The following is a 55,639-nucleotide window of genomic DNA, read 5'->3' on the forward strand; positions in this document are numbered from 1 at the left end:
TGAAAAGGTTGCTCAGTTGATCTCCAAATATGATCTGCTCGCCGTCCCGGTCGTGGACAACGGCAAGCTCCTCGGCATCGTCACCATCGACGACATTATCGATACGATGATCTCGGAAACGACCGAGGACGTGCATCGTTTCGGCGGCATGGAGGCTCTCGACGAGCCCTATATGAAGATGGGTTTTCTGGCGATGATCCAGAAGCGCGCCGGGTGGCTGTGTGCGCTGTTTATCAGCGAGATGTTGACCGCCAACGCGATGCAGAGCTACGAGGGCGAGCTGGAAAAGGCGATCGTGCTGACCCTGTTCATTCCATTGATCATGAGCTCCGGCGGCAATTCCGGCTCGCAGGCGACCTCGCTCGTCATCCGAGCCCTGGCGCTGCGCGAGATCGGCCTTGGCGACTGGTGGCGGGTGGCCCTGCGGGAGCTGCCCACCGGCCTGGTGCTTGGCTCGATCCTTGGCGTAGTCGGCGTCTGCCGCATCGCGCTCTGGCAATATTTCGGCTTCTACGACTACGGCCCGCACTGGCCGCTGATCGCAATGACGATCGGCGCCACGCTGGTTGGCATCGTCACCTTCGGCTCGCTGTCTGGATCGATGTTGCCGTTCGCCCTGAAGCGCATCGGCTTCGACCCGGCCAGCGCATCAGCCCCGTTCGTCGCCACGCTGGTCGACGTCACCGGGCTGGTGATCTATTTTTCTGTGGCGCTGGTGATCCTGCGCGGAACGTTGCTGTAAGAAAACTCACGCACTTCCATCGCGGCAATCTTGTTGCCGCGATGGGTCGTCGTCGCGTCAGACGCGCTCACCATCTCTCACCCGGTAAGTCGGTTTGTACATGGTGACGAGTTCTTCCGCCGCGGTCGGATGCACCGCCATGGTGCGATCGAAATCATCTTTGGTCAGCCCGGCCTTCAGCGGTATGCCGAGAAGCTGCGCCATTTCGCCGGCGTCCGGCCCGAGGATATGGGCGCCGAGGACTCTTTTCGACGCGCCGTCGACGACCAGCTTCATCAGCATCTTTTCGTCGCGGCCGGAAAGCGTGTGCCGCATCGGCCGGAAGGTGGCGCGGTAGATTTCAAGATCCGAAAAGCGCTTTGCCGCCTCATCCTCCGACAGGCCGACCGTGCCGATCTCGGGCTGTGAAAAGACTGCGGTAGCGATCGTGTCATGGTCGGGCGCCATCGGATTGTCCTTGAAGGCGGTCTCGACGAAGCACATCGCCTCGTGGATCGCCACCGGCGTCAATTGCACGCGGTGGGTGACGTCACCGATCGCCCAGATGTTGTCGATGTTCGTGCGGGAGTATTCGTCGACCTGGATTGCCCCGGTTTTGGTCATCTCGATGCCGACCCCCTCCAGGCCCATGTTCTCGGTGTTGGGAATGCGGCCGATGGCGAGCATGACCTGATCGACCGTCAACACGGTGCCGCCGGTGACAAGCGCGTCGAGCCGGCCGTCAGGGCGCTTCCTGACCCACTCGGACACGGCGTGGCAGAGGATTTTTATCCCCTTCTTTTCCATCGTCTCGTGCAGCATGCGTCTGAGGTCCATGTCGAAACGGCTGAGGATCTCCTTGCCGCGATAGACCAGAGTCGTGTCGACGCCCAGCCCATGAAAGATATTGGCGAATTCGACGGCGATATAGCCGCCGCCCTCGATCATGATTGCCTTCGGCAGCTCCTTGAGGTCGAAGGCTTCGTTGGAAAAGATGCAGTGCTCATGGCCGGGCAATGCCGGATGCGGCGCCGGGCGCCCGCCGGTAGCGATCAGGATCTGGTCGGCGGTAACGGTGCGATCCTCACCGAGAAGATGCACCACATGCGGATCGACCAGGGTGGCGCGCGAATGAAAGACCTCACCGCCGGCGCCCTGCACGTTCTTCTTGTAGACGGCCTCCAGCCGGCTGATTTCGCGGTCCTTGTTGGCGACCAGCTTCTGCCAGTCGAAATGCGCCTCAGGCACCGTCCAGCCAAAACCGGCAGCGTCGGCGAAATGCTCGGGGAATTGCGAGGCGTAGACATAAAGCTTCTTCGGCACGCAGCCGCGGATCACGCAGGTGCCGCCGTAGCGAAATTCCTCGGCAATGCCGACACGCTTGCCGAGTAGAGCCGCGACGCGCGCCGCCCTCACCCCGCCGGAGCCGCCGCCGATGACGAAAAGATCGTAGTAGCAACCGGCCATGGCTGAACTCCTTGCCCCTCAAACATCGAGACAGGTAGGCTGCCGACTATCAAAAGAAAAGCCCGGACTTGCCGGGCTTTCTGGTCCAGTGGCGGTCAGGCCACTCGGAAGTCCGCGATCAATTCGGCGTGGCGTCCGCGGGAGCAGCGCCGTCTGCCGGGGCGGCACCCTCGGCAGGTGCAGCCTGCGCCTTGGCATTCGCCGCTGCACCCAGGGTCTCGCCGACCTGCTGGGCGAGATCGCGAGCCAAGCCGTTCTGCCAGATCTCGGCAGCCTTCACCAGTTCGCGCGTCACGATCGGGCCGTTGTCGAGCAGCTTCTTGCCGGACTCGGAATTGTAGAAGGCGGCGATTTCATTGAGTTCCTTTTCCGAGAACACCTTTGCATAGGCAAGCGCTGCTTCCTTTTCCAGGTCGGCGCGGCGCGATGCCAAGGCCATCGCCTTCTCGTTGATCGTCTTGGCGATCAGTTCCTGCATGTCCGGGTTCTTCTGGATCAGCTGCTGCTCGAGCGCCGCGGCCGCTTGCGGCAGGATGTTGTCGAACGTATCCGTCGCATGGATCGCCGCGACCGCGGCACGCGCCGCCTTCAGATGCGCATCAGTGACGTCCTGCGAAAACGCCGGCGACGAAAACGCGAAAACGGCCGAGGCCGCCAGAATGGCAAAAAAGCGGCCAACCCGGTTATGCAACATCATGATCGGTAAAACTCCTTGGTTTTCGGGCGGCATGGACGGTTTGGATGCCGTCGCCGCCGGCTATGATGGCCGTTGTCGCCAGCCCGATGAAAAGACCGTGCTCGACCACGCCGGGAATGGAGTGGAGAGCATTCGAAAGCGCTCTTGTATCCGGAATGCGGCCAAAAGATGCATCGAGGATAAAATGGCCGCCGTCTGTAACAAATGGCTGGGTCCCCGTCATCCTCAATGTAACAGGGCCGGAAAGGCCCAGGTTTGCAGCCGCCACGCCAACCGCAATTTCGGTGGCGCGCAGGCCAAACCGGTTGACTTCGATGGGCAGCGGAAAGCGGCCGATCATCTCGACCATCTTGGAGCTGTCGGCGATGACGATCATGCGGGCGGAGGCCGCCGCGACAATCTTCTCGCGCAGCAGCGCGCCACCGCCGCCCTTGACCAATGTCAGCGCCGGATCGATCTCGTCGGCGCCGTCGATGGTGAGGTCGAGCTCCGGCGTTTCGTCGAGGGTCGACAGCGGCACACCAAGCTCCGTGCAAAGGACGGCGGTGCGCTCCGAGGTCGGCACGCCGATGACAGTCAGGCCGGTGGCGACCTTGTCGGCGAGCAGCCGCACGAACTCATCCGCTGTCGTGCCGGTGCCGATGCCGAGCCGCATGCCATCCGTCACATGGGCCAGCGCTGTCCGCGCGGCCTCAACCTTCAATTGCCTCGCATCCATGCCGGGCCCCAAGATTTGTTTCGGCGCTCGTAGCATTTTTGCCGAGCAGGTCAAAGGACCTTGCCCGCGGTGGATAAGCCGGCTTGCCTGAACGGGCCGCAGCGGTTATCGCCTGCCGGCAATCGAATCGTCACAGGACAGGCCATGACCCGACCGACCATCGTGTTCGACCTCGACGGGACGCTGATCGACACGGCGCCGGACCTGCTCGACAGTCTCAACCACAGCCTTGCCGCCAGCCAGCTCGCGGCCGTCGACGAAGCCGGCTTTAAGCGTTTCGTCGGCCATGGCGGCCGCGTGATGATCGAGCGCGCCCATGCAGCGCAGCACAGGTCGCTGGCCGTGGAGGAGCACGATCGGCTGCTAAAGCTGTTTCTGGACCATTACACCGTTAACATTCCCGGCAAGTCGCGCCCCTACCCGGGTGTTCCCGAGGCGATCGCACGGTTCGAGGCAGCCGGTTACCTGCTGGCCATCTGCACCAATAAATATGAGGCCAATTCGGTGGCGCTGATCGAGGCGCTCGGTATGACCAGGCATTTCGCGGCGATCTGCGGTCAGGATAGTTTTCCGTTCCGCAAGCCCGACCCGCGCCATCTCACGCAGACTATCGCGCGCGCCGGTGGCGACCCGCACCGTGCACTGATGGTCGGTGATTCGCAGACCGACATCGACACGGCGAAAGCCGCCGGGATTCCGGTAGTGGCAGTCGATTTCGGCTACACCGATCGTCATGTGCGGGAGTTCGAACCATCGGCGGTGATCTCGCATTTCGATTCGCTGACGCTCGATCTGGTACAAGGGCTGATGGCTGCGGCAGAAGGCTGAAGCCGCTCATAGTCCAGACGGCCAGATGACGGCCGACAAGTGGTTGACTTCGCAGGCCGGCCTCCCTTATATCGCGGCGCGCTTGGCCTTCGGGCAACGAGCGGGCGATTAGCTCAGCGGGAGAGCACACCCTTCACACGGGTGGGGTCGCAGGTTCAATCCCTGCATCGCCCACCATCTTTTCGGCACTTAGCCATCACCGACGGGGAAGGCTGCCGTGATCGAGAACCAGCGCATGATCGCATTGGTTTTCCGTGCGCTTTTCCGCAAGCTATAAGACTGACAGGCACACTTACGCTCGGCACAATTGCCGGTCTGGACGATCCGCAAGCCCGAGTCCGGGAACAAACCCGTATGTAGATGAGTTTCTGCTCATCGAAATGTGAGGGAAAGCCATGTCCAGACTTGTTTTGGCGGCCGCCGTGCTGCTTGTCGGCGGATCGGCCTTTGCCGCGGACAAAAATCCGGTGCCGCCGCAGAATGCCAAGAAGCTGTCGGAAATCATCGCCAAGGTCGAGCAGCGCGACGACTTCCGCTACATCAAGGAAATCGATTGGGACAGCGGCGCCTACACCGTCATTTATTACACGAACGACAAGGCGAAAGTTGAAATCACCTATGATCCGGTGACAGCCGCGCCGAAATGAAGCTGGGCGCCAACGGTCCAGATTCTAAAAAATGGCGCTCCTCGAAGGCCCCCGGCCTTCGGCACACCCTTGCGTAGATATGACTTTGATGGCTGACTTGGTGCTATCATTGCTCGCGGGGGTGGGCATGGCGACGGTAAAGCACGTATTGAAACGCTTTCTGATGATGCTCGCGGGTTATTTCATAGCGGTATTGGTCGGGCTGATCGCGGTGGCGGCGATCTATGGCGGGCTGAGTTCGCTGCCAAATGCGCCGAATTATTTCGATGTCATGGGTGTCACCCCCGTTGCGGTGCTGCTGTTGCCGCCGCTCGGCATGTTCATCTATTTTCTGACGATTGTGATGACCGGCCTGCAGACACTGATCTTCGCACTGATTGCCGAGTTTTTCTCGCTGCGCAGTTTTTGGCTGCACATGATCTTCGGCGCGGCGGCCGCGGTTGGCGGCTTCGCCTTGATCTGGCCCAGTGTACCGGACGACACGAACCCGGAGCGCTGGGCCGATATCGGCATCATTGCCGCGGCAGGCGTTGTCGCGGGCTTGGTCTACTGGCTCATCGCCGGACGCGATGCGGGTTTCCGGCGTCCACTGTTTCAGCGCTAGAACCGCATTCGTCAGCTTGCCGGCGAACGCACCGCTTCCGTGCTGTCGAGCGCCTGCTGCAGCCTTGTATCGCGGCCGTAGACGTCGTTGAAGTATTCGACCTTGCCGGACAGGTCCGGCCATGCGGTGAAATAGGCGACATAGACCGGGATCTTGCGTGTCACGTCCTCGGTCGAATGTCCGTGTTTCAGTCTGTCCTCGATGTAGTCGACCGAGGTGCCGAGCACGGCAGCCGCCATGCCGCGCGGATCCTGCAAGCGAACGCAGCCATGGCTGAGCGCGCGCATGTCGCGCTGGAAAAATGACTTCTGCGGTGTGTCGTGCATGTAGATGGCGTGCTTGTTGGGAAACAGTATCTTCAGCTCGCCCAGCGCATTGGCCTCGCTCGGCAACTGGCGCACGCCGTAGGGTATCTTTGCGCCATAGGCACCCCAATTGACCGAGGATGAGGGAATGCGCTTGCCGCGGGCATTGACCACCTCATAGCCGGCGCGGTCGAGATAGCCAGGATCCCGCCGCAGCCGCGGCAACATCTCGTTGACCAGGATCGACTGCGGCACGCCCCAATAGGGATGAAAGTCGACCTGCTCGATCTGATCATAGAAGAAAGCAGTCTGGTTGGTGGGCCTGCCGACCACGGCGCGGGTCTTCAGCCTCTCCTCGCCGTCGTCGATATAGCTCGCGGTGAAAGCCGGCTGGTTGATGAAGACGCGCGGGCTGCCGAGGTCGGAAGGCAGCCAGCGCAATTCCTCGAGCGCGACCCGAACCTTCTGAATTTTGTCGGCCTTGGACGTTCCGGCCAACGATGCGACGGTACGCGGGCCGATGACTCCGTCGCCTTTCATGCCGGCCCGTTTCTGCACCGCCTTGATCACCGGCACCAGTTCCGGATCGTAGACCTCGCTGGTGGCGAGCCTCGCCAGCACCTCGCCATAGGCACCGCCCATCTCGTCATCGAGATTGCGCGCGATCCTTGTCAAAAGCTTCGGCAGCTCGGGGCTGGTCTGCCCCGGTTTCAACAGCAGATTGGGATCGACGACGATCTCGTCCTCGGCGCTGGCCTGTAGCGATTCCAGTTCGACGCGCAGCGCCTGATACTCGGAATTCTGTGGATGCCGTGATTCGAGATAAGTGCGCACTTGCTGGGTATGGGCCAGCGTCTTCAGTACCCCTTCCATGTCGAGCGGCTTCGGCGGAAAATCGTAGTAGCCGGTGATGCGGTTGGGATCGACGCGGCCGCTTTGTGCGTCACGTGCGTAGCGCAGGACACGGGCCGACATCGCCATCTCGAAGCGAACCAGCTCTTTCAGGCGCTCATCGGCATTGCCCGCCGATGCGCTTGCTGCCGGAACTTCGACGGTGTAGTCGGCGGGCGTCAGGCCGTAGCTCGCGGCCTCGCCCAGCACCCGCACAGCATCCTCGGCACGGCTGTTGGGACTGGTTCCCGTCACCCAGATGAAATCCGGATTGGCTGAGTAGTACGCGATCAGCGCCTTGGCGATGTCCTTCTCGGCGTAGAGATCATAGCCGTCGAGCCCGGCAATGGCTTCGCGGAATGCAGCCCCGGTGGCCGTCGGCTCGAATGCAGCATCCTGAGGCGTTGCCGGTTCAGGCGCTGCCGACAGTGCCGAAAAATCGACGCGCACCAGCGGATCGCTCTTGTAGGTGTAATAGGACGGGCTGCTGATTTGCGCACCACCACCCCCACCGGAAGCGGCTGGCGCCTTGGGCTTGTATTTTGACGGTGGCGGCGGAAAGTTACCTTTCGGCGGTGCGTGTTTGACGCCGCCGCCGAAAAGCATGTCGAAGAACCCTTGCGCTTCAACCTGCGGCGTTCCGAAGGCCAGCATTGCTGCGGCAACCGCGAACGGCAGCACGGTTGCTTTGTTTACAAGGAGTTTCATGGATCACCCGCTCCGGTTGAACCGGATCCCGTTCCGCACCGCTTTCACGGTCTCGCCCACCCCATGGCGGATGTAAGGCGTGACTACACTGATTCATACTGATTTCGTTAAGCTTCCATAAATTTCGGAACGTCTGTTGCAGAACGGTTTCACAACGTCGTGACGGGTCAAGCGAATCCGTCGCCGTCCTCGGCCAGAACGGCAACCGTCCAGTGACCAAGTCTCACGCGTTTGCGCCGCCGTCGATGGTCAATGCCGCGCCTGTCACGAAGCGTCCTTCGGGACCGGCAAGCCAGGCGACCATGCCGGCGATCTCGTCGGCCGTTCCGAAGCGAGGCATCGCCATCTTCTGGCGCTGATGCTCGGCGTGCGGGCCGGCTGCCGGGTTCATGTCGGTATCGGTCGACCCCGGATGGACGACATTGGCGGTGATGCCGCGCGGACCGAGATCGCGGGCAAAGGCCTTTGGTCAGGCCAACCAAGGCAGCCTTGCTGGCCGAATAAGCGCTCGGCGCGTCGCGCTCGGCCCTTCTGGCGACGGTGGCCGGGGCAATGGCGGCTTGGATAGCGATGGCCGGCACCGGGGTGGCGGCGTGACGATCGAACCCAGCAGACAAGAACAGACATTCAGATCACTGCAGAGACGGCTCCAGCCTGCCGGCAACGAAGCCAACGGCACGCTCCACCACACCCCTGTCGGCGAGAATGCGGCGGTGGCCGAGCCCGTCGGCCCAGTACAGCCGCACATGGTCTCCGGCGCGCGCGTAGAGCCTTGCATGATCGGCGGACACTTCGCGGTCGTCCGGCGCGTGGATCACCAGCGTCGGCAGCAGCGTGCTTGCCAGCTGGCGATCACCGGTAAACTCGTGCAACGGCCGGCCGGCGATACGCTCGACCCGGTCGGCCATGGCGACCTGCGAGCGCGAGCCGACATTCAGCATGCGACTGAAATCAGCAAAGATTGCCGGCAGTGAGCTCGGCGCAGCGATAAGCACCAGTCGCCCGGCCGCCAATCGCGGGATGTTCCTGATTGAACCGGCAACTGCATTGGCGGCAACGGCACCACCAAAGGAATGGCCGACGATCGCGGCAAACGGCCCGAACCACTCGCCGGCAACCCGTGCCGCATCGACCGCACTGACCAGGGTAAGCCGGCGGCCCTGCGACTGGCCGTGGCCCGGCAGGTCGAGCGAGACGACCTTATAGCCAGCATCGCGATAGGCCTCGATCAGCGTGCGCATGTATTCGGTGCGCGAACGCCAACCATGGATGACGAGCACGGTGCCGGCAGTGGCCCTGCCCGGCTCGGGCCGGAATTCATGCACCATGACGCAGCCGGTTCTGGTCTTTAGCCGGTGATGTCGTGCCTGGGTCATGAAATCGGCGGCGCGATCGATTGCGCGGCGCTCGCCTTCACTCAAGCTCTTCTCATGCGGCGTGCGGCAGAACAGCTCGAATGCAGCGCGCCCGGTGAGTCGCGGTGCCACATGCTCAGCCACTCCGAACGTGCCGCGGATGACCTTCAGTCCAAATGATGCCATAGTGGCGATCCATTCATTGGTTCAAGCATGAACATAATAGTTCAAACATGAACATTAAGCAAGACCTGCCCTGGGACAACCCGCGCTTTCGCAACTGGGTGGCAGTGGCGCGCGCATGCCACGTGCTGGAACGCACCCTGGCGGTGAAGCTGGCGCCGCTCGACCTGAAGCCGGCGCAGCTCGACGTGCTGATGAACCTCTACCGTCATCCCGGCATGTCGCAGCACGACCTCGCTCGCCGGCTGCTGGTCGGTCGCTCCAACATCACCATGCTTTTGCCGCAGCTGGAGACTCGTGGCCTGCTGCGCCGCGAGGGCGACGAGAAGGACAAGCGCGTGCTGCGGCTGACGTTGACCGCGACCGGCGAGGCACTGCTGATGCAGGCGCTGAAGGTCCATATAGCGCTGATCGAGAAGGCGATGAGCCAGTCGACGCCGGAGCAATGCGACATGATCGGCGAACAGATGCGTAGGGTTGCCGAGGTTTTGAAGACCGCCTGACAGCCCAGCGCTCCACCAACAAGTGCTTCACCACATCGATTTTTTCGCGCGCTCCGGCCATTCCTTGTCGTAGACCTCGCCGTCGATGTTCTTGCGGCTGGTGATTTCCAGGATTTGGCCGGGAGTCGGCAGCGATCTCGGGTCGACATGCCTTGCCGGATTCCACAACTCCGACCGGTGGATGGCGCGGGCGCACTGGAAATAGACCGCATCGACCTCGATGACCGTCACCGAGCGCGCCGGCTTGCCTTCGACTGCGAACGAGTCGCAGAGCGCGGCATCGGTGGTGATGTGGGCGCGGCCATTGACGCGCAGCGTCGTGCCGGAACCCGGCACCAGGAACAGGAGCGCGACGCGCGGATCGCGAAGGATGTTCCTTAGCGAATCGGCACGGTTGTTGCCGCGCCGGTCTGGCATCATCACCGTTTTCGGATCGTGGATGCGGACGAAGCCGGCGAGATCGCCGCGCGGCGAGCAGTCCAGCCCTTCAGGCCCGCAGGTTGCGAGCACGGCGAACGGCGAAGCCTCGATGATAGCTGCGTATTCGGGAATCAGCTGATCGAGTTCTTTGACCACCGACGCCTCGCCAGGCGGGCCATAGAGCGTTTCGAGCTGTTCGACGCTGGTGATCATGGACATGTTTTCGTCTCCAAAGCTTTGCCGGCTGCTCCAGATGCATGACGTTTTCACGACATCGTGCCCGCTTGCCGGTCATCAGGAAACGGGTGTCGAGGCAACGCGAAGAAGGGCAAACCGCTTTCACCTACACAATCGCACCGACGGATACGGAGACCGAAAATGGATAAACCGCTCGACCGGCGACGCACCGCCATGGAACTTATTGAAAACATGTTCAATGTTGAAATGCGTTTCCTGCAATCAGGATCGGAAAGCCTCGATGTGCTTGCCAGCGCATTCCATGCCGAGATTGTGGTGCATGAGCCGCAGTCCCTGCCCTATGCCGGTGACTGGAATGGCCTCGACGGCGTTGGCGCTCTTTTCCGCAAGATGCGGGAAATCTGGAGCGACGTGGCGGTGGAGGATCTTCAAACCGCCCAGAACGATAACGTGGTGTTCATGAGCTGCATGCTTTCGCTGACGTCGCGAGCCACTGGTGCAACAATCATACAGCCGTTTGCCGAAGTCTTGCGCTTCAAGGATGACCGACTGATCGAAGGCACGCCGTTTTACTATGACACCGGCGAGATCCTGGCGATCCTGCGCTGAGCATACCGCGAAACCATTCAGCGGTCGCGGCTCAGCCCCTTCTCTTCCAGCTCGGCGAGATAGGCGGCCCAGCGTGCGTCCTTCTCATGACCCAACGTATGCAGGTAGTTCCAGGTGAAGATACCGGTGTCGTGGAAATCGTCGAAGGTGATGCGCACGGCATAGTTGCCGACCGGCTCGATCTTCAGGATCGCCACATTGCGCTTGCCGGGAACGGTGACGCGCTGTTCGGGCGAATGGCCCTGCACCTCGGCCGATGGCGAGGCGACCCGCAGAAGCTCGGCCGGCAACTCGAACGGCTGATGTCCCGGAAAGGTCACGGAAAGCAGCTTGCGATCTTTCGAGACCCTGAGTTCCTTCGGCGCTGTCATGGTGGTGGATCCTGCGGAGAACCGCCCTTCCCTACGCCGCTTCGTGTCGAGGGAAAAGGCCGCATCGAAAGTTCCGACATGATCTGTCGGCGTCGGAATGTTACCGGAGATCGCGAGCTGATATCTTGAATGGCAAGTTGGCTCGTATCACATAGCTATATATAACGAAGCCGTTCACGGCCACGGGAAGCGTACAGCATGGATATGATCGATCCTTTCGGTCGCACGATCACCTACCTGCGCGTGTCGGTTACGGACCGCTGCGATTTTCGCTGCACTTATTGCATGGCCGAGGACATGACGTTCCTGCCCAAGAAGGACCTGCTGTCGCTGGAAGAGCTCGACCGGCTCTGCACGGTCTTCATCGAAAAGGGCGTGCGCAAGCTTCGCCTCACCGGCGGTGAGCCGCTGGTACGCAAGAACATCATGCATCTTGTGCGCCAGCTTTCGCGGCATCTCGAGAGCGGTGCGCTGGAAGAGCTGACGCTGACCACCAATGGATCGCAGCTTTCCCGCTTTGCCGCCGAGCTCGCCGACTGCGGCGTCAAACGCATTAACGTCTCGCTCGATACTCTCGATGCCGACAAATTTCGACAGATCACCCGCTGGGGCAATCTGGACAAGGTCATGGATGGCATCGACGCCGCGCAGGCGGCCGGGCTGAAGGTAAAGCTCAACGCTGTGGCGTTGAAGGACTTCAATGACGCCGAATTGCCGGACATGCTACGCTGGGCGCATGGCCGCGGCATGGATCTGACGGTCATCGAAACCATGCCGATGGGCGAGATCGATGCCGACCGCACCGATCAGTATTTGCCGCTGTCGCTGCTGCGTGCAGCACTCGAGCGCCAATTCACGCTGAGCGATATTCCCTACAAGACCGGTGGCCCGGCCCGCTACGTCCATGTCGCCGAGACCGGCGGGCGGCTGGGCTTCATCACGCCGATGACGCATAATTTCTGCGAAAGCTGCAACCGGGTCCGGCTGACCTGCACCGGCACCCTTTACATGTGCCTCGGCCAGGAAGATGCCGCAGACCTGCGCGCGCCACTGCGTGCGTCGGAAGGCAACGAGCTGGTCGCCGATGCCATCGACGAAGCAATCGACCGCAAGCCCAAAGGCCATGACTTCATCATCGATCGCCGCACCAACCGTCCGTCGGTGTCGCGGCATATGAGCGTCACCGGCGGCTGATTTTTAGCCGATTTCGTGCAAGAACAATCGCCTTGGTATCAGCGCGAGGCAAGGCGTGCAGCGGTTTCTTTTAGTCCTGACGTTTTTCGGAGTGATGGCGGGGACCATGGCAGTTGCCGCGCCATTTACTTATACGAACGAGCGCTTCGGTACCGTCTGCACCTTTCCGGATGAAATCTTCACTCTTCGCCAGGCTGAGCCGGATAATGGCGATGGACAACGGTGGCTCACTGCCGATGGCGCCAGCCTGATCTGTTCAGGCATTCTCAATGTCGATGATGACACCCCGAAAGCCTTCCTCTCCGCCGAGAGGGCCAGCAAGGAACCTGGCTATAAGATCACCTACAGCAAGACCGGCAAGGACTGGGCGGTGCTGTCGGGCATCAAAGGCGGGAACATCTTCTACGAACGCCGCCTGTTCGGAAAAGATGGTGTCATCCGCACGGTCTGGATCGACTATCCGCCAGCCCTGAAATCGAAATACGACCCGCTCGTCGGTGCCATCGCCGGCAGCCTCAGGGGGCCGTGAGCATCCGGCCCGTCTCGACGTATTCGCAGCCTATTGTTTTTGCTGATGAATTAAGGCTGACGCGTGTAGTCGTACTGCACGGCGAGCCATTTCCTGCCGCTGCCATTGGCCTGGAGGAAATGCTGCTCGGCCACCTCGTGGTTGTCGCCATCCCTGGAAATGATGAAATCGGAGGCCGTGTATCGCCCTTCGACCTCGGGCCTGAAGCCGACGAAACCAAGCGGCTCGAACAGCAGTGAAATCTTGCCGTCCTCTTCGCCACCAAAACTCCAGGCGGGCATGATCCCTGCCGGGAAACGGGTGTCCATGGAGACATACTTCCAGCGGCCCTCCACCCGGTCATAGCTCAAATAGGCTATCCGCTGGAAGTCCGGGATTTTCGACCCGGGCGCCGGGCGCATCACCTCCTGCATGAAGGGGCCGATCATCGTACGTTCGGCCACCAGCCCGGTCATCACGATCGGCTGCGCACCGGGGGTTGGCCAGATCGTGTTGACGACGTTCCACTTCCCGATGCGGCGAGCGAGCTCATTCGCTTCGTGACCCGGCGTGGACATCCGTTCGACTGCCGATGCCGAAGCGCCGTTCTCGGCCAACGCAGGCGCTATCGCCATGAAGATGACCGCCAGTGCAGAAGAGAACCGGAAAGCCGACGAAACGTGCCGCCTGCTGCCTGTGCCAAGCCTGGCCGCATTGCCTCGTGCATTCGTCATGGACCACCTCCCCAGACAAGATCAGAAGCCTACAATGACCAATTTGGCGACTCTTGCCGAGCAAATTGATCTCGTCGAGAATTTTCCTCGAGCGGCAGTGTGATCGATTTGCCATCCGAACCGAACCTTTAAAAGGGCACCTTTCGGGGTCACACCAGAAAAGGTCTTGTCCGCAAACGGTCACCGGATTTACCGCAAGCCCATTCGGGCCTAGCCTCTGCTCTGGAGCGGTGCTTCGCCCAGTGGGGGAATACGATATGCGCAAACTCATTCTTTCTCTTGCATTGCTCAGCCTCGCGGCCCTGCCCGCGGCGGCCCAGTCGATCGGCGGCACCTATGCCGTGGCCGGCACCAATTTCGATGGGTCGTCCTATGGTGGCGACGCGACGATCACGCTGACTAGCGAGACGACCTGCACGATCCATTGGGAGACAGGCGGCTCGTCCTCGGACGGCATCTGCATGCGCAACGACGATGCCTTCTCCGCCGGTTATGTCATGGGCAAGGCGGTCGGTCTTGTCGTCTACAAGGTGCAGGACGACGGCTCGCTGCGTGGCCTGTGGACGATTGCCGGCAAGGAAGGCAACGGCACCGAGGTACTGACGCCCAAATAAGCCCTGCCGCTCTTGCGCGACAGATGTTACGGGCCATAGAAAGGCTGTGGCCCAGCCCTTTGACGTTGCTGTTTTGCGGGTGCCTGCTAGACGCTTGCTGCAGGACTCACCCGGTAATCTGCCTTGCCTCTTTCGCCAAACCTGCGCGGCGCGTTGTTCATGATGGTGGCCATGGCTGGTTTCACTCTCAACGACGCTATCACCAAATTCTCGTCGGAATCGATGAACATGGCGCAGGTCATGCTGATCCGCGGCGCCTTCGCTTCGCTTTTCGTTGGCCTGCTTGCGTGGCAACGCGGCGCGCTTGCCCGGCCAGGTTCGATGCTGCAGCCGACCGTTGCGCTGCGCGTTGCCAGCGAGGCCGGCGCCACGGTGTCCTTCCTGGTTGCTCTGGCGCATCTTCCGATCGCCAATGTCTCCGCCGTGCTGCAGGCGCTGCCGCTGGCGGTGACGATGGGCGCAGCGCTTGTGTTCAACGAGGGCGTCGGCTGGCGGCGCTGGCTGGCTATTGCCATCGGTTTTGCCGGCGTGCTGATCATCGTGCGGCCGGGCTTCGAAGGGTTCAGCGTCTTTTCTCTGCTGGCGCTGGCCAGCGTGGCATGCTGTTCGGTGCGCGATCTCGCCACCAAGCGGATACCGCAGGCAATTCCGACATTGCTGGTATCGAGCGCCACCGCCCTTGCCATGACGTTTCTGGGCGCGGCATTGCTTTCACCGATGGGCGGCTGGACACCGATGACAGGACAAAGCACGGCGTTCCTGGCGCTGGCGGCGGTGCTCGTGCTCATCGGCTACCACTTCATCATCACGGCGATGCGGGTGGGCGATATCTCCTTCATCGCGCCGTTCCGCTACACCGCCCTGCTCTGGTCGATCCTGCTTGGCTTCACGATCTTCGGCGATGTCCCGGATCTGCCGATGATCGGCGGTGCCACGATCATCATCGGCTCAGGCCTCTATGCACTCTACCGCGAACGGATCGTCGGCCGGCGAAAAACAGCCGCCGAAAGCACTGGACCGGACATGGCGCCGGACGGCATATAGAGTGACTGTCGACGACTGTCTGATTTGAAAACTGGATTTTGGGTCTGGGCAGCAAACGATGGGCCGACATATCGCAGGGATCATTCTGGCCGGCGGCCGGTCGAGCCGGATGGGCGGCGGCGACAAGACGCTGCTTGCGCTTGGCGACGGTACCCTGCTCGACCGTGTCGTTTCGCGCCTTGGCCCGCAGGTCGGTCCGCTTGCGCTAAACGCCAATGGCGATCCGACACGGTTTGCCGCGACGGGGCTTCCGGTGCTTGCCGACACCGTCAAAGGTTATGCCGGGCCGCTTGCCGGGATACTGACCGGCCTCGAATGGGCTTCCGACACGACCTGCCAGGGGCTGGTCACGGCTGCCGGCGATACGCCTTTCCTGCCCAGGGATATGGTCGAGCGGCTGCTCGCGGCAGCCGACGAACGCCCCGGCTCGATTGCGGTCGCCTGTTCCGGCGGCAAACGGCATCCGACCTTTGCACTCTGGCCGCTAGGGTTAGATCAGGTCTTGCGACAATTTCTCGTCGAGGAAGACAACCGGCGCGTTGCGGCGTTCATCGACCGGCACGGTTTTGTCGAGGTGGAATTTCCTATCCTGAAATCCGGCGGGGCCGAGATCGATCCGTTCTTCAACATCAACACTCCCGACGACCTTGCCCAGGCCGTGCATCTGTTGCAGAGCATCGAGCCATGAAAAGACGTATTTTCGGCATCACCGGCTGGAAGAACTCCGGCAAGACGACATTGACCGAAAAGCTGGTGGCCGAACTCGTCCGGCGCGGCTGGAAAGTGTCGACGGTAAAACACGCCCATCATGATTTCGACATCGACAAACCCGGAGCGGACAGCTTTCGCCACCGGCAGGCGGGAGCGATGGAGGTCGCGGTCGTGTCGGGCAGGCGCTGGGCGCTGATGCACGAATTGCGCGGCGAGGACGAGCCGACGCTAGACGCGATCCTGTCACGGCTGGCACCGTGCGACATCGTGTTGGTCGAGGGTTACAAGCGCGAAGCGCACAAGAAACTCGAGACGAGACGGCTCGAGGCCAAGGACCGGACACCGCTCTCGGCAGGCGATCCACACATTGTCGCCATCGCCTCCGACTTCCCCATTGTCGGCGAAGACCTGCCGGCCTTCGATCTCGACGACACGAATTCGATAGCTGACTTCATCGAGCGCGCCACAAGCCTGTCGCGCTGAAAATGCGGCAGAAGACAGTTTCCGCCCACTTGCTTTCCAATTTAGGCGTCTGACCCGGCGTCATCGCTTTCTGAACATGACCTTCCCTCAAGCGACGGTTTTGCAGTTGCTTTTTCTTGGGAAAGAATGGGAGTATCGCATCAGCGGGCGGTCAAAAGCACCGCCCACAGAGCCGTTCGGGAACGACGGCCGGGACCAACAGAGAGGACCATTATGCGTATTGCACTGCGTATCGCGCTTGCCGCTTCGGCTGCGCTGCTGACGCTTGGCGTTGCCCAGGCCCAGGAAAAGACCTTGAGGATCGGCACCGAGGGAGCCTATCCCCCATTCAACAATCTGACAGCCGACGGCCAGCTCGTAGGCTTCGATATCGACATTGCCAAGGCGCTCTGCGACGAGATGAAGGTGAAGTGCACCTTTGTCGCGCAGGACTGGGACGGCATCATTCCCGCCCTTCAGGCAGGCAAGTTCGACGCCATCGTCGCGTCGATGTCGATCACGCCGGAACGCGCCGAGAAGGTCGACTTCACCCACAAATATTACAATACGCCGCCGGCGATTGCCGCCCCCAAGGACACTGACATCAAGGGTGTAACCAAGGAAGATTTGGCCGGCAAGACGATCGGCGTGCAGGCGTCCACCACGCATTTCAACTATTCGACCAAGACTTATACCGACAGCACCGTCAAGCCGTACCCGACCGCACAGGAATACCAGCTCGATCTGGCCAATGGCCGGCTCGATGCCGCCAATGACGACATCGTCGTGCTGCAGCAATGGCTGGATTCGCCGGACGGCGCCTGCTGCAAGCTGGTCGGCACAATCAAGCCGGTCATCGAAATCCACGGTCCGGGCGCCGGCATTGCCGTGCGCAAGGGCGAGACCGACCTGGTCAACCAGTTCAATGCGGCAATCGACGCCATCCGAGCAAACGGAAAGTACAAGGAAATCAACGACAAATACTTCAAATATGACGTTTATGGCGGCGAGTCCTGATCGACCGACATACGAGGACTTGAACGGCGGGAGATTCCCGCCGTTCTTATAAGGATGCCGCGCACGAGGGGTGACGCGGCACGGGTCTCAAAGAGCCTCAAGGAGAACAGGCAGGCGGATGCAGAGCGCACTGACGCTTCTCAGTTGGGGACCCGAAGGCTGGCTCGACGACATCGCCGCGGGTGTGTTTGTCACAGTATGTCTTGCGCTGGCCACTCTGCCCTTCGGGCTGACGCTCGGCTTTTTCGTGGCGCTGGCCAAACAGTCGGAAGAGCCGTCGCTGAGACTGGCCGGGAACATCTACACCACGATTTTTCGCGGAATACCTGAGCTGCTCACGCTGTTTCTGATCTTCTTCGGCATCCCATTGATCCTGCAGTACATTGTCCGCCTAGTGAGCCCTGGAACGTCCGCCGACGTCAACAGTTTCGTCGCCGGCATGATCGCGCTCTGCTTCATTTTCTCCTCTTATTCCAGCGAGGTGTTTTTATCCGCCTTCCGCGCCATTCCAAAAGGGCAATATGAGGGAGGCTATTCGGTTGGCCTGTCCAGCGGCCAGACGATGCGGCTGATCGTGCTGCCGCAGTTGATCCGCATCGCATTACCCGGACTTGCCAATCTCTGGCTTATCCTGCTCAAGGACACCGCGCTCGTCTCGGCCGTTGGCCTCAACGAGATCCTCAGGCAGAGCGGGGTTGCCGCGCGCGTCACCAAGCATGCCTTCCTGTTTTACGGTTTTGCCGGCCTGATCTATCTCCTGCTGGCGATCGTCTCCTCCTTCGGCATCAATGCGATCGAACGAGCGGTCGGCGGCAGCGAGGTCAAGAGATGAGCCTGGCCACCGACACGCTGAAGGTCGACCGGCCGCCGCCGCCCGCACGCGGCTGGTCGCGTCAACGCATCCTCGGCCATGTCCTGGTCGGCCTGTGGATCGCTCTCGGCATTGGCATGGTCGTCTACCTGGTCGCTGCGTGGAACCCGGAGTTCTTCCAGAAATATGCACCCGGCTACATATCCGGCCTCGGCATCACCCTGTTGCTGGTTGCCATCTCGATTGTGCTTGGCGCGATCCTGTCGGTGCCGATCGCCTATGCACGCATGTCGAAGAACCCGATCCTTTCGGGGTTCGCCTATGCCTATGTCTATTTCTTTCGCGGCACGCCGCTGTTGGCGCAGACCTTCCTGGTCTACTATGGGGTCGGCTCCTTCCGGCCGGAGCTCGAGATGGTCGGACTGTGGGGCTTCTTCCGCGAAGCGTTCAACTGCGCGATCTTCGCCTTTTCGCTGAATACGGCCGCGTACCAGGCCGAGATTTTGCGTGGCGCAATCGAGAGCGTGCCGAGGGGCCAGTGGGAAGGTGCCGCCTCGCTCGGCCTGCACAAACTGCAGACGATGTGGAAGATCATCCTGCCGCAGGCGCTGATCGTCGCGTTGCGCCCGTATGGCAACGAGATCATCCTGATGATCAAGGGCTCGGCAATCGTCGCCATCATCACGGTCTACGATTTGATGGGCATCACCCGGCTCACCTATGCGCGCACCTTCGACTTTCAGTCGTACATCTGGGCGGCGATCATCTATCTGATCATCGTGGAAACATTGCGCCACGGCGTCGAGTGGATCGAACGGCGCATCACCATCCATCTGCACCGCTGACTCCCATCGCCTTGCCTGATCCGGTAAGAAGACCGCAAAGCAGGCTACTAAGGGATTCGAAAACATGGCTTCGGTGGCATTTCTTGGTCTTGGCGTCATGGGCTATTCGATGGCCGGACATCTCAAGAACAAGGGCGGTCACGACGTCACCGTCTACAACCGCACCAGGGCCAAGGCCGAGCAGTGGGTTGCCCAGCATGGTGGCAGCTTCGCCGCGACACCAGCCGAGGCGGCCGCGGGCAAGGACTTCGTCTTTTCCTGCGTCGGCAATGACGACGATCTGCGCTCGGTGACGACCGGTGCCGAAGGCGCCTTCAATTCCGTGAAGAAAGGCGCCATCTTCATCGACAACACCACGGCATCGGCGGAGGTCGCGCGCGAACTGGCGCAGCAGTCGCAAGCGCTCGGGTTTGCGTTCCTCGACGCCCCGGTCTCCGGCGGCCAGGCAGGCGCCGAGAACGGCATGCTGACCGTGATGGTCGGCGGCGAGCCCGACGCCTTCGACAGGGCCAAGCCAGTCATAGATGCTTATGCCCGCATGGTCGGATTGATGGGACCGGCCGGGGCTGGCCAGCTCACCAAGATGATCAACCAGATCTGCATCGCCGGCCTCGTTCAGGGCCTGGCCGAGGGCATCCATTTCGGCAAGAAGGCAGGGCTCGACATCGAAAAGGTCATCGAGGTGATTTCCAAGGGTGCGGCCGGTTCCTGGCAGATGGAGAACCGGCACAAGACGATGAATGCCGGCAAATATGATTTCGGCTTCGCCGTCGACTGGATGCGCAAGGATCTTGGCATCTGCCTCGCCGAGGCCGACCGCAACGGCGCCAAACTGCCGGTGACGGCACTTGTCGACCAGTTCTACAAGGACGTGCAGGCGATGGGCGGCAAGCGCTGGGACACGTCCTCGCTGCTGGCGCGGCTGGAGAAATAGGACTTCACCGTGGCCGAGCTTTCGCCTCAATCCAGCGCCGATGAAATCGTTGCTCATCTGCGCTCGATCGCCTCGGAGGAAAATCGGCTTGGCATGCTGCGCTACGGCATCAAGATCGAACGTGCGCTCGGTATCTCGCATGGCGTGCAGCGGCAGATTGCCAAGAAAATCAAGCGCAACCATGAGCGTGCCTTTGAGCTTTGGCAGACAGGCATCATGGAGGCGCAGTTCATCGCTTCCGTGACAGCCGATCCGGAGCGGTTCTCCGCCGCGGATGCAAGACGATGGGCGGCGACTTTCGACTCGTGGGATATCGTCGACGGGGTCTCCGATCTCTTTGTCGATACGGATTGCTGGAAGGAATTGATCGCCGAATTCGCGGTCGACGAACGGGAATTCGTTCGACGCACGGCTTTTGCGATGATGGCCTGGTCGGTAGTCCACCGGAAGAAGGAACCCAAGACGACCTTCCTCGAATTCCTGTCGATCATCGAAGCGCATGCGACCGACGGCCGCAATTTTGTGAAGAAGGCCGTGAACTGGGCGCTTCGTTCGATCGGCAAGCGATCGATGAATTTGCACGGCCCTGCCCTTGCCGTGGCGCTAAAACTGGCGGCCTCGACAGACAGGACCGCACGCTGGATCGGCAAGGACGCCGTGAAGGAACTTTCCGATGCCAAGACGCTCGAGCGGCTCGCCGCCAGAAAAGCTTGACCTGAGCGAAGTGCGCTTCACGGAGGTGACGCAATCGACGCGCGCCGATTTCGAAAACCTGTTCGAGCAACCCGGCGGGCTGGTGTATGGCTTGGCGCAATCTCGACCGCCGCGAGCATGTCGAGAACGACGAGAAGAAACGCGCGATGATGACGCTGATCGACGCCGGCACGCCGGTCGGCATTGTCGCCCAGATCGATGGCCGGACCGTCGGCTGGTGCTCGATTGCGCCGCGCGAGACCTACCGCAAGCTGTCACGGCAGCAGGACGATAGCGAGATGGGCATCTGGTCGATCGTCTGCTTCTATGTACCGAGAGCGCTGCGCGGCGGCGGGCTGGCAAGCGCATTGCTCGACGCGGCCATCGATCACGCCTTTGCCAAAGGCGCCAGGACGATCGAAGCCTATCCGGTCGACCAGGCGTCGCCGAGCTACAGCTTTATGGGTTTTCGGGACACGTTCGCCGCCCGCGGCTTTCGCGAGATCGGCATGACCGGCTCGCGCCGGCATGTGATGCGGCTTGAACGTTGACCTGTGGGCAGCGGCGGTTTTACTTGATGTCACCGGCAGCAAGGTCAAGGCTCAACAGTGGAGCAGCAATGAGCAACCGTCTCAAATCAGGAGCGATCCTGGCGGCCGCGGTGTTCGTGTCCATTGTGGCAGACAGCGCTTGCGCCGGGACGATGCATATTTTCTGGAAGGATCTGCGCCCGGCGACCCAGGCAGCCGCCGAAAGCGTCGGACTGCCAATGATTGCGGCCAAAATGCCGGATCATGGCGAGACGCTCTCACTCAACTTGCAGGACAAGACCGTGCAGCTCGCGGGCTATGCGCTGCCGGTCGATCGCGACGGTGATCTCGTCTACCAATTCCTGCTGGTGCCGTGGACGGGAGCCTGCAGCCACATGCCGACGCCGCCGCCCAACCAGATCGTCCTCGTCACGCCTGCACACCCTTACAGGATGTCCGAGGCCTACCAGCCGGTTTCGGTGACCGGCGCATTACGGCCGGGCATGGAGAAGAGCCAGCTTTTCATCCTTGACGGCGTCAGCGTCATCCAGTCGGGCTACACCGTGCGCAAGGCCGAGGTGGTCAATGTCGACACCGTGCCGGACACGATCACGCTGCCGGTCAACTCGCCCTGGAGTTTCCTCAACAAAAAGAAGAACTAAACAGAAGAATCTCAGGCGGCGTTCGCGCCGGACTCCTTGTCGAGCATCATGTAATCCAGCGGCATCTCGGTCGTGTATTTGATCTGCTCCATGGCGAAGGAAGACGACACGTCGCGGATCTCGATCTTGGCGATCAGCCGCTTGTAGAAGGCGTCGTAGGCGGCGATATCGGGCACCACGACGCGCAAGAGATAGTCGACGTCGCCGCTCATGCGATAGAATTCGACCACTTCCGGGAATTCCTGGATGACCTCCGAAAAGCGCCGCAGCCATTCATGGCTGTGCGAATTGGTGCGGATCGAGACGAACACCGTGACCCGCACATTGACCTTTTCATGATCGAGGATGGCGACGCGCCGCTTGATGACGCCCTCTTCCTCGAGCTTCTGGATGCGCCGCCAGCACGGCGTCGTCGACAGGCCCACCTTCTTGGCGACGTCGGCGACTGCAAGCGTCGCATCCTCCTGCAGGAGGCGGAGAATTTTTCTATCAAGGCGGTCCATTGGGTGCTCCCCTGATGCAAGTCGTCCAAGTGCGCAGCGGCCTTGGCACAACGACATGCATAAAAACAAGAATTTAACGCGCGTCCCCTCATGCGCGACGCGCTTCGAGGAATGGATTACCATAATCCCTCTTGTTCGAGCCTATTACAAGAAAGAAATTCTGCCGCACAGTACGAAAGCGAGTGATTTCTTGCTGGATGCCTAGCCGAGGCGATAGCGGATTTCCGATCTCAGAAATGGCAGCAAATCCATTTCAAACCATGGATTGCGCTTCAGCCAGCCGGTGTTGCGCCAGGACGGGTGCGGCAGCGGCAGGACTTTCGGGTCGGTCGCCGCCGCCCAGATGGCACGCCAATCCATGACCGTTTCCGTCAGCGAGGGACGGCGCGCCGCGCCCATATGCCAGCTTTGCGCGTAGATGCCGATCGTCAGCACCATATCGACTTGCGGCATCAGCGCCATCAGCGATGTGCGCCATGCCGGCGCACATTCGCGGCGCGGCGGCAGGTCGGCGCCCCTGGCGTCCTGACCGGGAAAGCAAAAGCCCATCGGCACGATGGCGAATTTGTCCGTGTCGTAAAATTCCTCGCTGCCGACGCCCAGCCAGCTTCGCAGCCGGTCGCCGGAGGCGTCGGTGAACGGCATCCCTGTAATGTGAACCTTGGTACCCGGCGCCTGGCTGGCGATCAGGATACGCGCACTCGAAGATGGCCTGAGCACGGGCCGCGGTTGGTGCGGCAGCGGCCTGGCGGCCGGGTTATCGACGCAGATGCGGCAGGCGCGTACCCTCGCCGCCAAGGCTTCCAGCTCTTCGCTCATTCGGAACTCGTTGTCAGGCGGCGGCACTCGGCCGGCTGGAGATTTCCCGATGCCAGCGCAGCACGTTGGTGCACTCTTCGGGTACCTTGATGCGAGCCGGCTTCATGAAGTCGATGGCGACCAGCCCGGTGATGTCGGCGATCGAATAGGCATCGCCGGCGATGAATTCCCTGCCGGCGAGCTCAGTGTCCAGAAATCTCAGGAATTCGATCGCCTTCGGCTTGTTGGCCTCGCCCCATTCGGGGATTTGCGGGATCTCCCATTCCCTCATTGCGGGGTGGATGTGCCGGAACGCCGCGGCGACGCAGCCGAACAGATTGAACTCCACACGTCTTTGCCACATCTCGACGATCGCCTTGCCGAGCGCGCCACGCCCGAACAAAGCCGGCTCGGGGTGCAGTTCCTCGAAGTAACGACAGATTGCGACGGATTCGGTGATGACTGTGCCGTCGTCGAGCTCGAGCACCGGCAGACGCTTCAGCGGATTGCGCGAGCTGACCGGCTGCTCTTTGTGCTCCAGCGCGCCCATGTCGACGGGCATCAGCGGAACCTGAAGTCCCTTTTCGGCCAGAAAAATCCGAACCCGACGTGGATTGGGCGCGCGCCCGCCGTCGAACAGCTTCATCTCTATCCTCCTCGTCCGTCTCGACGAACTATAGGCGACAGCTCACCAGAAGCGAAAAATTTCGCGCAAGGCGTCGCCGATCGACGCCAAGGTACCGTGCTTTCTTTCGACCAGCTCATGGCCGTGGCTCTCGCGCCAGTTCTTCGGCTCGTCGAAAGTTCCGCCCCAGATGCCGGCTTTGCCCGCGCGCGCAGCAGCTTCCTCGGTCTCGAAATCGCCAAAGGCGACCGCCCAGCCGGCCTCGACCTGCGCGCGGTTGAGATCCTTGCCGCCGGCCTTGCAGTCGCCGAGCAGCCTGCCGTAGCGGTCGCGCTGCCAGCCGCTGCAGGAGACGGCTTTGCCGGCGATCAACCGCACCAGGGACTGCCGCGCGAGCTTGCCGCAGGGAGAGTCGGCACCGTCCTTGCGGCAGATCTGCGAATATTCCGGCGCATCGATGCCGCGCATGCGGATACGCTCGCCGCCGAGCGTGATGCTATCGCCGTCATTGACGGTGGCCGCGCCCTCCGTCTTGCGCGTCTCGATCCGGTCGAGGCGCGCCGCCAGGAGGATCGCCAGGCCGAGCACGATGAGTGTCAGCCCATAGTCCATTAGTCGGCGCCACAGGCTTCGCGGACGTGGCGCATAGTATCGCTGGCGCGGCCATCGCGACCACGAACGGCTCATATGGCAAACCGTTGGTTAATCATTCGAACGTAGCTTAACGATTTGAAATTGCTGCCCGTGTAAATTGAAGACTTCATGCCCCTGCAACGCTCGACCACGGCGGACAAGTTTATTGTGGACCGCAGGAAACGCCATCGCAACAGCGATGTCGCGCGCGCGGTGCGCAAGACGCGCGACCGTCTTTCGCAGCAAGCCGGAAATCCCGACTTCGACCGCGAGCTGTTGAAGCTCCACGCGCTTTCGATGACCGGCGGCGTGATCGTCCTTCCGCTGCTCGTTCTGGCAACGGCCGCGGCAGGCTTGCTCGCGGGCATCGGCAAGGAGATCGGCGTCTGGGCGCTGTTCACATTCATCTGCTATACCATCGTTGCATTCATGGCCAAACGCGTCACTCAAGCGTCCGAGCTCAACCCGCTGGAAACGCATAGGGATTTCCTGATCGGCCATTTTCTGTGCGGGCTTGGCTGGGCTTGGTTCGCATGGCTCGGCTGCGAAACTTGCCAAATGGATCAGTTCCAGGTCGCCAAGGCGGTGGTGCTGCTGCTCGCCATGTCGGCAACCGCGATCCTGGCATCGTCCCTTCGCGGTGCGCTGTTGGCGACCTTCGCCCTCCCGGTCGCCATCTATGCCTATGCCAGTGCAAAATTATGGATGCCGGTCGAAGTGATCATGGCCGGGTTGCTGATCTCGTCGCTGCCGTTCTTCGCCTATGTGGCGCGCCAGCTCAACCGTTCCTCGCTGATGCTGTTTTCGTTCCGCTCCGAAAAGGATGCGCTGATCGCCGAAGTGGAGACGGCGAAATCGATGTCGGACGAGGCACGGCGGCGGGCGGAAGACGCCAATCTGGCGAAATCGCGTTTCCTGGCCTCGATGAGCCACGAACTGCGCACGCCGCTCAACGCCATTCTCGGCTTTTCCGAAGTAATGGCCAACGAGGTGCTCGGCCCGATGAGCAACCCGACATATCGCGACTATGCCCGTGACGTGCACGACTCCGGACAGCATCTGCTCGACCTGATCAACGAAATCCTCGACCTGTCGCGCATCGAAGCGGGCCGTTATCAGCTCAATGAGGAGCCGATGATGCTGCTTTCCGTCGTCGAGGATTGCTGCCACATGATGGAGTTGAAGGCGCGCAACAAGGACATCTGCATCGTCCAGGATTTCGAAAACGCCTTGCCGCGCCTGTTTGCCGACGAACGCGCGGTGCGGCAGATTGTGCTCAACCTCTTGTCCAATGCCATCAAGTTCACCGCGACCGGCGGCGAAATCCGCGTGCGCGTCGGCTGGACGGCGGGCGGCGGGCAATATCTCTCCGTCAAGGACAATGGGCCGGGCATACCGGAAGACGAGATTCCGATCGTGCTCTCGGCCTTCGGCCAGGGCTCGATCGCCATCAAGAGCGCCGAACAGGGTACAGGGCTTGGCCTGCCGATCGTGCAAGGCCTGCTGGCCATGCATGGCGGCGAATTCCAGCTCCATTCCAGGCTGCGCGAAGGGACCGAGGCGATCGCCATCTTCCCGCTGAGCCGGGTGATGGAGGAACTGCCGGCGCTGCCGACCAAGGCGGTTGCTTCACGCCGCCGCTGAATGCTACCCGCCGACCGCGGCTGCCATGCCGGAGCTGGTCAGCGCGGCCGCCTTGACCAGGCCGGCGGCAAGCGCCGCCCCTACCCCCTCCCCTTGACTGACGCCCAGATCGAGCAGCGGGCGAAGGCCGAGGCGCTCGGCGGCCTTGGAATGACCAGGCTCCGGCGACAGGCTTGCGAGCAGACAATGATCGAGCGCGGCGGGGTTGGCGGTATGTAGGACGCCAGCGGCCGCAGTTACCGCAAACCCATCGAGCAGCACCGGGATCTTCTGCATCCGCGCCGCCAGAATGGCGCCGCAGATCGCTGCGAATTCCCGTCCACCGACCCGGCGCAGCGCTTCCAGCGGGTCCTTGAGGCTCGCGCCGTGAAACGCGATCGCGGCATCGACTAGCTCCGCCTTGCACCTTTGCATCGCCGTGTCGGCCCCTGATCCAGGGCCGACCCAGTCGGCGCCGGTGCCGCCGAACAGTGCCGTGCAAAGGGCCGCGGCGACAGTCGAATTGCCAACGCCGAGATCGCCAAGGCAAAGCAGGTCGGTGCCGCCGGCAATCGCCTCCATGCCGAAGGCCATGGTGGCGGCGCAACCGCGCTCGTCCAGTGCCGCATCCTCGGTGATGTCGGCTGTCGGAATGTGCAGAGCCAGATCGAACACCTTCAAGCCGAGATCGTTGGCGATGCAGATCTGGTTGATCGCTGCGCCGCCGGCGGCGCAGAGCTCGACTGCATTTGCCGTAGCGGCGGCGGGGCGCGGCGAAATGCCGTGGCGGGTGACGCCATGATTGCCGGCAAAGATCGCCACCAATGGTCGCGTCACCGCCGGCGGCGCGCGACCGCTCCAGCCGGCGAGCCAGGCGGCGATGTCCTCGATGCGGCCAAGCGAGCCTTCGGGCTTGTCTGCCTTGGCAAACAACTGGCGCACCCGGGTGTTGGCAGCCATATCTGCCGGCGGCAGGCTCACCAGGAGGTCGCGAAAATCGTCGAAGGGCAGTGCGCTGGTCATGTCGATGGCAATCGTCCTTGTGAATTGGTGAGCGGCATAGCCGCCTTGGCGGGCCGACACAACCTCGGCACAACTTCGAGGTATTGACGCGAAAGCACCTGCTGGCGGCGCATCCCGGAGGGCTTGCATTGACTTTGTCGTTGCACCATGTGGAGGCTAGCCAAGGAAATCCTTATGACGGCCATTGAATCCCCGTGCATCCTGGTCTGCTCGATCGATATGAAAACCGGCTTCTGTTTCGGTTGCGGCCGCACGCGCGAGGAAATCGCAGCCTGGATCGACATGACCCCGCAAACCCGCCGCAGCGTCATGGCCGAGCTCCCGGCAAGGCTGGAAACGGTCGAGCGACGCCCCCGCCGGGAAACCCGTCGCAGCCGCATGGCACGCGAACGCGACGCCCTCTCGTGAACCGGCCGCACAGATGAACCGACTGCTGTGGATTCTGATCGTCGCGATCGGGGCAGGTGTACTCCTGCTCATGCTCAACGATTCCGCCGGCAGTACATTCGGCATTGAGAATTACGATTTCAGCCAGTTGATCTGGCTTGGCGCTTTAGCGGCACTCGTCGGCGCCGGCCTGCTCAGATCGGGCAGGCCGTTGGGCACCATGGCCCGCAGCCTCGGCGCCTGGGGCGCCATCGTGCTGGCGCTGATCGCCGGCTATCAGTACCGCTATGAGTTGCAGGATTTCGCCAGCCGCGTCACCGCGGGCCTTGTTCCCGGCAGTCCGCTGGCGCTGGGCGTGGAAGAAGGCCATGCCACCGTCACCCTGGACAAGGCCGGCAGCGGCCATTTCGAAGCGCGCGTCACGATCAACGGCACGCCGATCCTGACGGTTGTCGATACCGGCGCGACCAGCACAGTGCTGACCGCCGAGGACGCTCTGGCGGCCGGGTTCAATTCGGCGGCTCTCCACTTCACCATCCCGATCTCGACCGCCAACGGCATGACGCGCGCAGCGTCGGTGCGAAGCGACGAACTGTCGATCGGCGGCATCGTGCGCAAGGACATGCCCATCATGATCGCCGCACCCGGCACCCTCGGTCAGAGCCTGCTCGGCATGAATTTCATTAGCTCGCTGTCGGGTTTCGACGTGCGCGGCGACCGCATGATCTTGCGGGATTGAGTTTGCTCAGGCCGCCTCTGCGGTCCTGCCGAAATCGACCTCGGCGAAGGCTGACTTCAGCACCTCCGGTCCGGCACCCGGCCGTGTCGCCTCGGTGGAGAGGATCTGCCGGTAGCGGCGTGCACCAGGCAGGCCGTGAAACAGCCCGACCATGTGCCGGGTGACATGCCCGAGCCGTCCACCCTGTTCGATATGGCGTGCTGCATAGTTCGCCATGGCGTCGATCAGCGCGGCAAAGTCGAACAACTCAGCTGTGCTGCCGTAAAACGCGGCATCCATGCCGGTCAGTATCCCTGGCGTGTGATAGGCAGCGCGGCCGAGCATGGCGCCATCGACATGGTCGAGATGCGTCAGCGCTTCTGCGAGAGATTGAATGCCGCCGTTGATGCCGATGAATTTGTTTTGTTTTCTGGCTTTCAGCCGATAGACGCGGTCATAGTCGAGCGGGGGGATGTCACGATTTTCCTTTGGGCTCAGTCCTTCCAGCCAGGCCTTGCGGGCGTGCACCCACAGCGCGTCGGCGCCAGTCGCGAAAACACCATCGGCCAACGCATCGAGTGCCGGTTCCGGATCCTGCTCATCGACGCCGATGCGGCACTTGACGGTAACCGGTATTTTCACCGCCGCCTTCATCGCCGCAACGCAATCTGCGACGAGCACAGGCGCCTTCATCAGGCAGGCTCCGAAGGTGCCCGACTGGACGCGGTCGGACGGGCAGCCGACATTGAGGTTGATTTCATCATAGCCGAAGGCTTCGCCGATGCGCGCCGCCTCGGCCAGCTTTCCCGGATCGGCGCCGCCGAGTTGCAGCGCCACCGGATGTTCGCTGTCGTCGAAGCCAAGCAGCCGCTCGCGTGCGCCGTGGATGACCGCATCGGCCACCACCATCTCGGTGTAGAGCAGCGCCTCGCGCGTCAGCTGGCGATGGAAGAACCGGCAGTGCCGGTCCGTCCAGTCCATCATAGGTGCCACGGCAACTTTGTGGCGTAACATATTCATTTTACTAGTTTCTCTGTCTCAGTCCGTCCGATACTCCGTTCGAATGACAGAGCAATTTAGCAAGAGATACAACACCTAACTAACCCGATATACGATTTTGCCGCCGCAACTGAAAGCAAATTGGCATGTCACAATGTCACTGTACGCACCAGTTAGATGCCTGCCGTGGAACGATGCACCGCCGGCGGCATACCAGTCAGCCAAGGCGAAGCGTGTTGCGGGCGATCTGCCACGCGGATTCGACATGCCGCCGCGCCGCCGCCGCCTCGTCCGGCTTGCGCGACCGGATTGCATCCATGATTTCGGTCATTTCGGTGATCGCCGGCTTTCAGGACCCGACTTCCGGCGATGTCTTGCTGGAAGGAAAATCACTGCTTGCAGTGCCTTCGCACAAGCACAACATCGGCATGGTCTTCCAACGCTACACGCTGTTCCGCATCTGACGGTGGCCGAAACCGTCGCTTTTCCGCTGCGGGTTCGCCGCCGGCCGGACACCGAGGTGAAGAAAAAGGTCGCCGACATGCTGGCCCTGGTGCGGCTCGAAAGCTTTGCCGGGCGCTTACCCGGTGCGCTGTCGGGCGGCCAGCAGCAACGCGTCGCGCTGGCCCGGGCGCTGGCCTACGATCGTCCGATCCTTTTGATGGACGAGCCATTGTCGGCGCTCGACAAGAAGCTGCGAGGAAATCCAGGGCGAAATCCGCCGCATCCATCGCCAGACCGGCGTCACTATTCTCTACGTCACCCACGATCAGGAAGAGGCGCTGCATCTGTCGGACCGAATCGCCCTGTTCAAGGATGGCCGCATCGAGCAGACCGGCACCGGCGAGGATCTCTATCTCAGGCCGGCGACCGATTCCGTTGCCGGCTTCACCGGCAATTCCAATTTCCTTGCTGCCGAACATCTCGGCACCACCAACGGCACGACAACGATCCGCATGACAGACTGTTGGGTCATATCCGGAGTCAGGGCCAACGGCACGTTCGGCAAAGGCCAGAAGACCAGGCCTGATGATCCGGCCCGAAGCCTTTAGCATGGAGCGGAGCCCGGCGAGCGCGGAACTGAATGTCGAGATCGTCGACATCGCATTTTACGGCTAGCGCCGGCGGATCGTCGCGCGCATCGCCGCTGGGCAGGAGGTTGACATCAGGCCGACCTCCGCCGCCATGCAATCGCAGGATGTGTCGCCCTGCACCCGGCAGGTCTTTTTCGATCCGGCTGCTGCATTCCTGTTTCCGGCCTGACTAAGCCGCGGTGGATCGCCGCCCTTCAACGCTTCGCAGCGATGGAGGCGTGCTTAGGATAAGTTGTGGTTCGGTCCATCATCAGCTTCGGTCGGCAAGCGCGTAACGTGTTCGACACTACCGGCTGCTGATTGGATGGCGGGGGTAGCTCGTGTATCCATTGACAGTCGTCATGCTCGGTTGGAAGATGAAGAAGGTCAGCGGCGATAGCCATACGGGAAGGCAATGGTCCAACCGCCAGATACCGGACACCATCCTGGCAGCGTCGTCGCGGTCATCGTCATTTGTTTGATCATCGTTGCTTTGTTCTTCATAGGCTTCAGATACTCAAGGCCGGGCCAGGGTACTCTCGTTATTCCTGGCGGTACGCAGCAGCAACCGTGAATCCGCCCCTTGGCGCGCGCTGATGCGGAGCCGTTCTCGTGCTGCCAAAAGTAGCCGGCGGGACTGGGGGACGCAGCAGAATGGTCCGGCGCGTCGCAGCCGGTCTTTTTGCTCCCGCCGCGGCATTCCTTTCCCACCTAAAGAACCAAGCCTGGCCGGCGTGGTGTCGACCATGCTGGGAGATGACGAGCCCTCATCCACCAGGCACTAGACGGCCCTGATCAGCCGGAGCAAAGAAAGCGCTTCGAAAAAGGTCCCTTTGCGAAAGGCGAGATAGGTCGGCTCTTCGACACCATGGAACCGGCGCTTGAAGGCCGCCTGCCCCTGCAGGTTGAAGCGGGTGCGATTGACCCACGGCGATTCATAGGCACGCTGGAAGGCGCGCCGCCAGAAATCGCTTTCGGCAAACCCGCTAGGTCCGATTTCGACAAGCGGCGACAGGCCGAGGGTGACCACGGAAACACCTTCGTCGCGAAAGCGGTCGACCGCGAATTTGGTCAGGCCGATCTCGGCATGCGCCGAGGCATCGATGTGCTTGCGCTTGAACGACGTGGTGTAGCCGATGACCTTGCCGTCGCTGAACAGCGGATCGAAATCCAGCAAGGCCACGAGCTCTCCATCCGGACCGTGCAGGACGAAACGGCGCATATCGACGCCAAGGTGATCGGCAAAAGGCCTGTTGAGAAACCTCATCTCCCAGCGCTTGACGATGCGGTCGGCCCGCCAATTCTGGGAGAGCCTGGCAATCTCGTCGAGGAAGACGGTCCCATTGTCCTCCGCGAAGGAAAACCCCTTCCTCAAGAGCCAGCGTTCGGAATAACGCACTGTCTCATTGCGCTTTCCGGAAAAGTCGTGGCCGGGCAGGACAAGCCTGGTGTCGACGCCGAGGCGGTTGACCTGATAGCCAAGTCCGGCAAGCACGTGCGCCGTCTGTTCGCCGATCTGCACGAACCACGGGCTGCCGGCAACCTCGATGAAACGTTCGATATAGTCGCGCCGATCGGCCGGGGCAGCCATTGGATCACCGAGCGCGAAGTGATGTCGCGTTTTGGTTCCGTAAGCGATGTAGCCCTGGGCATCGCCGAAGTAGTGAAGCCCCTTCTGCACGGCGGTCGAATAGGCAAGGGAAAAATCACCATGGCGACGGACCAGCAACAGGCGCTCGACATGGTTCAGCCGCAGCCGCGGTATTTTACGCCCGCGGTTTTCCAGGAAACGATCGAGGCGTCTTCGCAGTGACGACATGGTCGACTTTCGCGTGCCGGCTAGGCCGATGAAAGAGCTGACGGACCCCAAACCGATCATATTGCCGCGAGCTGATCCTTATCTCAGCGCGTCATGCTTCCCCAGCCGGAACCGCCAGATTCCTAGGCGCAATCTGCCCCGGTCCCGCCCCGAGGCGGCACCACGCGTTGTTGCCGACGCCGATGCCACTTCGGAAGCGCCCAGGTCACCTGCCAAACACGATGCTCTTATCGAACTGCGCTCTGAGAAGATTCTGCCTGATCGGAAGCCAGGAACTCGTCGCGTTCTGCTATCCACAAGTCGGCATAGTCGACATTCTGCCACTCGGCAAACCACGGGCCGCCGCTCGTATAGTGGACCGCCTTAGGTGTGCCGACAGCAGGCTTTTCGTTCCAGCCTTCGAGCCAATTCCACTCTACCGGCAATGAACCCAAATCTTTGTCGGCAACCCACTGCATTCGGTGAAGATAGGCGCCACTTTCCTGATTCACGACCTCTGGCGTGAGCGATTTGACCGAAGGATGCGCGCAATTGAACAGCATCAGCGACGACCAGTTTTTCCGAGGATAGGATGTCTGGACCACGCCATCCATCTTGGTTGTGGCCTTCGGCGTATAGTCATGCTGGACGCAATAGACCGCCTTGTCCGAGTCCGTATATTTCAGCAGGCCTGCGACGTCACCAAGCCACAGGAAATCGCAATCACAAAACAGGGCCCAGCCCGTGTAGTCGGCGAGAAAAGGCGTGAGGAAGCGCGTGTAAGTGAACTCCGTCGAGGCGAGTGGATCTTTTTCCCGCCAATACAGCCGGCGGGCACGCATCTCGTCTTGTTTGATCGGAATGACGGAGACAGGCGCCGACGCATGTTTGAGCAGCGAGTGTCGCGCGACGTCGTACGCGATCGGCTCACGGCTGTCCCATCCGATAAATACCCTAAACGCATCAGTCATATTCACTACCCTGGCTTTCGATTTTATCGGTCGTACACTAACTAGTTGGCGATGGCTCGGCAACAATTGCGGTCAACCGAGCCGGTTTCTCACAGATTTGTCCTGGCCTCAGCCTTGCTTTTTTGGGTGGACCCGGCCTCGCATTCCCAATGCGACACGCGCCCATTTCTGATAGGTGTAGCTGGCCGAATACGCGGCCACCATCGCACCAATGGAACCGTCCAGAAATCCCAGCCGGAAAATATAGCTGCGCACATAGGCCCAGACGGAACGCAAAACTGCCTTGCCTATCGAGCTTTTTTTGCCCTCGGCAAGCAGCTGCGCGGCGGATGCTTCTGCGTACCGGCCGATCTTGTCGTGGGCATCTGCCAGGTCGGTGATCGAGTCGTGCTCGATCGGCTGGGACAATCGCCCGACCTTTCCGTTCAACACTACTTTCTCGTGCACGGTGTCGTCGCTGAAGCGCCCGGAGCGGCGACGGAAGAGCCTGAGCACTAGATCGGGCGACCAGCCACTATGGCGGACAATGTGCCCGCAAAAGCGCGATCTTCTCGGTATTTCGAAGCCGTCATAGGCTTTTGGGTCGGCGATTACGGCCCTGATTTCCGTGCCGAGCGGCGCCTCCACCCACTCATCGGCATCCAGCGAGAGGATCCAATCGCCCCTTGCCGCGGCCAGCGCACGGTTTTTTTGCGCGCCGAAACCGGGCCAATCAAGGGTCATCAAAACCTTGGCCCCCAAGTCACCGGCAATCTCCCTGGTGCTGTCGCTGCTGTCATTGTCGAGAACGATGATTTCGTCTGCAAAATCCACCGAGCGAAGGCAGCGCGCGATGGACGCCTCCTCGTTGCGGGTGATGATAATGACCGAGAGCGCCGGCACGGTCAGAAGGTTCCGGCATCAAAGCTGCCACTGTCATTCGAATGCATCTGCAGCATCGGCTCCCGGCCCGTTAGCACATTGAGGGTACTAATCTAATTCAACAAAGTCGAAAATCATTTCAGATCAAGGCTTTCATACAGCGCCATCATTCGCTTGATCATGACATTGAAATCATAGTGTTCGGCCGCCACTCTCACCCGGGCTCCGGTTTCAGGTCGTGACGCCAACTGCAGCGCGTGGGCGAGCGCTGCTGCGAGGTCACGTTCGCTGGCCGCATCGCAAACGAGCGTCGGCTCGAACCGCTCGACAAGCTCGCGCGCTCCACAGCCGGTGCTTACCACGGCGGGCAAGCCGCTGGCCATCGCTTCGATGACCACTGTGCCGAAAGGATCATAGATGGAAGGCAGCACGGCAATATCGGCCGCGCCGTACCACGGCAGCATGTCTTTCTGCGGCCCCAGCATCTTGAGCCGTGCGCCGAGACCGAGCCTGTTACCGGCCTGCCTGAAGGCGTTGGCGCGCGAATCATGGCCGATGACCCACAATTCCGGCTCGCCATCGAGCCTGGCGACAGCCTTCATCAGTGCAAGCAGTCCTTTTCGCGCAAAGCCCGAGCCGACAAACAGGACGACCGGCCTGTTTTCGTCGACGTCGAGCTGCGCGCGGACCGCGGCCCGATGCTGTTGGCGCAGTTGCGGATTGAAGCGGTCGAGATCCACCCCGTTGGGAATATGGTGCACATTTTCGGCCGGATAATCATAGTGACGGACAATGTCCTCGGCGACCATCTTCGAAATCGCTATGACAGCTTTGAGCCGTGGACTGGCATAGGTTGCGCGCTCGAGGCGCAGCGTCTGGCGGTGAAAGGGGCTCAGCGCCATTGCCGCCCTGCCGAGCCGCGTCTCGAAACGCCGCCGTTCGGCAAGATAGGCGGCATGAACGCCCTCCCCGGCCCGGAAAACATCGCAGCACGGGAGGCGATCGTTGCTCTGCACCAGCGCCGGTGGCATCTCGGCGATCTTGCGGCAGGCGGCTTGAGCAAAGGACGCCGCCCGCAGCGAACGCGGAAAGCGGCGGCCGGCGCAATGGATGAATTCTACGCCTTCATAGCGCGGCCAGTCACCCGAGAGCACGGCCACCGGCCGCTGACGCGCGGCAAATGCGGCCATGATGTTTTCCAGCATGATCTCGCCGCCCCCAAAGGGCGCATAACGCTGGCGCACGAACAGGATCGGCCTGTCGAATTGATTTTCGATGCCACGAATGCCGGCATGCATTGGGTCAGGGCTCCGGCCTTGTTGCCATCTGACGATGTCTATAGAGGCCAGCGCGCATCGGCAACAGTTGGAAGGCTCACTCGCGGAACTCAGAACAGGCCTGTGTCCATTGTCCGCGACTGCTTGCGATTTGCCTGACGGTGCTGCATGTAGAAATTAACTGCAAACAGCGGATCAGCGCCAGCCGGGTAGTGACCGCTATGAGGGGGAAGCGACGGCTTGAGCAAAGCAACCTGGCCCGCCATTGTCCGCCGGACGATTACCGACACCGCCATATATCGGCTGAGACGCACCTTCGGAAGGCGGGCAGAAGTGTCATCGCTACGGCCGATAACGCCCCTTAAAGCGAATGACCTGCCTTTGATCCTCGTCATCCGCAACGAGGCGGACAGGCTGCGCCCGTTCCTGAAGCACTATCGCGAGCTCGGCGTCACCAGATTCGCCGTCCTCGATGATCGCTCAACCGACGGAACAGCTGAGCTTCTGGCCGAGCAGCCAGATGTCGATCTATTCAGCTCGCCGCTCACCTATTCTCAGTCGGACCTGGGAAACCTTTGGCGGCAGCGTCTTGTGCAGATTTATGGTCAGCCTCGCTGGTATCTGACCGTCGATGCGGACGAATATCTTGTCTATGACGGCATGGATCAGAATCCGCTCGGCGCGATGGCCGCCTGGCTCAAGCGGCGCGGAATGACACGCCTGCTGGCGCCGATGATCGACATGTATCCGAGCGGAAACATCTGGGACGTACCCTTCGATCCCATCGTGCCGCCATGGCAGGTTGCGGACCATTTCGACGGCAGCGGCTATGAGGTGACGAGGAGCCCCCGGCATCTCAAGATCACAGGCGGCCCGAGGACCCGGCTTTTCGCCAGGCAGCACAAGTTGACCAAGTTTCCTCTGATATATGTTGATCGCCAGACGATTTTTACGTCGATTCACGCACCGCTGCCCTACTGGCGAAACTATATAAAGGGATTGGCCGGCCTGCTTCATTTCAAGTTCTTCGCCGATTTCAACGACAAGGCGCAGGTCGCGGTGGCGGAAGGTCAGTATTGGAACGGCGCTTCCAAATATCGCCAGTATCATGAGGTATCGAGCGGTAAAGCCGCTCTCAGCGCGATGAGCGAACAGTCAATGCTGTACGAAGGCGCTCACAGCCTATTCCAAACGGGTTTGATCGACAAAATTGATTGGTAGACGGCACTCCGGCAGATGCCGAACCAACATCATGCATAACCGAACGCTTTCATGAGCTGGGCACCTCGTCCTTGTACCAGGTCCTGTAACTCGGCGTTTCCAAGTTCGGAGCGCCATCTCCCGCTCCCGTCATAGATTGGCTGATTGACCTGGTGGTTCCGGAGCACCTCGTGTGGCGTCTCGACGCTGGCGTCGGTCGGCTTGAACCATTGCTGCGGGTTCTTGTGGTAGTCGAGGAGATCCGGGCTGAAGGTCACATCAAGAAAGCCGCATATCTGCTCGACCACTTTGGCCGGTTTCTCGACCAGATCCTCATAGCGATAGATCAGCACATCCGGCTTTCCCCGTTCCGCGAGAACCAGCGCATTATCGTTGATCCAGCGGTCGAGAGCCTCCTGTGGGTCGTCAAGTCGTTTCGTCAGCGACGCCACGACGTCGCGCCCGTCTCGCACCGGCATGATGAAACGCGCGCCGGGCACGAGCCGGCGAATGCGGGCCACACGGCGGATATGCCGCGGCGTCTTTTCAAGCAGCACGTTCTTTCCAGCCTCGCGCGCCGCCCGCTTCAGTTTCCAGAAGCGGAACATGGCCAGTGGCGTCCACTTGAAGAAAATGTTGGTTTCCTGAAGCGGCAGGTAGACGTCAGGATGCGACGCAAGGATCGTCGCAATCAACGTCGTCCCGCTATGGCCGCAGCCGCAAATGAATCCGGTCCGCATCACCATGTCGGCAATGCCCCCTAACCCAAGGCGACCCGGGCGCGGTTATCGACGCGAGCGTAGCACAAGCCGTTCGTGCTAAAGACCTTGTCCAGCTTCTCCCAATATTCGAACTTGGCTAACTGCTCGTCACAATAGGCCACGTCGTTCTCGGAAAGATATTCGCCGTAACCGCCTATCTTACCCTTGCGCACCTTGAAGCTTTCGGGATCATTCGCATCGCGCGGCTGTAATATCTTGCCGTATCGATCGGACAGATCACCGGTCGATTCACTCACTTTCATCTTGTCGAAGGTTCGGTTGTTCGCCACGTCGACAAGCGTCTGATCGTCAGCCTGCTGGTTCAGGAATCCAAGGATCGCGCGAAGGACACCAGCCGTATCCCGATGCATATCTTCATATTGAAGATACCGGATTTCGCGCATCCGGGGCATGGCCGCGAACCAATGCAGATTGAATCTGATGATCTTTTCAATCCCATGATTGTCGCTTCTGATAAAATCACTGAACGATCCGGCTGGAAGCATGTGGCGCTTCTGAACCTGAAAGTACCCTGAGACCACCGTATCTCTTGGATCGCGAACAAGCATTATTGTTCTTCTCTTCTTGTATCGAGATTTATTCTCCTTGAGGCTCGATTTTGGTCGAAGTAACTTGTGGTCGGTTCCGTCGTGAATGTATTGAACTTCAACTCCGAGATCGTCCAGCATGACACGCAGCCACGTGCGCCCTGATTTTGGAAAGGATACGATAAGAGGAAGAGGCGGCGCTTTGGCCTGGAAAAATTTTAGAAAGGACATGGGAGAGACCTCCTTTAGATTATCAGAGCTGGCGCCCGAACCGCTGCAGGCCAGACCAACCCCATTACTGGGCGCCTAAGCCTACGGCTGATTCGAACACAAGGCAGAAATGCCGGCAAGAATTGCGATCCTCTGCGGGGCGAATTGGCCTTTACTATATCCCGGTTCGGAATGCCTTATGTTTTTTGGCCTGTTGCGACGAGTGTTCGACACGGGCGCTCCATTCCGCGATCCGTCGGCCGAACGCTTAATGCGGATCGCGTCGATGCGTATTCAGTGACGCGCTTTCGGACGACATGCATTAGCCACTCACTTTTGTGATCCATGGCGCCAGGATGGCCTCGGCCTCGCTCATCACCACGGACCAGGGGCGTTCCCGTTTCGAGACCAGCACGGCCGATGGATAGTAGGGCGTGCGGTCGCCCTCGACCGGCCAGGAGCGCTTGAAGCCGTCGCCCAGAATGAAAACCGAGGGGATGCCGAGCGCGCCCGCCAGATGCGCTCCGGTATTGCTGATGGTCACCACGGCGTCCATCGCGGCAACCTGCGCGGCGAAAAGGTCCATGTCGACGAGCTGATCGACCGATCTGTCATAAAGAATGCGCTCCGGCTCACCGTCGGTCAGGATCTTCAGATCGGTCTCGATCTGGCCGTACTGCAGCGAGACGAACCGGAGGTCCCGGCGGCCGATCAGGTTTCGCCAGGCGGCAAGCGGCGGCAGGTCTTTGCCGGGATTGGAGCTGCCCCATGCGACACCGACCAACGGCCGCCCTTCCTTCCGGTAGCGGGCGCGAAGTTCAGCGACCCGGGCCGGATCCGGCTTAAGGGGCACGAAATGCTCGCGGATCGTCGCCTCGTCGGTCTCGAAAACGGCAGTCAGATGCTGGACGCCGGCGAAGGCCTGCGCCTCGGCATAGACGGCCTTGCCGCCAGCACCGACCGGCCGCACATCGGCAGTTGGAAAAGTGCGCTGAAAGAGCGGTACCAGGCGGCGCTCGACGAGGACGATCGAACGGGCGGCGCGCGCCAGGGCACAGCCGACGGAGCTGGCATGATGGATCGCGGTGGCCAGACCCTGCTTTTCGGTTTCCATCAGATCGATCAGCAGTGTCTGGCCAGAAATATCCTGGCCCAGCCACTCGCCATCGACGCGGCCGTTGACGATGTGGCGTCGTGCAATCCTGAGTTCGGCGGCTGCGCCATAGGCGCCCATCCGCATCAGCGCCTTGCTGAGCTCGTCGATCAGGTGGACCTCGCCCCTCGATCTCGCAATGGATCCAAGAGCCAGGGCTTTCGGCAGTGCCGCCGGCCAATCGCGGGACTCGACGCTTCGCCGATAATCCGCCATCTGATCGGCAATGTCGCCGTCACGCCAGCGAAGGAAGAGCTGCCGCCGGTGACGTCGGAACCAGACCTTGTATTTGTAGCCTGCAAGCGCGACAGCGCGGCGCAACCGCCCGAGAAGTAGGCTACCTTCCATCGCCAGCTCCGCCGATGATTTGCATGACCCGTCCGCCTGCTTCCTGCACTGCCGACGCCCAGGTTCGGCCGCCTTTTCGGACCAGTCGAACGCTCGGATATGCGGCGACGGTCTCGCCGAAGGCAGGCCAGGACAGTCGAAACCCGTCGTCGAGCATGACAACCGTCGGCACGCCGAGCGCTCCGGCCAGGTTGGCGCCGGTATTGCTGACCGTCACCACTGCGTCGAGCGCCGCGATTTGGGCGGCAAAGCGGTCCATGTCCGTCAACTGGTCGACGGAAGCGTCATGGATGATGCGGCCCGGCGCGTGGCGCTCGAACTCGGAGAGAGCCGGCCCGACATCGCCATATTGCAAGCTGACGAGGCGCCCCGGCAGGCTGCCGAACAGCGTCCGCCAATCGTCCAGAGCCGGCAGATCCTTGCTCTTGTTCAGGCTTCCCCAGGCAAATCCGATCAGCGGACCTGGGCCGCCATCGAGATAGGTGCCGCGCAGCTCGGCAACCAGTCGGCGGTCCGGCTCCAGCGGAACGAAGGGCGCGCGTGCCGCCGGGTCGTCCGGCCAGAAATGCTTTGCGAGTGTCTCGAAACCGGCAACGACATCGGCGTCCACTGCCGCCATGTCCTCTTCCCCTTCAATCCTAACATCGAGCGCAGGATATGTTCTGCGATAAAGCGGTGCCAGTCGCGGCTCGACGAAGACGATGCATCGACCGGCAGCCGCGACGACTGGACCAAGCAGCGACGCGAACTGGAAAAAGATCGCCAGGTCGCCTTCGCGACGATCGACGAGAAGCGTGCGACCCGCAAGATCACTGCCATCCCAATCGGGTCTGCCGCGCTGCTTGCTCGCCGCCATCAACTGCCAGATGCGATTTCCGCCGTCGAGACGCCTCAGTCCGCGCCCCGCTTTCTTGATCAGGCCGAGATCGCCAAGCTGCTCACCAAGCGCGCCAAGCGCCAGTGCATGGTCGCGAGCAGTTTGCCAGTCACCACGCTGCACGCTTTCCTCCATCAGCCTCATATGCCTTTCGGCACTTTCGTCGGCGTGGCGCGAGGGACGTCTAAGAAGTTCCTTTGCCCGCTCGAGAACCTTCTGCAGCCGCTTGCCGGCGGCGCCTTGCGGGCGCAGATCGGCGGTTTTTGCTTTCTGAAGGATGGTTCGTCTGTTCTGCACGGCGATGTTCTATCGTCCTCGGGGAGCGTCGGAAAGCGCCGTCAGGATCGATGAGAGCCGCCGGCCGGCCTCGTCGAGCACCAGCGACCAAGTGCGCCCCTCCTTGCGAATGACAATGCCCTTCGGATACCAGGGTGTCCGGTCGCCGGTCACCGGCCATGCCGTCTGAAAATTATCGTCGATGAGGAAAACAGTCGGCACGCCAAGGGCTCCGGCAAGATGGGCCGCCGTATTGCTGATCGTCACGACAGCATCGAGTGCGGCGACCTGTGCCGCGAAACCGTCCATGTCGACCATCTGGTCGACGCCGTCGTCAAAGATCAGACGCGCTTCATTGCCGTTGCGAAGGCGCCGCAACGCCGGCTTGATCTGTCCGTACTGGAGCGAAACGAAGGTCGCTTGTGTCTGGGCGATGAACCGTGCCCATTCAGGAAAATCAGGCACGTCCTTGGTGTGGGATTTGCTGCCCCAGGAGAGGCCGACCAGCGGCAGATCCGTCATCGCCCGATAGCGCTTGCGGAATGTCTCGACGTGTTCAGGATCTGCCCGCAGCGGCACGAAGTCGGCAGCAAGCTTTTCGGCATCGCGTCCGAACACCCAGGCGAGATCTTCGAAAGTCGCACGTTTGTTGGCGACCACATTCCGCTGCGCCGGGACCACGGTCGCCTTCGGGAACGTTCGCTGCAGAATTGGTACCAGGCGCGGCTCGACCCGGATTGTTGCGCTTTGCGCATAGGCAGCGGCAGCGCCGGCCAGTCGCGCGTGGCGGATAACCCGGCCAAGGCTGCGCGGGTCATCCTCCACAAGGTCGATCAGCAGTGTATCCGATCCGAGATTCTCGCCGGTCCACTCGTTCGCGCTTTTCCCTTTCCGCAGCCGGCGAGCGGAAAGCCGAAGCTCAGCTGCCCGCGCAAAGTTGCCAAGCCGTTCGAATGCCTGGCCCGCCTTCTGCATCAGCTCCGGGTCGCGATTATGATCGGCCGCGACAGCTATCTCATTGGTACCGGCTTCAAGGCCTTTCCAGTCCCTGCGAACGATCAGGGCCTCAACCCTGGCTTGCAGCTCAAGAATGGACCGCGGCTGCTTGGGGCCGGAAAACAACCTGCGCACCGCCTTTTTGTACCGGCGCACCTGAAGGCCCAGTCCACCAATCACATACCGAACATAGGAACCGTGATAAAAGCTGGTCATCGGCCTTCAGCGCAATACGCTCTGCCGCAGCTTTTTGCCGCTTTCGACCATCGGATCGGGCGTCTCCAGGTGGAATATCGAACGATATATCTCGCTGTGCTTGGCAAGCTGGTCATGCGTTCCAGCATCGACAAGCTGTCCGGCGTCAAATACGAGAATACGATCGGCCGCCTTGATTGTAGACAGCCTGTGCGCAATGCAGATCACTGTGCGCTGAAATGTGTTGTCGAAGGCTGCCTCCATGACTGCCCGTTCGTTTTCACCGTCAAGCGCCGATGTCGCTTCATCATAGACGATTACCGCAGCATTCTTGAGCAGGGCGCGTGCGATGGCGACGCGTTGTTTCTGCCCGCCCGACAGATTGGTGCCGCTCGGCCCGACAAGCGTGTCGAGCCCGTTTTCGAGCGCCGAAGCGAAGCTGGTGACCCGGGCGAGGTTCGCAGCGGACTCGATTTCCTGATCCGTGGCGTTCGGGCGGCCGTCGCGAATGTTGTCGCGGATCGAGCCTTCGAACAGGAAGACGTCCTGTGACACCAGTGCGATATTATCGCGAACGTCGGCCAGGCTGATCTTCGAAATGTCCTTTCCGTCGATCAGGATCCTGCCCTTGTCCGGCTCCATCAGGCGCAGGATCAGATTGACGATGGTGGTCTTGCCGGCGCCGGAGCGGCCGACGATCGCCAGCTTCTCACGAGGTCGCACGTCGAAGGAAACACCCTCGAGCGCCGGGCTGTTGCCGTCATAGGAAAAGGCCACATCTTCAAAGCGGATACCACCATCGACGTCGGCCAGGCGCTCGCCCGCGATTGCAAGTCGCCGCTGCTCGGGCGTGTCGATCAAATCATACATCTGTTCGACGGCGACCATTTGCTTCTGGATGTCGACATTGACCCGGGCCAACCGCTTGGCAGGCTCATAGGCAAGCAGGAACGCGGTAATGAAGGCCATGAATTCGCCGGGCGTCTTGCCGTTGCCGAGGGTCTGCCAGCTGGCGTACATAACGAAAAGCCCGATGATCACGCCGCCGCCGGTCTCCATCAATGGGCTCATCAATGCTGACGTCCGGTTGATCTGGATGCCACGTCTTTCCATCTTGCGGACGGCCTTTGCAAAGCTGGCAACCGCCTTGTCCTCGAGCTGGAAGGACTTGATGGTGCGGATGCCTTCGACGGCTTCCGTGCCGATCGACTGGACCTGTGCGGCCAATTCCGTCTCGCCCCTCGCCAGCGCCTTGAGCTTCCTGGTTATCGCGCCGACTGACAGGAACAGCATCGGCAGAACCGCCACGGATATTAGCGACATTACCGGGTCCTGCTTGACCATGACGCTGGCCAAGGCAATCAGGGTCAGCAGATCAGAGACGGCGCTGCTCGTGAGGGTGAGAATAACGGTCGCCCCGGCGCGCGCGTTGAACATGATCTTGGAGATAAATTTTGCCGGATGCTGGTTCGCGAAACGGCTGATGTCGAAATACACCATTCGGGAAAATTGACGGTTTTGAAGGTCTGAAACGATAGCCCGGCGAATCTTCCCCGTGGTGATGGTCTGGCAGTAGGCAGCTATGCCCTTGACCAGGAAAATGCCGATAATGACGACGCTGATACCCGATACAGCGGCAGCGTCTCGCTCGACATAGATGGTGTTGATCATGACTTTCATGATCCAGGCCGCTGCCCCGGTCGCCGCAGCAGCAGCGATCGAGCACAGCAAACCTGTCACATACAGCATCTTGTGCGGCGGCAGATTTTCGCCAATCAGACGCTTGATCAGCGGATATGCTGGGGCCGTTGACACTCGTTTCTTTGCAATCATCTCGTCGCCGCCCGTTGCGATCCCGTCCGGTCTTTGTGTTGTCTTGAAGCGCGAAACGGTTTCGATCACCTGTCTGTGGCTTCGTTCCCGACCGCAGTCAATGCCGAACCGGACCCTTGCACGTCATCGGCTTACGACCGTCGGTTCCTCGCATACGAGCATAGCGGACCCAGCCACGCGGCTCTTGCGCCATTCGCTGTCGGCCGCGCTATGCCCGGTCAGTGTTTCGCGAGGACCATGAGATGGCTTCCAAGAGGCGAGGTGTGATTGCTTTTGATTGAAAAGCCCACATCCGAAAGCACCGCGATCATCTCTCTATCCTTGCCAGGAGGAACGCGGGCAACGATCGTTTGAGCACGCCTGGCGATATCGCACAGCACGCGTCGCGCCTTGTCCGCGCCGAGGCTCCACTGCATGTGATGGTAGACCGCCAGCAGCATGACGATGTCATACTGCGGTTGGAGAACATTTTGCAGCTTCCGGCTGCCAAGATCGAGACAATCGAACCGGCTTTGAACCGGACAACCCAGGAAGATCATCCTGGCCGTCTCGATATGCGGCTTGAGAATGTCGATCCCATGGATCGAACTCGGTCCTAGCTTGGATATCTCATAGGCGACAACACCCATGTTGCAGCCAACATCGAGAATGGACTTCCCGGCGTAGTCGACCTCTGCTGAGAATAGGCCGTCCAGTCGGTCGTCCCACGTTCCCTTGAATCTCTTTTGCTTATTTGACCACCACAAATCATTGTTCTCCAAAAGCGGCGCCGGACTGGTTTCCTTGACGGAGGACGACTGTGCGCTGGGCCTTGGCCCCGGACCAGTTGCTGGCGCGCAAACGACACTGTCCAGAATGTCCTGTAAACGTAACCGCGGGAGAAAGGAACTCCTGATCACAGCATCCTGCGAAGACGTTTCGGGAAGCTGACGAACATCAGCCCAACAGATCGACACATCGGTTGGAAACCGCAATGTCGCTTGGCGCCCCCTACCCGGGCCTGCCCTCGAGTTCCTGAAACGTACGCCCTTTCGGCAAGGCAAGCCATGTTTGTTCTTGCTTTGTGCCGGCAGCTATGCTACTAATTTGCCTATGGTGCTGATTTGCACCAACGACCGTCTTGCCGCGAGATGCGGTTTTTCAGCCAGGCTCGATCAAAGCTCGCCCGCATTGCCGGGCTTTTTGGCCAACAAGGTCGAGCGCCGGCCTTTTCGGCAGCTTCCGAGAAGGGAAATCGGAAAAGCAGCTTCCGGTTCTCGTCGCAGATTTCGAAGGAAAGGTCTGTCAGGACTGGGCTGCCGCTGAGCAGACCCTCGGCCAGGATTTCCTTGGCCGAAGCCATGGCGTTGTCCTGGGCGGCAGACAGGCCATCCAGGTCCTGCCCCTCGAAATCTTCCGTCAAGCGGCCGTCATTGTTGGTAGTGTCTCAGTTTGAAATTTGAGACCGGTCAGCCTATCAGAATGCATGAAGTCATATTTCTTGGTTGGGACAATAGGGAAGGCCCAAACTGAAGCGGAGTTGGACCGACAACTCCCCGGCCAACGGCACCCTTGGGTGCTACCCAGACTCGGTGGAGGCGATGCTATCGCCTACGTCAGTTTGGAAGCCAACGGGGATGTCCAAGTCGATGTTAGCGGTCGGCACCACCCGAAGGATCAAGTCGTATTGCGCCTGCTGCGATTGCTCCGAAATGAAGTCGGCGGCACTATCGAAGATGACGGCTAGATGCCGCGTTTTTGTACGGCCCACGCTTGCCCGGCTTCGGCCCCTCCAAGAAGAACAACGGCGAAGGCAAAGAAAAGATGCTCACTTGGACCACGCTGAGCTCATTAAATGAAAACGATCTCCTCTACCGTGGCGCGGTGTTTCGCTTCCGTGCAGTAACACCAATCGAAGAGATCCGAGAATATATGCTGTTTGAAACCTTCGAAGCATCCGGTCTAGGGCTTGTCCGGTGCAGCGGCTATGGCGCGGGCCACGTCTCGTCTATTTGCCGAAGGAAGCGAGGGCAAAGGGCGCAATGGCAATATCGCCAATTTGGCTTGCCTCGCATTGGCGCAAATGGATCGGTCATTCTACCCCAAGCGAAGTTTGGGTATCCAAGGCGGCGCGGGAGCCGCCGGAGCGGCTGCCAGCCAGTGATGCCTTCGAGATGAAGCCGGGCAATCTTCCGCCCGATAAAAAATGAATTCAAACTGAGACACTACCTCATTGTTTCAGAAATGAAAAAATATCTCGGCATGCCTGCTCCGGCTGGTTGGTTTATGTCGTCGCGAGCGGTCTCAGGAACAGCGTTGGATTCGTACAGGACAGCACTGTACGATTTTGACATCGGGATTCATGGCATTCAGGCCTTCATGCGTCAGGTCGATCGAACAGCACCCCCAGCCCATGCTCGAACGCACATGCCGCAATCATTTCGTCCAGGGCTTTTCCGGAGACCGGGCAATTCGGCATGACAGCCGTGATCGCCATCTCAGCCGCTGCGGTGGAAACCTCATCGTGGCGCCTCTTCCTGGTCTCGATATATTGCTCGATCAGAATTTTCAGGCGCCGCGCTGCAATCTCGTCAACGACCATCGTTCTCCCTCGATTCGGCACAATGTCCGTCTTCCGGGTGAAAGGTCCGCTGCCATTGGGTAGCAGCGGACCACTCGGCTGGGTGACCCAATGGCCCGAGGCGGGGGTCTCGGACCGTCACACAATAGCTTCGAGAGGCCACTCGTTCCACAGAACGCTGTCGTTGGTAATATTCGTACACTGAACATTGCCGCAGGCAGTCGGCGACTGTGCGATTTTTCGGCCAAGCTGCAGTCGCCGGATACCGGATCAGCTCCGGCTTTGATAGCTGTAGATGCCTGCGCCGATCGCGACCGCTCCTACGGTGATCAGAATCGATGGCACCCCCATCAACGTCGCGACGATCCCCCAGACGATGGCGACGGCGATTGCGCCGGCAGTTCCCAGGACCAGTCTAAGCCGTTTCGACATTATCCATTCCCCCAAAAAATGCATCTTTGGCCCTTCCGGTCGAAATACCGCAATGCGGCACCATTGTCTGCGCTTCGTCCAACTTTCTATGCCCGCCCCTGAGCCCGACCGCTGAGGCGTAAGCGATCCGTATGCGGCCCTGTTGCAAACACCCACTCGACAGCGAGGAAGCTTTGGGCGCGAGCCCGAGAAGCGAGGCGTCAGAAAGCGAGGTATCTATGCAAAATTTTCGGAATTTACTCCGGTTCTCGATCATGGCCATGGCGGCCACGACAACCGCAATAGTCATCACGGGCCTTACGCCTAAGACAACCGAAGCGACTTTGATTTGCCATAGGTTGGTCTGCCAGAAGGCGAGCAATGAACCCAGTGCCTTCGGCACCAAAAATCAGCGTAAATCCACCTGCGAAAATGTAAGCGAGGGCGCTAACAACCGTCCCTCCCCGCACAATGTCAACAAGGGGCCCATCGGCAGCTCAAGCAGCAGCGGTTCGAGCGGACAAGCAGTTCGAGTGGCCGCAGCGGCTCGAGCGGCAGCAGCGGATCAAGCGGCAGCGGTGCTTCGAGCGGCGGCAATGACGGCAGTAGCGGGTCCAGCAGCGGCAACGATGGGACAAGCAGCAGCGCCGCAAGCGGCTCCAGCGGTTCGAGCGGCGGCAGCAGCGGATCGACGGCGGCGGATCGACCAGCGGAACAGGCGGTACCAGCGGCGGTGGCCACTCTACTTGACCCATGCCGGCGACCTGGCGGCCGCCAACGGCAATCAATCCTCATAACAACGGGAGTAGTAGCTTGACGCTCCAACCGAAATCGGCGACCGCGCCCCTCACCGGCCCCGCAGGATTGCTTGGTCTTGCGCTGGCTGTCGCGATGCTCGTCGACAGAAGCTGGCCTGTGCATTTGCAGGCCATGAACGCGTCTGTTCGCAAAAGCGCGTCGGTCGCCGATCGGGCGCTCCGGCTGAATGCCACCCGTGATCTGACGGTCTGCGGCAGTTGGCGCGCCTATCGCCTCAGCGCGTGATCGCGATGCCGCTCCTCGCCGCTCATCGGCAACGGCCGATCGCCCTCGAGCAGGCGGGTGATCCGTGCGAAGCCGGTAAAAGCCTTTCGCGCTTCCTCGGCCGACATCCGGCCGGCCATGGCAGCAGCGCAGCAATTCACGGCGCACTGGTAAACCGGCCCGCGCCGCCCGGCCGGCCATTTTCGCAAGAATGCCATTGCTTCGGCAACGCTGTCGATCTCCTCCACGGGCTGTCCCTGTCCGCGCAAAATCCGCACAGGTGAAAAGAATTGCAAACGGTCCATCGTTCCTCCCCGTCGACCGGTTGCGTGCGATCGAACCCCACTAAACTCGCGAACCGGGCTTTGGTTCCCGGCAAAGAGGGCTTGGCTTGGAAAATGTTGGCCGGACCAGACGAGCAGCGGTGGAAACGCCCGGCAGCCCCTATCGGATGACATCTTGCCCCAATTGGATGACATCTTGCTATGGTACGGGAACGTTAGCGCGGCTGATGCATTTCGATGCCACGAACAGTCTTGTTTGAGGGAAATGCCAAAACATGAGAATAGCCCATGTGGCGCCGCTCCATGAATCCGTGCCACCCCGGTTCTATGGAGGGACGGAGCGCATCGTCTCCTATCTGACCGAGGGATTGGTCGAGCTTGGCCATGACGTGACCCTGTTCGCCAGCGGCGATACCAAGACATCGGCGAAATTGGTGGCGTGTCGCGAGCGCGCGCTCCGTCTCGATCCGCGCCCGCACAAATCCGAAACCGCGGCGCATCTCGCGATGCTCGCCGAGGTGAGGAACCGGGCGCAACAGTTCGACATCATCCATTTCCATCTCAGCCACTTCCTGCATTTTCCTTTCTTCGAACACATACCTGACCGCACGGTGACGACACCGCATGGCAGGCTCGACTATGTCGACCTGGCCCCGGCCTACGAACGTTTTCCGCGCTTTCCGATGATCTCGATTTCGCGCAGCCAGAGAACCGGGCTACCCACGGCCAATTGGCTGGCGACCATCCATCACGGGCTGCCGATCAATATCTACGAGCCGACTTTCGAGACGGATGCGGACGAGCCGTATCTGGCCTTTCTGGGCCGGCTGTCGCGCGACAAGCGGCCGGACCGTGCCATTGAGATCGCCTTGCGCTCCGGGCTGAAACTGAAGGTTGCGGCAAAGATCGGCGACGACGACCGCGCTTTTTTTCACGACACGGTCGAGCCGCTGATCGACGGCGACCGTGTCGACTACATCGGCGAGATCGAAGAGGACAGAAAAGCGGAATTCCTCGGCAAGGCGGCCGGCCTGCTGTTTCCGATCGATTGGCCGGAGCCGTTCGGTCTTGCCGCGATAGAGGCTATGGCCTGCGGCACGCCGGTGATCGCCTGGAAATGCGGTGCCCTGCCGGAGATCATCGACCACGGCGTGACCGGTTTCCTTGTCGATTCAGTCGATGCTGCTGTCGCCTCGATACCGGAATTGCTGCGCCTCGACAGGCGACAGGTGAGAGCCGTATTCGAAAACCGTTTTTCTGCCACGAGAATGGCCCACGACTATGTGACTGCCTATGCGCGCCTGATCGGCACTCCCGGTGAAGCGAGAGCGTCCTGATCGGCGTCATTGTGGACGTTGGAAACGAAACGACAGAGCTTGTGACGTATGAATCAACTCGACGAGCGTAAGCTTGATCCCGCTGTAGCCCTTGCCTCGCTCGACGAGGTTGCGCCCCGGGAGCCGCACCGACTGTTCGCCCTCAAGCAAGGCGACTGCTTCGCGGTGGCCGACGCTTATGGCGACATCCGCGGCGCCGGCGACGGCTTTTTCCGAGACGACACGCGTGTGCTTTCGGAATTCCGGCTGACGATCGGTGGCCGGCAAATGTCGCTGCTGGGCGCATCGCTCAGCCAGGACAATGTGCTTTTCACCTCGAACCTGACCAATCTGCCGATCCAGAGTGTCGGTGGCCGCGACATTCCGCAGGGCGCGATCCACATAGAACGCGTCAGGCTGCTTTGGCAGGACCGGCTGTTCGAGCGCATCACCCTTTCGAACTACAGCCAGGAATCGTCGGCCATTCGGGTTTCCTTGCATTTCGCAGCAGATTTCCGCGACATGTTCGAGGTGCGCGGTTCGACCCGGCTCAAGCGCGGAATAGCCCACGCCGCCGAGACCAGTCCGACATCCGTGGTGCTTCGATATGACGGGCTGGACCAGCTCGTACGCCTGTCGGCGATCTCGTTCTCGCAGGCGCCGGACAATTTGACCGCCAGCCGTGCGGATTTCCTGGTTGCGGTGACGAAGCGCAGTAGCGAGGTCCTCTATATCGAGGTCGGCCCGGAGGTGGCGGAGACACCCGACCGCGACCGTTTTCGGGCTGCCGCCGCCCGCGCTCGCTTCGGCATGCGCGCCAAACGCCGCCACGGCGCGACGGTGCACAGCTCCGGCCGCGTCTTCAACGACTGGATCGAACGCGCGCGCGCAGACGTGGCGTTGCTGACCACCGAGCTTGCAACCGGACCTTACCCCTATGCCGGCATACCCTGGTTCTCGACGGCGTTTGGCCGTGACGGGGTGATTTCCGCACTGCAGATGCTGTGGTTGAATCCTGGGCTGGCGCGCGGCGTACTTGCCTTTCTCGCCCAGCATCAGGCAACCGAAACGTCGCCGTTCAGCGATTCGCAGCCGGGCAAGATCATGCACGAGACCCGCAAGGGCGAGATGGCGGCGCTGCGGGAGCTCCCGTTCGGCCGCTATTACGGCGGTGTCGATACCACGCCGCTCTACATTCATCTCGCTTGCGCCTATGCGGATCGTACCGGCGACATGGCGTTCGTCGACAGCCTGTGGCCATCGCTCTGTGCAGCGGCCGAATGGACGGAAGAGACAAGCCGCGCGACCGGCTTCGTTACCTACCAGCGCGGCGCCGAGACCGGCCTCGCCAACCAGGGCTGGAAGGACAGTTTCGATTCCGTCTTCCATGCCGATGGCCGCATGCCCAAGGGGCCGATCGCCCTGGTCGAGGTGCAAGGCTACGTCTTTGCTGCGTTCCGTGGGCTGGCGGCGCTCGCCCGCCGCCGCGGCGAGGACGACAAGGCCGATCATTGGGAGGAACGCGCCGAAACCATGCGCGCCGCGGTGGAACGCCATTTCTGGATGGACGATCTCAATTTCTATGCACTGGCGATCGATGGTGCAGGCGAGCTCTGCAAGGTACGGACGTCGAATGCCGGCCATCTTCTCTATGTCGGGCTGCCCGAGCCGGAACGGGCGCAGATGGTCGCCGATCAGCTGCTCTCCGCGTCGTTCCACTCTGGTTGGGGAGTGAGGACGCTGGCCGACGATGCGATATTCTTCAATCCGATGTCCTACCACAATGGCTCGATCTGGCCGCACGACACCGCCATGTGCGGTGCCGGCCTGGCACGTTACGGCGTGCGCGACAGCGTGGTCCGGCTGATGAGCGGCACGTTCGAATCGGCTGTCCATTTCAACATGCGGCTGCCGGAACTGTTCTGCGGCTTTACCCGGTCGCCGGGCGAAGCGCCGATCGCCTATCCCGTCGCGTGCCTGCCGCAGGCCTGGTCGGCGGGATCGGCCTTCATGCTGATGCAGGCCTGCCTTGGCCTCGAAATCGACGGCTGGAAGAGCGAAATCCGGGTCACCCGCCCAAGGCTGCCGATCGGCATCGACACGCTGACATTGCGGCATCTGGGTGTCGGCTCGACGGTGGTCGACCTCACATTCCAGCGTGTCGGCGACCGGGTCGTCGCCTTTCTCGCCGATCGGTATGAGGGGATGGTGCCGCTCATCGTGCGCACTTGATGCCGCCGCGCTGCGACGCATCGAAATGATGCCCGGCATTGCAATCGTCCGGAACCGATAGCCTCTTTGTGCGTTGCAAAATGGGCAGCGGGGGATGCTGTCGTCGTCACATGGCAGCGAACCAGAAAAACAAACAGAAACGGCTATCGGCCGGCCGGAGGCGAGATCACATTCGATGTCAGATTATACTGTAAACCTGCTCTGGGTTTTGCTGATTGCAAGTTTTGGCTTTTCCGCTTTTGCCATTCTCCTATCGATATCCCGCCAGCGCCGCGGCCGCGCAACGGCGGCCGCATACACGCCGAGCGAGGATGTCGCGTCGGAAGCGGCACGCAAGGTGCTGCGCGAGTTCGAAAAGAACGGCCAATCGGCCGATGCGGCACTCGTCACGTGGTCGCCCGACACCTTGCGCAAGATCCTGGCCGATGACCTGCCGGACGCACAGGTCATCGTCGTGTCCAACCGCGAACCCTACATCCACAACATCAAGGATGACGGCGTGCAACTTTTAGTGCCGGCCAGCGGGCTGGTTTCGGCACTCGAGCCCATCACCCGCGCCTGTGCCGGCACCTGGATCGCCTATGGCGGCGGCACGGCAGACCGCCTCACAGTCGACAAGGACGACCGGGTGCAGGTGCCGCCAGGCAATCCGTCCTACACGCTGCGCAGGGTCTGGCTGACGGAGGAGGAATATCAAGGCTATTATCTGGGTTTCGCCAATGAGGGGCTATGGCCGCTTTGCCATATCGCCTTCACCCGCCCCGTGTTTCGCGCCTCGGACTGGGACGCCTACGAGGCCGTCAACCGCAAATTCGCCGATACGGTGGTTGCCGAAGCCCGCAACGAACGGCCGATCGTGCTAGTGCAGGACTACCATTTTGCGCTGCTGCCGCGCATGATTCGCCAGCGCCTGCCGGACGCGATAGTCATCACCTTCTGGCATATCCCCTGGCCCAATTCGGAAGTGTTCAGCATCTGTCCGTGGCGTGAGCGGATCCTGGAGGGACTGCTCGGCAGTTCGATCATCGGCTTTCATACCCAATTCCATGCCAACAACTTCACCGAAAGTGTCGACCGCTTTCTGGAGAGCCGGATCGAACGGGCAGACGCGGCAATCTCCTATGGTGGGCAGACCACATTGGTCCACGCCTATCCCATTTCCATAGAATGGCCGGCCCAATTGCTGGCAAAACTGCCGTCTGTCGAGGAGTGCCGCGCCCGTGTCCGCGACAGATTCGGCCTGTCAGCGGATACCAAACTGTGCATCGGAGTCGAGCGCCTCGACTACACGAAAGGCATTCTCGATCGCTTCCATGCCTTGGACGAATTGTTCACGAAATATCCCGAATGGATAGGCAAGGTGGTTTTCCTGCAGATCGCGGCGCCGAGCCGGGGGACATTGCCCGCCTACCAGCAACTCCACGACGAATGCCGCCGCTATGCCGACGAGCTCAACCGGCGCTATGGCAGCGAGACATACAGTCCTATCCTGATGGTCGCCGAACATCATCGGCAGGAGCAGGTCTACGAGGTCTATCGCGCCGCCGACATCTGCATGGTCACCAGCCTGCATGACGGCATGAACCTTGTCGCCAAGGAATTCGTCGCAGCGCGCGACGACGAACAGGGCGTGCTTTTGCTCAGCACCTTCGCCGGTGCGTCGCGCGAACTGCTGGAAGCACTGATCGTTAACCCCTACGATGCGGCCATGATGAGCGAGGCGCTGTTGCAGGCGCTGACGATGACGCCGGAAGAGCAGCGCGAACGTTTGCGGCCGATGCGTGAGATGGTCCGCGACAACAACGTCTACCGCTGGGCCGGCAGCATGCTGCTGGACGCCGCGCGCCTGCGCAAACGCGGCGATCTCGACAGGGTGACCGGAACCGGCGAGCGCCCGCCATCGAACACCAACAACGTCATCTCGATGTTCGAGCGGGCACGGAAGGCAGCATCGTGAAAAGCTTTGAACAACCGCCGGCGTTGAACCTGTCGGAAGGGCAATGGGCGCTCTTCCTCGACATCGACGGAACCTTGCTGGAACACGCTGCCCATCCCGACGCGGTGTTCGTCGGCGAGGAATTGCGCAATCTGCTTGGACGCATCGAGCGGCGGCTGGATGGTGCGGTCGCTTTCATCACCGGCCGATCGATCCCCGCCGTGGACAAGCTGTTCCATCCGCTGAAGCTGCGGATCGCCGGACTATATGGGCTGGAGCACCGGCTGACGCCGACGGGTCCCATCGATGCCGCCGACGCGCCGGCCGACATCGCCGCCCTTGCCGACGAGATCGAGGCCGAACTGGGCAGCGGCAAGGTCTATGTCGAGCGCAAGGGGCCGGTCCTTGCCGTTCATACAAGAGCAGCACCGCAACTGCTTGCGCCCGCAATCCAGCTCGTCGAACAGGCATTGGCCCGGCTTCCGAAGGGTTATCGGGTGCTTCCGGGAAACGCCGGCGTCGAGCTCATGCCCCTGGAAGCCGTCAAAGGTGCAGCCATCCGGCGTTTTATGGACATTCCGCCCTTTGTCGGCCGGCGGCCGATATTCCTCGGAGACGATACATCGGACGAACACGGTTTCGAGGCGATCAATGAAATTGGCGGCATCTCCATCCGCGTGAAGCCGAACGGGCCGACGGCCGCAAACTATGCCCTCGACGACGTGACCGGCGCAATAGCCTGGCTCAAGGCCAGTTTCGAGATATCGGCGGTCTCCGGTGCTCTACCGGCCGACAAGCAGGCAGAGACCGAATCAAGGGCGAAGATCAACATCGCAGCCACGGCATCGTCCGGCCGATAAGCGCGGTTCTCATTGAATGTCTTTAAGGCCAAAGCCGGCAAATCGTCTGCTTGCCGGTTCCCCTGCGTCAGGCTTAACCTGCTCCCATGCGTGGAGGCGCGTGCCATAACGAGGGGAGGACATAGCAATGACCATACAAGGCGCATCACCGGACCTGTACAATGACGATCTCGCCCCGGCGAAGGTTCGAAACTGGGGACCGTTCTCGATCTTCAACGTCTGGACGTCGGATGTCCACAGCCTGTGGGGCTACTATCTGGCGGCCAGCCTGTTCCTGTTTTGCGGCGGCTTCGTCAACTTCATCATCGCCATCGGTATCGGTTCGCTGATCATCTATGCATTGATGAACATGGTCGGCTATGCCGGCGTGAAGACCGGGGTGCCCTACCCTGTCCTGGCGCGTGCCTCCTTCGGCATCTGGGGCGCCAACATACCGGCGCTGGTGCGCGCCATAGTCGCCTGCTTTTGGTACGGCGCGCAGACGGCGGCTGCCTCAGGCGCGATCGTAGCTCTGCTGATCCGCTCGCAGTGGTTCGCCGACTTCAACCAGAGCACACATTTCCTCGGCCACTCCGGGCTCGAGGTGATCTGCTTCGCCGTCATCTGGGCGCTGCAGCTCCTGATCATCCAGAAGGGCATGGAAACGGTGCGCCGCTTCCAGGATTGGGCCGGACCGGCGGTGTGGGTGATGATGCTGATCCTGGCCATCTATCTTTGCTTCAAGGCAGGCACCTTCGCCTTCACCAGCGACATCCCGATGGATGTGCTGCTGGAAAAGACGAAGGACGCGGGCGTGCCGGGCACGCCGGGCTCCTGGACCTCGCTGTTTGCGGTGGCGGCTATCTGGGTGACCTATTTCTCCGCCCTCTATCTCAACTTCTGCGATTTCGCCCGCTATGCGCCGGACAAGGCATCGCTGCGCAAGGGCAACATCTGGGGCCTGCCGGTCAATCTCATCCTGTTCTCGCTTGTCGCCGGCGTCACCACGATCGCCGCCTTCGACGTTTATGGCGAAGTGCTGCTGCATCCCGACCAGATCTCGGCGAAGTTCGACAGCTGGTTCCTGGCGGCGCTCGCAGCGCTGACTTTTGCGGTGGCGACGCTCGGCATCAATGTGGTGGCGAACTTCGTGTCGCCGGCCTTTGACTTCTCCAACGTTTTTCCACGCCAGATCGACTTCAAGAAGGGCGGTTACATCGCGGCGTTGATAGCGCTTGTGCTTTATCCTTTCGCGCCCTGGGAAGGCAGTGCTGCCTCGTTCGTCAACATCATCGGCGCGACGATGGGGCCGATCTTCGGCGTGATGATGGTCGACTATTACCTGATCCGGAAGGGCGAGGTCGACGT

57 protein-coding genes, 1 tRNA gene and 5 pseudogenes (2 of these 63 only partly in view) are annotated in these 55,639 nt (G+C 61.1%); 32 read left to right on the plus strand and 31 right to left on the minus strand.

Annotation, left to right across the window (positions count from 1 at the left end):
• Positions 1–742 carry the 3' portion of a magnesium transporter gene (gene mgtE, locus NKH42_RS18105; RefSeq protein ID WP_352689323.1) on the plus strand. The gene continues 623 nt to the left of window position 1, outside the view, so only the last 742 of its 1,365 coding nucleotides appear in the window; its start codon lies off the left edge, out of view; the stop codon is at positions 740–742.
• Positions 743–799: 57 nt separating this feature from the next.
• On the opposite strand, the gene gor is transcribed toward mgtE, so the two are convergent.
• From gor to rpiA, 3 genes are all read right to left on the minus strand, one after another.
• Positions 800–2,188 (minus strand): glutathione-disulfide reductase, encoded by a 1,389-nt coding sequence (gene gor, locus NKH42_RS18110; RefSeq protein WP_352974336.1) that lies wholly within the window; start codon positions 2,186–2,188, stop codon positions 800–802.
• 118 nt (positions 2,189–2,306) lie between these two features.
• A complete protein-coding gene (locus tag NKH42_RS18115; RefSeq protein ID WP_352508431.1) occupies positions 2,307–2,885 on the minus strand; it encodes a DUF2059 domain-containing protein in 579 nt (192 codons plus the stop codon).
• On the minus strand, positions 2,872–3,603 hold the full coding sequence (gene rpiA, locus NKH42_RS18120; RefSeq protein ID WP_352508430.1) for a ribose-5-phosphate isomerase RpiA: 732 nt from the start codon (positions 3,601–3,603) through the stop codon (positions 2,872–2,874). The genes NKH42_RS18115 and rpiA overlap by 14 nt, the downstream gene beginning before the upstream one ends.
• 144 nt (positions 3,604–3,747) lie before the next feature.
• On the opposite strand from rpiA, the gene NKH42_RS18125 reads away from it, so the two are divergent.
• The 4 genes from NKH42_RS18125 to NKH42_RS18140 all read left to right on the plus strand — a co-directional run bounded on the left by NKH42_RS18125 (position 3,748) and on the right by NKH42_RS18140 (position 5,682).
• Positions 3,748–4,431 (plus strand): phosphoglycolate phosphatase, encoded by a 684-nt coding sequence (locus NKH42_RS18125; RefSeq protein WP_254817239.1) that lies wholly within the window; start codon positions 3,748–3,750, stop codon positions 4,429–4,431.
• A 102-nt stretch (positions 4,432–4,533) separates the two neighbouring features.
• Positions 4,534–4,608: transfer RNA gene (locus NKH42_RS18130), tRNA-Val, on the plus strand.
• Between the two features lie 218 nt (positions 4,609–4,826).
• Complete coding sequence (locus tag NKH42_RS18135; protein ID WP_352508429.1) at positions 4,827–5,078, plus strand: PepSY domain-containing protein; 252 nt, start codon at positions 4,827–4,829, stop codon at positions 5,076–5,078.
• A gap of 127 nt (positions 5,079–5,205) precedes the next feature.
• Entirely contained in the window at positions 5,206–5,682 is a 477-nt protein-coding gene (locus NKH42_RS18140; RefSeq protein ID WP_254817402.1) for a hypothetical protein, read from the plus strand.
• An 11-nt stretch (positions 5,683–5,693) separates the two neighbouring features.
• Here the strand turns inward: NKH42_RS18140 and NKH42_RS18145 are convergent, their stop codons facing one another.
• The 3 genes and pseudogenes from NKH42_RS18145 to NKH42_RS18155 form a co-directional block, all read right to left on the minus strand.
• Positions 5,694–7,586 carry a L,D-transpeptidase family protein gene (locus tag NKH42_RS18145; protein ID WP_352508428.1) on the minus strand — a complete coding sequence of 631 codons (1,893 nt, stop codon included), beginning with the start codon at positions 7,584–7,586 and terminating at the stop codon, positions 5,694–5,696.
• Between the two features lie 223 nt (positions 7,587–7,809).
• A pseudogene (locus tag NKH42_RS18150) lies at positions 7,810–8,095 on the minus strand (SDR family oxidoreductase); the annotation flags it as partial.
• A 123-nt stretch (positions 8,096–8,218) separates the two neighbouring features.
• On the minus strand, positions 8,219–9,127 hold the full coding sequence (locus tag NKH42_RS18155; protein ID WP_352508427.1) for an alpha/beta hydrolase: 909 nt from the start codon (positions 9,125–9,127) through the stop codon (positions 8,219–8,221).
• Positions 9,128–9,174: 47 nt separating this feature from the next.
• Between NKH42_RS18155 and NKH42_RS18160 the strand changes: the two genes are divergently transcribed.
• Complete coding sequence (locus NKH42_RS18160; protein ID WP_352508426.1) at positions 9,175–9,627, plus strand: MarR family winged helix-turn-helix transcriptional regulator; 453 nt, start codon at positions 9,175–9,177, stop codon at positions 9,625–9,627.
• 27 nt (positions 9,628–9,654) lie between these two features.
• Here NKH42_RS18160 and NKH42_RS18165 read toward each other — a convergent pair whose 3' ends face one another.
• Complete coding sequence (locus NKH42_RS18165) at positions 9,655–10,266, minus strand: pyridoxamine 5'-phosphate oxidase family protein (protein WP_352508425.1); 612 nt, start codon at positions 10,264–10,266, stop codon at positions 9,655–9,657.
• Positions 10,267–10,425: 159 nt separating this feature from the next.
• Here NKH42_RS18165 and NKH42_RS18170 point away from each other — a divergent pair, with 159 nt between their 5' ends.
• Entirely contained in the window at positions 10,426–10,854 is a 429-nt protein-coding gene (locus NKH42_RS18170; protein ID WP_352508424.1) for a nuclear transport factor 2 family protein, read from the plus strand.
• A 17-nt stretch (positions 10,855–10,871) separates the two neighbouring features.
• Here the strand turns inward: NKH42_RS18170 and NKH42_RS18175 are convergent, their stop codons facing one another.
• Complete coding sequence (locus NKH42_RS18175) at positions 10,872–11,225, minus strand: gamma-butyrobetaine hydroxylase family protein (protein WP_023717628.1); 354 nt, start codon at positions 11,223–11,225, stop codon at positions 10,872–10,874.
• Positions 11,226–11,423: 198 nt separating this feature from the next.
• On the opposite strand from NKH42_RS18175, the gene moaA reads away from it, so the two are divergent.
• Both moaA and NKH42_RS18185 read left to right on the plus strand, forming a co-directional pair.
• Positions 11,424–12,419, plus strand: coding sequence for a GTP 3',8-cyclase MoaA (gene moaA, locus NKH42_RS18180; RefSeq protein ID WP_352478871.1), 996 nt, complete (start codon positions 11,424–11,426; stop codon positions 12,417–12,419).
• A 55-nt stretch (positions 12,420–12,474) separates the two neighbouring features.
• Complete coding sequence (locus NKH42_RS18185; RefSeq protein WP_352905473.1) at positions 12,475–12,948, plus strand: hypothetical protein; 474 nt, start codon at positions 12,475–12,477, stop codon at positions 12,946–12,948.
• A gap of 50 nt (positions 12,949–12,998) precedes the next feature.
• On the opposite strand, the gene NKH42_RS18190 is transcribed toward NKH42_RS18185, so the two are convergent.
• A complete protein-coding gene (locus NKH42_RS18190; RefSeq protein ID WP_352508422.1) occupies positions 12,999–13,544 on the minus strand; it encodes a hypothetical protein in 546 nt (181 codons plus the stop codon).
• Positions 13,545–13,560: 16 nt separating this feature from the next.
• Between NKH42_RS18190 and NKH42_RS18195 the strand changes: the two genes are divergently transcribed.
• From NKH42_RS18195 to NKH42_RS18250, 12 genes and pseudogenes are all read left to right on the plus strand, one after another.
• Positions 13,561–13,764, plus strand: a complete 204-nt coding sequence (locus tag NKH42_RS18195; protein ID WP_352508421.1) for a hypothetical protein — start codon at positions 13,561–13,563, stop codon at positions 13,762–13,764.
• A gap of 154 nt (positions 13,765–13,918) precedes the next feature.
• Complete coding sequence (locus NKH42_RS18200) at positions 13,919–14,275, plus strand: hypothetical protein (protein ID WP_352448884.1); 357 nt, start codon at positions 13,919–13,921, stop codon at positions 14,273–14,275.
• Between the two features lie 123 nt (positions 14,276–14,398).
• Complete coding sequence (locus NKH42_RS18205; RefSeq protein ID WP_352508420.1) at positions 14,399–15,319, plus strand: DMT family transporter; 921 nt, start codon at positions 14,399–14,401, stop codon at positions 15,317–15,319.
• Positions 15,320–15,377: 58 nt separating this feature from the next.
• On the plus strand, positions 15,378–16,007 hold the full coding sequence (gene mobA / locus NKH42_RS18210) for a molybdenum cofactor guanylyltransferase MobA (RefSeq protein WP_352508419.1): 630 nt from the start codon (positions 15,378–15,380) through the stop codon (positions 16,005–16,007).
• A complete protein-coding gene (gene mobB / locus NKH42_RS18215) occupies positions 16,004–16,513 on the plus strand; it encodes a molybdopterin-guanine dinucleotide biosynthesis protein B (protein ID WP_352508418.1) in 510 nt (169 codons plus the stop codon). Before mobA ends, mobB begins: the two co-directional genes overlap by 4 nt.
• A gap of 213 nt (positions 16,514–16,726) precedes the next feature.
• Positions 16,727–17,509, plus strand: coding sequence for an ABC transporter substrate-binding protein (locus NKH42_RS18220; RefSeq protein ID WP_023717637.1), 783 nt, complete (start codon positions 16,727–16,729; stop codon positions 17,507–17,509).
• A 118-nt stretch (positions 17,510–17,627) separates the two neighbouring features.
• Complete coding sequence (locus tag NKH42_RS18225) at positions 17,628–18,341, plus strand: ABC transporter permease (protein WP_023675013.1); 714 nt, start codon at positions 17,628–17,630, stop codon at positions 18,339–18,341.
• Positions 18,338–19,165: an ABC transporter permease gene (locus tag NKH42_RS18230; protein ID WP_023675012.1), complete on the plus strand. Its 828-nt coding sequence runs from the start codon at positions 18,338–18,340 to the stop codon at positions 19,163–19,165. The genes NKH42_RS18225 and NKH42_RS18230 overlap by 4 nt, the downstream gene beginning before the upstream one ends.
• A gap of 61 nt (positions 19,166–19,226) precedes the next feature.
• A pseudogene (locus tag NKH42_RS18235) lies at positions 19,227–20,099 on the plus strand (NAD(P)-dependent oxidoreductase); the annotation flags it as partial.
• 9 nt (positions 20,100–20,108) lie between these two features.
• Positions 20,109–20,813 carry a DNA alkylation repair protein gene (locus tag NKH42_RS18240; RefSeq protein ID WP_352508417.1) on the plus strand — a complete coding sequence of 235 codons (705 nt, stop codon included), beginning with the start codon at positions 20,109–20,111 and terminating at the stop codon, positions 20,811–20,813.
• Between the two features lie 86 nt (positions 20,814–20,899).
• The gene (locus tag NKH42_RS18245) at positions 20,900–21,343 is read left to right on the plus strand and encodes a GNAT family N-acetyltransferase (RefSeq protein WP_352508416.1); all 444 of its coding nucleotides are present in this window, start codon (positions 20,900–20,902) and stop codon (positions 21,341–21,343) included.
• A 68-nt stretch (positions 21,344–21,411) separates the two neighbouring features.
• On the plus strand, positions 21,412–21,984 hold the full coding sequence (locus NKH42_RS18250) for a DUF3299 domain-containing protein (RefSeq protein WP_023675008.1): 573 nt from the start codon (positions 21,412–21,414) through the stop codon (positions 21,982–21,984).
• Positions 21,985–21,995: 11 nt separating this feature from the next.
• On the opposite strand, the gene NKH42_RS18255 is transcribed toward NKH42_RS18250, so the two are convergent.
• The 4 genes and pseudogenes from NKH42_RS18255 to NKH42_RS18270 form a co-directional block, all read right to left on the minus strand.
• On the minus strand, positions 21,996–22,487 hold the full coding sequence (locus tag NKH42_RS18255; RefSeq protein ID WP_023675006.1) for an Lrp/AsnC family transcriptional regulator: 492 nt from the start codon (positions 22,485–22,487) through the stop codon (positions 21,996–21,998).
• Positions 22,488–22,688: 201 nt separating this feature from the next.
• A pseudogene (locus NKH42_RS18260) lies at positions 22,689–23,306 on the minus strand (uracil-DNA glycosylase family protein); the annotation flags it as partial.
• A gap of 13 nt (positions 23,307–23,319) precedes the next feature.
• A complete protein-coding gene (locus tag NKH42_RS18265) occupies positions 23,320–23,931 on the minus strand; it encodes a glutathione S-transferase (protein WP_352508415.1) in 612 nt (203 codons plus the stop codon).
• Between the two features lie 42 nt (positions 23,932–23,973).
• On the minus strand, positions 23,974–24,597 hold the full coding sequence (locus tag NKH42_RS18270) for a thermonuclease family protein (RefSeq protein WP_352974338.1): 624 nt from the start codon (positions 24,595–24,597) through the stop codon (positions 23,974–23,976).
• A 75-nt stretch (positions 24,598–24,672) separates the two neighbouring features.
• On the opposite strand from NKH42_RS18270, the gene NKH42_RS18275 reads away from it, so the two are divergent.
• A complete protein-coding gene (locus NKH42_RS18275) occupies positions 24,673–26,187 on the plus strand; it encodes a sensor histidine kinase (protein WP_352974340.1) in 1,515 nt (504 codons plus the stop codon).
• A gap of 3 nt (positions 26,188–26,190) precedes the next feature.
• On the opposite strand, the gene NKH42_RS18280 is transcribed toward NKH42_RS18275, so the two are convergent.
• Entirely contained in the window at positions 26,191–27,189 is a 999-nt protein-coding gene (locus NKH42_RS18280; RefSeq protein WP_352508412.1) for a nicotinate-nucleotide--dimethylbenzimidazole phosphoribosyltransferase, read from the minus strand.
• A gap of 174 nt (positions 27,190–27,363) precedes the next feature.
• Between NKH42_RS18280 and NKH42_RS18285 the strand changes: the two genes are divergently transcribed.
• Both NKH42_RS18285 and NKH42_RS18290 read left to right on the plus strand, forming a co-directional pair.
• Entirely contained in the window at positions 27,364–27,597 is a 234-nt protein-coding gene (locus NKH42_RS18285) for a DUF1289 domain-containing protein (protein ID WP_031193575.1), read from the plus strand.
• Positions 27,598–27,610: 13 nt separating this feature from the next.
• Positions 27,611–28,315: a TIGR02281 family clan AA aspartic protease gene (locus NKH42_RS18290; protein WP_352478885.1), complete on the plus strand. Its 705-nt coding sequence runs from the start codon at positions 27,611–27,613 to the stop codon at positions 28,313–28,315.
• A 6-nt stretch (positions 28,316–28,321) separates the two neighbouring features.
• Here the strand turns inward: NKH42_RS18290 and dusA are convergent, their stop codons facing one another.
• Entirely contained in the window at positions 28,322–29,314 is a 993-nt protein-coding gene (dusA, locus tag NKH42_RS18295; RefSeq protein WP_352751716.1) for a tRNA dihydrouridine(20/20a) synthase DusA, read from the minus strand.
• 317 nt (positions 29,315–29,631) lie between these two features.
• Between dusA and NKH42_RS18305 the strand changes: the two are divergent.
• Positions 29,632–30,556: pseudogene (locus tag NKH42_RS18305) on the plus strand (ABC transporter ATP-binding protein); the annotation flags it as partial.
• 591 nt (positions 30,557–31,147) lie between these two features.
• On the opposite strand, the gene NKH42_RS18310 reads toward NKH42_RS18305, so the two are convergent.
• The 4 genes from NKH42_RS18310 to NKH42_RS18325 form a co-directional block, all read right to left on the minus strand.
• Complete coding sequence (locus NKH42_RS18310) at positions 31,148–32,185, minus strand: phosphatidylglycerol lysyltransferase domain-containing protein (protein WP_352507287.1); 1,038 nt, start codon at positions 32,183–32,185, stop codon at positions 31,148–31,150.
• Between the two features lie 227 nt (positions 32,186–32,412).
• A complete protein-coding gene (locus NKH42_RS18315) occupies positions 32,413–33,135 on the minus strand; it encodes a glycosyltransferase (RefSeq protein WP_254817270.1) in 723 nt (240 codons plus the stop codon).
• A 108-nt stretch (positions 33,136–33,243) separates the two neighbouring features.
• Positions 33,244–34,017 (minus strand): glycosyltransferase family 2 protein, encoded by a 774-nt coding sequence (locus tag NKH42_RS18320; RefSeq protein ID WP_352507288.1) that lies wholly within the window; start codon positions 34,015–34,017, stop codon positions 33,244–33,246.
• A gap of 113 nt (positions 34,018–34,130) precedes the next feature.
• Positions 34,131–35,294: a glycosyltransferase family 4 protein gene (locus NKH42_RS18325; RefSeq protein WP_352507289.1), complete on the minus strand. Its 1,164-nt coding sequence runs from the start codon at positions 35,292–35,294 to the stop codon at positions 34,131–34,133.
• Positions 35,295–35,513: 219 nt separating this feature from the next.
• Between NKH42_RS18325 and NKH42_RS18330 the strand changes: the two genes are divergently transcribed.
• Positions 35,514–36,494: a glycosyltransferase family 2 protein gene (locus NKH42_RS18330; RefSeq protein WP_352507290.1), complete on the plus strand. Its 981-nt coding sequence runs from the start codon at positions 35,514–35,516 to the stop codon at positions 36,492–36,494.
• Between the two features lie 29 nt (positions 36,495–36,523).
• Here the strand turns inward: NKH42_RS18330 and NKH42_RS18335 are convergent, their stop codons facing one another.
• The 11 genes from NKH42_RS18335 to NKH42_RS18380 form a co-directional block, all read right to left on the minus strand.
• Positions 36,524–37,219: a sulfotransferase family protein gene (locus tag NKH42_RS18335; protein ID WP_352777871.1), complete on the minus strand. Its 696-nt coding sequence runs from the start codon at positions 37,217–37,219 to the stop codon at positions 36,524–36,526.
• Positions 37,220–37,233: 14 nt separating this feature from the next.
• Complete coding sequence (locus NKH42_RS18340; RefSeq protein ID WP_352688356.1) at positions 37,234–38,013, minus strand: sulfotransferase domain-containing protein; 780 nt, start codon at positions 38,011–38,013, stop codon at positions 37,234–37,236.
• A 301-nt stretch (positions 38,014–38,314) separates the two neighbouring features.
• Positions 38,315–39,493 (minus strand): glycosyltransferase family 9 protein, encoded by a 1,179-nt coding sequence (locus NKH42_RS18345; protein WP_352974343.1) that lies wholly within the window; start codon positions 39,491–39,493, stop codon positions 38,315–38,317.
• A complete protein-coding gene (locus NKH42_RS18350; RefSeq protein WP_352507294.1) occupies positions 39,483–40,667 on the minus strand; it encodes a glycosyltransferase family 9 protein in 1,185 nt (394 codons plus the stop codon). Before NKH42_RS18350 ends, NKH42_RS18345 begins: the two co-directional genes overlap by 11 nt.
• 9 nt (positions 40,668–40,676) lie before the next feature.
• The gene (locus NKH42_RS18355; RefSeq protein ID WP_352507296.1) at positions 40,677–41,858 is read right to left on the minus strand and encodes a glycosyltransferase family 9 protein; all 1,182 of its coding nucleotides are present in this window, start codon (positions 41,856–41,858) and stop codon (positions 40,677–40,679) included.
• 6 nt (positions 41,859–41,864) lie between these two features.
• Positions 41,865–43,652: an ABC transporter ATP-binding protein gene (locus NKH42_RS18360; RefSeq protein WP_352688353.1), complete on the minus strand. Its 1,788-nt coding sequence runs from the start codon at positions 43,650–43,652 to the stop codon at positions 41,865–41,867.
• A gap of 236 nt (positions 43,653–43,888) precedes the next feature.
• On the minus strand, positions 43,889–44,431 hold the full coding sequence (locus NKH42_RS18365) for a class I SAM-dependent methyltransferase (protein WP_254817280.1): 543 nt from the start codon (positions 44,429–44,431) through the stop codon (positions 43,889–43,891).
• A 329-nt stretch (positions 44,432–44,760) separates the two neighbouring features.
• Positions 44,761–45,072 carry a DUF6894 family protein gene (locus tag NKH42_RS31280; protein WP_502896086.1) on the minus strand — a complete coding sequence of 104 codons (312 nt, stop codon included), beginning with the start codon at positions 45,070–45,072 and terminating at the stop codon, positions 44,761–44,763.
• 954 nt (positions 45,073–46,026) lie between these two features.
• The gene (locus NKH42_RS18370; RefSeq protein WP_352507298.1) at positions 46,027–46,251 is read right to left on the minus strand and encodes a hypothetical protein; all 225 of its coding nucleotides are present in this window, start codon (positions 46,249–46,251) and stop codon (positions 46,027–46,029) included.
• 249 nt (positions 46,252–46,500) lie between these two features.
• Entirely contained in the window at positions 46,501–46,662 is a 162-nt protein-coding gene (locus tag NKH42_RS18375; RefSeq protein ID WP_352507299.1) for a hypothetical protein, read from the minus strand.
• Between the two features lie 453 nt (positions 46,663–47,115).
• Positions 47,116–47,382: a hypothetical protein gene (locus tag NKH42_RS18380; RefSeq protein ID WP_352507300.1), complete on the minus strand. Its 267-nt coding sequence runs from the start codon at positions 47,380–47,382 to the stop codon at positions 47,116–47,118.
• Between the two features lie 72 nt (positions 47,383–47,454).
• Between NKH42_RS18380 and NKH42_RS18385 the strand changes: the two genes are divergently transcribed.
• Positions 47,455–47,685: a hypothetical protein gene (locus NKH42_RS18385; RefSeq protein WP_352507301.1), complete on the plus strand. Its 231-nt coding sequence runs from the start codon at positions 47,455–47,457 to the stop codon at positions 47,683–47,685.
• Here the strand turns inward: NKH42_RS18385 and NKH42_RS18390 are convergent.
• Positions 47,667–47,969 carry a DUF982 domain-containing protein gene (locus NKH42_RS18390; RefSeq protein WP_352507302.1) on the minus strand — a complete coding sequence of 101 codons (303 nt, stop codon included), beginning with the start codon at positions 47,967–47,969 and terminating at the stop codon, positions 47,667–47,669. The two genes, NKH42_RS18385 and NKH42_RS18390, sit on opposite strands and share 19 nt — an antisense overlap.
• Before the next feature lie 254 nt (positions 47,970–48,223).
• On the opposite strand from NKH42_RS18390, the gene NKH42_RS18395 reads away from it, so the two are divergent.
• The 5 genes and pseudogenes from NKH42_RS18395 to NKH42_RS18415 all read left to right on the plus strand — a co-directional run.
• Positions 48,224–49,285: a glycosyltransferase family 4 protein gene (locus tag NKH42_RS18395; protein ID WP_352507303.1), complete on the plus strand. Its 1,062-nt coding sequence runs from the start codon at positions 48,224–48,226 to the stop codon at positions 49,283–49,285.
• Positions 49,286–49,333: 48 nt separating this feature from the next.
• Positions 49,334–51,496 carry an amylo-alpha-1,6-glucosidase gene (locus NKH42_RS18400; RefSeq protein ID WP_352478897.1) on the plus strand — a complete coding sequence of 721 codons (2,163 nt, stop codon included), beginning with the start codon at positions 49,334–49,336 and terminating at the stop codon, positions 51,494–51,496.
• Positions 51,497–51,671: 175 nt separating this feature from the next.
• A complete protein-coding gene (locus NKH42_RS18405) occupies positions 51,672–53,453 on the plus strand; it encodes an alpha,alpha-trehalose-phosphate synthase (UDP-forming) (RefSeq protein ID WP_254817288.1) in 1,782 nt (593 codons plus the stop codon).
• The gene (gene otsB, locus NKH42_RS18410) at positions 53,450–54,292 is read left to right on the plus strand and encodes a trehalose-phosphatase (RefSeq protein WP_352751709.1); all 843 of its coding nucleotides are present in this window, start codon (positions 53,450–53,452) and stop codon (positions 54,290–54,292) included. Before NKH42_RS18405 ends, otsB begins: the two co-directional genes overlap by 4 nt.
• A gap of 127 nt (positions 54,293–54,419) precedes the next feature.
• Positions 54,420–55,639, plus strand: a pseudogene (locus tag NKH42_RS18415) (NCS1 family nucleobase:cation symporter-1); it runs 240 nt beyond the window's last position.

Origin of the sequence: Mesorhizobium sp. M1142, assembly GCF_040318565.1 — a bacterium.
In the GTDB taxonomy this organism is placed as follows: Bacteria; Pseudomonadota; Alphaproteobacteria; order Rhizobiales; family Rhizobiaceae; genus Mesorhizobium.

Bases quoted from the DNA above. Each gene is read 5' to 3' on its own strand.
- gor (WP_352974336.1), bottom strand. From the start codon at position 2,188: ATGGCCGGTTGCTACTACGATCTTTTCGTCATCGGCGGCGGCTCCGGC.
- NKH42_RS18115 (WP_352508431.1), bottom strand. From the start codon at position 2,885: ATGATGTTGCATAACCGGGTTGGCCGCTTTTTTGCCATTCTGGCGGCC.
- rpiA (WP_352508430.1), bottom strand. From the start codon at position 3,603: ATGGATGCGAGGCAATTGAAGGTTGAGGCCGCGCGGACAGCGCTGGCC.
- NKH42_RS18125 (WP_254817239.1), top strand. From the start codon at position 3,748: ATGACCCGACCGACCATCGTGTTCGACCTCGACGGGACGCTGATCGAC.
- NKH42_RS18135 (WP_352508429.1), top strand. From the start codon at position 4,827: ATGTCCAGACTTGTTTTGGCGGCCGCCGTGCTGCTTGTCGGCGGATCG.
- NKH42_RS18140 (WP_254817402.1), top strand. From the start codon at position 5,206: ATGGCGACGGTAAAGCACGTATTGAAACGCTTTCTGATGATGCTCGCG.
- NKH42_RS18145 (WP_352508428.1), bottom strand. From the start codon at position 7,586: ATGAAACTCCTTGTAAACAAAGCAACCGTGCTGCCGTTCGCGGTTGCC.
- NKH42_RS18155 (WP_352508427.1), bottom strand. From the start codon at position 9,127: ATGGCATCATTTGGACTGAAGGTCATCCGCGGCACGTTCGGAGTGGCT.
- NKH42_RS18160 (WP_352508426.1), top strand. From the start codon at position 9,175: ATGAACATTAAGCAAGACCTGCCCTGGGACAACCCGCGCTTTCGCAAC.
- NKH42_RS18165 (WP_352508425.1), bottom strand. From the start codon at position 10,266: ATGTCCATGATCACCAGCGTCGAACAGCTCGAAACGCTCTATGGCCCG.
- NKH42_RS18170 (WP_352508424.1), top strand. From the start codon at position 10,426: ATGGATAAACCGCTCGACCGGCGACGCACCGCCATGGAACTTATTGAA.
- NKH42_RS18175 (WP_023717628.1), bottom strand. From the start codon at position 11,225: ATGACAGCGCCGAAGGAACTCAGGGTCTCGAAAGATCGCAAGCTGCTT.
- moaA (WP_352478871.1), top strand. From the start codon at position 11,424: ATGGATATGATCGATCCTTTCGGTCGCACGATCACCTACCTGCGCGTG.
- NKH42_RS18195 (WP_352508421.1), top strand. From the start codon at position 13,561: ATGAAGATGACCGCCAGTGCAGAAGAGAACCGGAAAGCCGACGAAACG.
- NKH42_RS18200 (WP_352448884.1), top strand. From the start codon at position 13,919: ATGCGCAAACTCATTCTTTCTCTTGCATTGCTCAGCCTCGCGGCCCTG.
- mobA (WP_352508419.1), top strand. From the start codon at position 15,378: ATGGGCCGACATATCGCAGGGATCATTCTGGCCGGCGGCCGGTCGAGC.
- mobB (WP_352508418.1), top strand. From the start codon at position 16,004: ATGAAAAGACGTATTTTCGGCATCACCGGCTGGAAGAACTCCGGCAAG.
- NKH42_RS18220 (WP_023717637.1), top strand. From the start codon at position 16,727: ATGCGTATTGCACTGCGTATCGCGCTTGCCGCTTCGGCTGCGCTGCTG.
- NKH42_RS18225 (WP_023675013.1), top strand. From the start codon at position 17,628: ATGCAGAGCGCACTGACGCTTCTCAGTTGGGGACCCGAAGGCTGGCTC.
- NKH42_RS18230 (WP_023675012.1), top strand. From the start codon at position 18,338: ATGAGCCTGGCCACCGACACGCTGAAGGTCGACCGGCCGCCGCCGCCC.
- NKH42_RS18245 (WP_352508416.1), top strand. From the start codon at position 20,900: ATGGCTTGGCGCAATCTCGACCGCCGCGAGCATGTCGAGAACGACGAG.
- NKH42_RS18250 (WP_023675008.1), top strand. From the start codon at position 21,412: ATGAGCAACCGTCTCAAATCAGGAGCGATCCTGGCGGCCGCGGTGTTC.
- NKH42_RS18255 (WP_023675006.1), bottom strand. From the start codon at position 22,487: ATGGACCGCCTTGATAGAAAAATTCTCCGCCTCCTGCAGGAGGATGCG.
- NKH42_RS18265 (WP_352508415.1), bottom strand. From the start codon at position 23,931: ATGAAGCTGTTCGACGGCGGGCGCGCGCCCAATCCACGTCGGGTTCGG.
- NKH42_RS18270 (WP_352974338.1), bottom strand. From the start codon at position 24,597: ATGAGCCGTTCGTGGTCGCGATGGCCGCGCCAGCGATACTATGCGCCA.
- NKH42_RS18275 (WP_352974340.1), top strand. From the start codon at position 24,673: ATGCCCCTGCAACGCTCGACCACGGCGGACAAGTTTATTGTGGACCGC.
- NKH42_RS18280 (WP_352508412.1), bottom strand. From the start codon at position 27,189: ATGACCAGCGCACTGCCCTTCGACGATTTTCGCGACCTCCTGGTGAGC.
- NKH42_RS18285 (WP_031193575.1), top strand. From the start codon at position 27,364: ATGACGGCCATTGAATCCCCGTGCATCCTGGTCTGCTCGATCGATATG.
- NKH42_RS18290 (WP_352478885.1), top strand. From the start codon at position 27,611: ATGAACCGACTGCTGTGGATTCTGATCGTCGCGATCGGGGCAGGTGTA.
- dusA (WP_352751716.1), bottom strand. From the start codon at position 29,314: ATGAATATGTTACGCCACAAAGTTGCCGTGGCACCTATGATGGACTGG.
- NKH42_RS18310 (WP_352507287.1), bottom strand. From the start codon at position 32,185: ATGTCGTCACTGCGAAGACGCCTCGATCGTTTCCTGGAAAACCGCGGG.
- NKH42_RS18315 (WP_254817270.1), bottom strand. From the start codon at position 33,135: ATGACTGATGCGTTTAGGGTATTTATCGGATGGGACAGCCGTGAGCCG.
- NKH42_RS18325 (WP_352507289.1), bottom strand. From the start codon at position 35,294: ATGCATGCCGGCATTCGTGGCATCGAAAATCAATTCGACAGGCCGATC.
- NKH42_RS18335 (WP_352777871.1), bottom strand. From the start codon at position 37,219: ATGGTGATGCGGACCGGATTCATTTGCGGCTGCGGCCATAGCGGGACG.
- NKH42_RS18340 (WP_352688356.1), bottom strand. From the start codon at position 38,013: ATGTCCTTTCTAAAATTTTTCCAGGCCAAAGCGCCGCCTCTTCCTCTT.
- NKH42_RS18345 (WP_352974343.1), bottom strand. From the start codon at position 39,493: ATGGAAGGTAGCCTACTTCTCGGGCGGTTGCGCCGCGCTGTCGCGCTT.
- NKH42_RS18355 (WP_352507296.1), bottom strand. From the start codon at position 41,858: ATGACCAGCTTTTATCACGGTTCCTATGTTCGGTATGTGATTGGTGGA.
- NKH42_RS18370 (WP_352507298.1), bottom strand. From the start codon at position 46,251: ATGGTCGTTGACGAGATTGCAGCGCGGCGCCTGAAAATTCTGATCGAG.
- NKH42_RS18375 (WP_352507299.1), bottom strand. From the start codon at position 46,662: ATGTCGAAACGGCTTAGACTGGTCCTGGGAACTGCCGGCGCAATCGCC.
- NKH42_RS18390 (WP_352507302.1), bottom strand. From the start codon at position 47,969: ATGGACCGTTTGCAATTCTTTTCACCTGTGCGGATTTTGCGCGGACAG.
- NKH42_RS18395 (WP_352507303.1), top strand. From the start codon at position 48,224: ATGAGAATAGCCCATGTGGCGCCGCTCCATGAATCCGTGCCACCCCGG.
- NKH42_RS18400 (WP_352478897.1), top strand. From the start codon at position 49,334: ATGAATCAACTCGACGAGCGTAAGCTTGATCCCGCTGTAGCCCTTGCC.
- NKH42_RS18405 (WP_254817288.1), top strand. From the start codon at position 51,672: ATGTCAGATTATACTGTAAACCTGCTCTGGGTTTTGCTGATTGCAAGT.